The sequence below is a fragment of the uncultured Marinobacter sp. genome (genome assembly GCF_913055835.1).
GTDB lineage: Bacteria > Pseudomonadota > Gammaproteobacteria > Pseudomonadales > Oleiphilaceae > Marinobacter.
Genome location: NZ_CAJXKQ010000007.1, coordinates 56910 through 114580, shown reverse-complemented (window position 1 = coordinate 114580; position 57671 = coordinate 56910). Strand labels below are relative to the sequence as shown.

Annotated in this window: 51 protein-coding genes (1 of these 51 only partly in view); 27 read left to right on the top strand and 24 right to left on the bottom strand. The window is 57.7% G+C overall.

Features of this window, described 5'->3' with window-relative positions; genetic code table 11:
- Window positions 1-25: 25 nt before the first annotated feature.
- Window positions 26-1099 (bottom strand): acyl-CoA desaturase, encoded by a 1074-nt coding sequence (locus QZ534_RS06345; protein WP_296932804.1) that lies wholly within the window; start codon window positions 1097-1099, stop codon window positions 26-28.
- Window positions 1100-1152: 53 nt separating this feature from the next.
- Window positions 1153-2256, bottom strand: a complete 1104-nt coding sequence (locus QZ534_RS06340) for a ferredoxin reductase (protein ID WP_296932802.1) — start codon at window positions 2254-2256, stop codon at window positions 1153-1155.
- A gap of 196 nt (window positions 2257-2452) precedes the next feature.
- Between QZ534_RS06340 and QZ534_RS06335 the strand changes: the two genes are divergently transcribed.
- The gene (locus QZ534_RS06335) at window positions 2453-3079 is read left to right on the top strand and encodes a TetR family transcriptional regulator (protein WP_296932799.1); all 627 of its coding nucleotides are present in this window, start codon (window positions 2453-2455) and stop codon (window positions 3077-3079) included.
- A 12-nt stretch (window positions 3080-3091) separates the two neighbouring features.
- Here QZ534_RS06335 and QZ534_RS06330 read toward each other — a convergent pair whose 3' ends face one another.
- Window positions 3092-4561 carry a wax ester/triacylglycerol synthase family O-acyltransferase gene (locus tag QZ534_RS06330; protein WP_296932797.1) on the bottom strand — a complete coding sequence of 490 codons (1470 nt, stop codon included), beginning with the start codon at window positions 4559-4561 and terminating at the stop codon, window positions 3092-3094.
- A gap of 214 nt (window positions 4562-4775) precedes the next feature.
- On the opposite strand from QZ534_RS06330, the gene QZ534_RS06325 reads away from it, so the two are divergent.
- The 5 genes from QZ534_RS06325 to QZ534_RS06305 are packed head-to-tail and all read left to right on the top strand — an operon-like array spanning window position 4776 to window position 10313.
- On the top strand, window positions 4776-5660 hold the full coding sequence (locus QZ534_RS06325) for a bile acid:sodium symporter family protein (protein WP_296932795.1): 885 nt from the start codon (window positions 4776-4778) through the stop codon (window positions 5658-5660).
- Between the two features lie 15 nt (window positions 5661-5675).
- The gene (locus tag QZ534_RS06320) at window positions 5676-6056 is read left to right on the top strand and encodes a CidA/LrgA family protein (RefSeq protein ID WP_296932793.1); all 381 of its coding nucleotides are present in this window, start codon (window positions 5676-5678) and stop codon (window positions 6054-6056) included.
- Window positions 6049-6786: an LrgB family protein gene (locus tag QZ534_RS06315; protein ID WP_296932792.1), complete on the top strand. Its 738-nt coding sequence runs from the start codon at window positions 6049-6051 to the stop codon at window positions 6784-6786. Before QZ534_RS06320 ends, QZ534_RS06315 begins: the two co-directional genes overlap by 8 nt.
- A 48-nt stretch (window positions 6787-6834) precedes the next feature.
- Window positions 6835-8916, top strand: coding sequence for a TonB-dependent receptor (locus QZ534_RS06310; RefSeq protein ID WP_296932790.1), 2082 nt, complete (start codon window positions 6835-6837; stop codon window positions 8914-8916).
- Between the two features lie 38 nt (window positions 8917-8954).
- Window positions 8955-10313, top strand: coding sequence for a TrpB-like pyridoxal phosphate-dependent enzyme (locus QZ534_RS06305; protein WP_296932788.1), 1359 nt, complete (start codon window positions 8955-8957; stop codon window positions 10311-10313).
- Here QZ534_RS06305 and QZ534_RS06300 read toward each other — a convergent pair whose 3' ends face one another.
- The 5 genes from QZ534_RS06300 to tmpT all read right to left on the bottom strand — a co-directional run bounded on the left by QZ534_RS06300 (window position 10314) and on the right by tmpT (window position 18108).
- Window positions 10314-12245 carry an alkaline phosphatase D family protein gene (locus QZ534_RS06300; protein WP_296932838.1) on the bottom strand — a complete coding sequence of 644 codons (1932 nt, stop codon included), beginning with the start codon at window positions 12243-12245 and terminating at the stop codon, window positions 10314-10316.
- Window positions 12242-13801, bottom strand: a complete 1560-nt coding sequence (locus QZ534_RS06295; protein ID WP_296932786.1) for a SpoVR family protein — start codon at window positions 13799-13801, stop codon at window positions 12242-12244. Before QZ534_RS06295 ends, QZ534_RS06300 begins: the two co-directional genes overlap by 4 nt.
- Entirely contained in the window at window positions 13798-15093 is a 1296-nt protein-coding gene (locus tag QZ534_RS06290; RefSeq protein WP_296932783.1) for a YeaH/YhbH family protein, read from the bottom strand. The genes QZ534_RS06295 and QZ534_RS06290 overlap by 4 nt, the downstream gene beginning before the upstream one ends.
- A 33-nt stretch (window positions 15094-15126) precedes the next feature.
- Window positions 15127-17049 carry a PrkA family serine protein kinase gene (locus QZ534_RS06285; RefSeq protein ID WP_296932780.1) on the bottom strand — a complete coding sequence of 641 codons (1923 nt, stop codon included), beginning with the start codon at window positions 17047-17049 and terminating at the stop codon, window positions 15127-15129.
- Between the two features lie 405 nt (window positions 17050-17454).
- Entirely contained in the window at window positions 17455-18108 is a 654-nt protein-coding gene (gene tmpT / locus QZ534_RS06280; protein ID WP_296932778.1) for a thiopurine S-methyltransferase, read from the bottom strand.
- Between the two features lie 93 nt (window positions 18109-18201).
- Here tmpT and QZ534_RS06275 point away from each other — a divergent pair, with 93 nt between their 5' ends.
- The gene (locus QZ534_RS06275; protein WP_296932774.1) at window positions 18202-19137 is read left to right on the top strand and encodes a D-2-hydroxyacid dehydrogenase; all 936 of its coding nucleotides are present in this window, start codon (window positions 18202-18204) and stop codon (window positions 19135-19137) included.
- 49 nt (window positions 19138-19186) lie between these two features.
- On the opposite strand, the gene QZ534_RS06270 is transcribed toward QZ534_RS06275, so the two are convergent.
- Window positions 19187-20440 (bottom strand): outer membrane protein transport protein, encoded by a 1254-nt coding sequence (locus tag QZ534_RS06270; protein ID WP_296932772.1) that lies wholly within the window; start codon window positions 20438-20440, stop codon window positions 19187-19189.
- Window positions 20441-20677: 237 nt separating this feature from the next.
- On the opposite strand from QZ534_RS06270, the gene malE reads away from it, so the two are divergent.
- Together malE and QZ534_RS06260 are read left to right on the top strand one after the other, a co-directional pair.
- Entirely contained in the window at window positions 20678-21907 is a 1230-nt protein-coding gene (malE, locus tag QZ534_RS06265) for a maltose/maltodextrin ABC transporter substrate-binding protein MalE (RefSeq protein WP_296932770.1), read from the top strand.
- Window positions 21908-22089: 182 nt separating this feature from the next.
- Window positions 22090-23451 (top strand): YihY/virulence factor BrkB family protein, encoded by a 1362-nt coding sequence (locus QZ534_RS06260; RefSeq protein WP_296932768.1) that lies wholly within the window; start codon window positions 22090-22092, stop codon window positions 23449-23451.
- Here the strand turns inward: QZ534_RS06260 and QZ534_RS06255 are convergent.
- From QZ534_RS06255 to QZ534_RS06240, 4 genes are all read right to left on the bottom strand, one after another.
- Window positions 23434-24483, bottom strand: a complete 1050-nt coding sequence (locus QZ534_RS06255; protein ID WP_296932765.1) for an HDOD domain-containing protein — start codon at window positions 24481-24483, stop codon at window positions 23434-23436. The two genes, QZ534_RS06260 and QZ534_RS06255, sit on opposite strands and share 18 nt — an antisense overlap.
- A gap of 110 nt (window positions 24484-24593) precedes the next feature.
- Window positions 24594-25823 (bottom strand): hypothetical protein, encoded by a 1230-nt coding sequence (locus QZ534_RS06250; protein ID WP_296932763.1) that lies wholly within the window; start codon window positions 25821-25823, stop codon window positions 24594-24596.
- A 119-nt stretch (window positions 25824-25942) separates the two neighbouring features.
- Window positions 25943-26677, bottom strand: a complete 735-nt coding sequence (locus QZ534_RS06245; protein WP_296932758.1) for a 16S rRNA (uracil(1498)-N(3))-methyltransferase — start codon at window positions 26675-26677, stop codon at window positions 25943-25945.
- Window positions 26678-26706: 29 nt separating this feature from the next.
- On the bottom strand, window positions 26707-28059 hold the full coding sequence (locus tag QZ534_RS06240) for an adenosylmethionine--8-amino-7-oxononanoate transaminase (RefSeq protein ID WP_296932755.1): 1353 nt from the start codon (window positions 28057-28059) through the stop codon (window positions 26707-26709).
- A 248-nt stretch (window positions 28060-28307) separates the two neighbouring features.
- Between QZ534_RS06240 and QZ534_RS06235 the strand changes: the two genes are divergently transcribed.
- The 5 genes from QZ534_RS06235 (at window position 28308) to QZ534_RS06215 (ending at window position 31958) form a co-directional block, all read left to right on the top strand.
- Window positions 28308-29801 carry a type VI secretion system PAAR protein gene (locus QZ534_RS06235; protein ID WP_296932753.1) on the top strand — a complete coding sequence of 498 codons (1494 nt, stop codon included), beginning with the start codon at window positions 28308-28310 and terminating at the stop codon, window positions 29799-29801.
- Window positions 29794-30189 carry a hypothetical protein gene (locus QZ534_RS06230; RefSeq protein WP_296932749.1) on the top strand — a complete coding sequence of 132 codons (396 nt, stop codon included), beginning with the start codon at window positions 29794-29796 and terminating at the stop codon, window positions 30187-30189. The genes QZ534_RS06235 and QZ534_RS06230 overlap by 8 nt, the downstream gene beginning before the upstream one ends.
- Window positions 30190-30275: 86 nt before the next feature.
- A complete protein-coding gene (locus QZ534_RS06225) occupies window positions 30276-30668 on the top strand; it encodes a hypothetical protein (RefSeq protein ID WP_296932747.1) in 393 nt (130 codons plus the stop codon).
- 170 nt (window positions 30669-30838) lie between these two features.
- Entirely contained in the window at window positions 30839-31273 is a 435-nt protein-coding gene (locus tag QZ534_RS06220) for an ABZJ_00895 family protein (protein ID WP_296932745.1), read from the top strand.
- A gap of 151 nt (window positions 31274-31424) precedes the next feature.
- Window positions 31425-31958 (top strand): DNA-binding protein, encoded by a 534-nt coding sequence (locus tag QZ534_RS06215; RefSeq protein WP_296932742.1) that lies wholly within the window; start codon window positions 31425-31427, stop codon window positions 31956-31958.
- Here the strand turns inward: QZ534_RS06215 and QZ534_RS06210 are convergent.
- A complete protein-coding gene (locus QZ534_RS06210) occupies window positions 31948-32505 on the bottom strand; it encodes a hypothetical protein (RefSeq protein WP_296932741.1) in 558 nt (185 codons plus the stop codon). The genes QZ534_RS06215 and QZ534_RS06210 overlap by 11 nt on opposite strands.
- Window positions 32506-32686: 181 nt before the next feature.
- Here QZ534_RS06210 and QZ534_RS06205 point away from each other — a divergent pair, with 181 nt between their 5' ends.
- On the top strand, window positions 32687-33541 hold the full coding sequence (locus tag QZ534_RS06205; RefSeq protein ID WP_296932737.1) for a DUF3037 domain-containing protein: 855 nt from the start codon (window positions 32687-32689) through the stop codon (window positions 33539-33541).
- 240 nt (window positions 33542-33781) lie between these two features.
- Here QZ534_RS06205 and QZ534_RS06200 read toward each other — a convergent pair whose 3' ends face one another.
- From QZ534_RS06200 to QZ534_RS06170, 7 genes are all read right to left on the bottom strand, one after another.
- A complete protein-coding gene (locus tag QZ534_RS06200; protein ID WP_296932735.1) occupies window positions 33782-34528 on the bottom strand; it encodes an amino acid ABC transporter ATP-binding protein in 747 nt (248 codons plus the stop codon).
- Window positions 34529-34541: 13 nt separating this feature from the next.
- A complete protein-coding gene (locus QZ534_RS06195) occupies window positions 34542-35213 on the bottom strand; it encodes an amino acid ABC transporter permease (RefSeq protein ID WP_069184433.1) in 672 nt (223 codons plus the stop codon).
- A gap of 91 nt (window positions 35214-35304) precedes the next feature.
- A complete protein-coding gene (locus QZ534_RS06190) occupies window positions 35305-36063 on the bottom strand; it encodes a transporter substrate-binding domain-containing protein (RefSeq protein WP_296932729.1) in 759 nt (252 codons plus the stop codon).
- A gap of 453 nt (window positions 36064-36516) precedes the next feature.
- Entirely contained in the window at window positions 36517-37386 is an 870-nt protein-coding gene (gene metF, locus QZ534_RS06185; protein ID WP_014578167.1) for a methylenetetrahydrofolate reductase [NAD(P)H], read from the bottom strand.
- 12 nt (window positions 37387-37398) lie between these two features.
- Entirely contained in the window at window positions 37399-38793 is a 1395-nt protein-coding gene (ahcY, locus tag QZ534_RS06180; protein WP_296932724.1) for an adenosylhomocysteinase, read from the bottom strand.
- 63 nt (window positions 38794-38856) lie between these two features.
- Complete coding sequence (gene metK, locus QZ534_RS06175; protein ID WP_296932721.1) at window positions 38857-40047, bottom strand: methionine adenosyltransferase; 1191 nt, start codon at window positions 40045-40047, stop codon at window positions 38857-38859.
- A gap of 149 nt (window positions 40048-40196) precedes the next feature.
- A complete protein-coding gene (locus tag QZ534_RS06170) occupies window positions 40197-41198 on the bottom strand; it encodes a metalloregulator ArsR/SmtB family transcription factor (RefSeq protein ID WP_296932719.1) in 1002 nt (333 codons plus the stop codon).
- A gap of 237 nt (window positions 41199-41435) precedes the next feature.
- Between QZ534_RS06170 and tkt the strand changes: the two genes are divergently transcribed.
- From tkt to fba, 4 genes are all read left to right on the top strand, one after another.
- The gene (gene tkt / locus QZ534_RS06165; RefSeq protein WP_296932716.1) at window positions 41436-43436 is read left to right on the top strand and encodes a transketolase; all 2001 of its coding nucleotides are present in this window, start codon (window positions 41436-41438) and stop codon (window positions 43434-43436) included.
- A complete protein-coding gene (gap, locus tag QZ534_RS06160) occupies window positions 43436-44467 on the top strand; it encodes a type I glyceraldehyde-3-phosphate dehydrogenase (protein ID WP_296932713.1) in 1032 nt (343 codons plus the stop codon). Before tkt ends, gap begins: the two co-directional genes overlap by 1 nt.
- 29 nt (window positions 44468-44496) lie before the next feature.
- The gene (locus QZ534_RS06155) at window positions 44497-45657 is read left to right on the top strand and encodes a phosphoglycerate kinase (protein ID WP_296932711.1); all 1161 of its coding nucleotides are present in this window, start codon (window positions 44497-44499) and stop codon (window positions 45655-45657) included.
- A gap of 239 nt (window positions 45658-45896) precedes the next feature.
- Window positions 45897-46961 carry a class II fructose-bisphosphate aldolase gene (gene fba / locus QZ534_RS06150; RefSeq protein WP_048496096.1) on the top strand — a complete coding sequence of 355 codons (1065 nt, stop codon included), beginning with the start codon at window positions 45897-45899 and terminating at the stop codon, window positions 46959-46961.
- 2 nt (window positions 46962-46963) lie between these two features.
- On the opposite strand, the gene QZ534_RS06145 is transcribed toward fba, so the two are convergent.
- Window positions 46964-48172, bottom strand: a complete 1209-nt coding sequence (locus QZ534_RS06145; RefSeq protein WP_296932705.1) for an MFS transporter — start codon at window positions 48170-48172, stop codon at window positions 46964-46966.
- 225 nt (window positions 48173-48397) lie between these two features.
- On the opposite strand from QZ534_RS06145, the gene QZ534_RS06140 reads away from it, so the two are divergent.
- A complete protein-coding gene (locus QZ534_RS06140; protein ID WP_296932702.1) occupies window positions 48398-49369 on the top strand; it encodes a DnaJ C-terminal domain-containing protein in 972 nt (323 codons plus the stop codon).
- A 13-nt stretch (window positions 49370-49382) separates the two neighbouring features.
- Window positions 49383-49727: a chaperone modulator CbpM gene (locus QZ534_RS06135; RefSeq protein WP_296932700.1), complete on the top strand. Its 345-nt coding sequence runs from the start codon at window positions 49383-49385 to the stop codon at window positions 49725-49727.
- A gap of 12 nt (window positions 49728-49739) precedes the next feature.
- Here the strand turns inward: QZ534_RS06135 and QZ534_RS06130 are convergent, their stop codons facing one another.
- Window positions 49740-49913 carry a DUF6435 family protein gene (locus tag QZ534_RS06130; RefSeq protein ID WP_296932697.1) on the bottom strand — a complete coding sequence of 58 codons (174 nt, stop codon included), beginning with the start codon at window positions 49911-49913 and terminating at the stop codon, window positions 49740-49742.
- Between the two features lie 206 nt (window positions 49914-50119).
- On the opposite strand from QZ534_RS06130, the gene QZ534_RS06125 reads away from it, so the two are divergent.
- From QZ534_RS06125 to QZ534_RS06105, 5 genes are all read left to right on the top strand, one after another.
- Complete coding sequence (locus tag QZ534_RS06125; protein ID WP_296932693.1) at window positions 50120-51583, top strand: DUF5666 domain-containing protein; 1464 nt, start codon at window positions 50120-50122, stop codon at window positions 51581-51583.
- Between the two features lie 82 nt (window positions 51584-51665).
- Window positions 51666-52514 carry a DUF6502 family protein gene (locus tag QZ534_RS06120; RefSeq protein ID WP_296932690.1) on the top strand — a complete coding sequence of 283 codons (849 nt, stop codon included), beginning with the start codon at window positions 51666-51668 and terminating at the stop codon, window positions 52512-52514.
- 5 nt (window positions 52515-52519) lie between these two features.
- Window positions 52520-52921, top strand: coding sequence for a hypothetical protein (locus tag QZ534_RS06115; protein WP_296932687.1), 402 nt, complete (start codon window positions 52520-52522; stop codon window positions 52919-52921).
- Between the two features lie 40 nt (window positions 52922-52961).
- Window positions 52962-54443 (top strand): DUF5666 domain-containing protein, encoded by a 1482-nt coding sequence (locus QZ534_RS06110; protein ID WP_296932684.1) that lies wholly within the window; start codon window positions 52962-52964, stop codon window positions 54441-54443.
- A 127-nt stretch (window positions 54444-54570) separates the two neighbouring features.
- The gene (locus tag QZ534_RS06105; protein ID WP_296932681.1) at window positions 54571-56511 is read left to right on the top strand and encodes a methyl-accepting chemotaxis protein; all 1941 of its coding nucleotides are present in this window, start codon (window positions 54571-54573) and stop codon (window positions 56509-56511) included.
- On the opposite strand, the gene QZ534_RS06100 is transcribed toward QZ534_RS06105, so the two are convergent.
- On the bottom strand, window positions 56508-57482 hold the full coding sequence (locus QZ534_RS06100; RefSeq protein WP_296932678.1) for a nitronate monooxygenase family protein: 975 nt from the start codon (window positions 57480-57482) through the stop codon (window positions 56508-56510). The genes QZ534_RS06105 and QZ534_RS06100 overlap by 4 nt on opposite strands.
- Before the next feature lie 126 nt (window positions 57483-57608).
- Here QZ534_RS06100 and QZ534_RS06095 point away from each other — a divergent pair, with 126 nt between their 5' ends.
- Window positions 57609-57671, top strand: the start of a protein-coding gene (locus tag QZ534_RS06095) for a thioredoxin domain-containing protein (RefSeq protein ID WP_296932675.1). Its footprint extends 669 nt past the window's final position; 63 of the gene's 732 nt are visible here — the first part of the coding sequence; its start codon is at window positions 57609-57611; the stop codon falls past the right edge of the window.

Genomic DNA, 57671 nt, shown 5'->3' with positions numbered 1-57671 from the left:
TCAGCGCCCGGCCACTCCTTCTCTGTCAGGCCGTTCCGGCCCTTGCCGCCAATTTCTCCGGCAGTGAATGCCGGAGTATCCGCTTCAAAACCGTGCTGTACTGCTTCGCAAAGCTACCCGTGTTGTAGTGGATACCGTGCTTTCGACACACCGCCTGAACCTTCCCGGAAATTTCCGGATACCGGTGTGCGGGCAGGTCCGGGAACACGTGGTGCTCCACCTGGTAGCTCAAATGCCCGCTCAGAATATGCAGCCAGCGGCCCCCGGTGAAGTTTGAGGACCCTGTTAGCTGGCGCAAATACCAGTGGCCCTTGCTCTCGCCCTCGCACTCTTCCTCGGTAAAGGTCTCTGCGTCCTGGGTAAAGTGGCCACAGAAAATCACCGTGGATGACCAGAGATTGCGGATCAGATTGGCGCCCACGTTCCCCGCCAGAACAATGGGAGCCACCGGGAAGGTGAGCAGCGGGAAAAAGACGTAGTCCTTGAACGCCTGCCGACCACCCTTGCGAGCAAACTCTTGCAGAAACGGAAGCTTCTCGCGCCAGCTTATTTCCCGGCTGCGAAGTTTTTCTGTTTCCAACTCGTGCAGTCCCACCCCCCACTGGAAAAATACGCTCAGCAGGATGTAGTTGATGAATTGCAGCGCGTGCCAGGGTTTCCAGGGCTCATCATCAGTGAGTCGCAGCACGGCGTAGCCGTAGTCGCGGTCCTTGCCGATGATGTTGGTGTAGGTGTGATGTTCGTAATTATGGGTACGGCGCCATGAGTCTCCCGTGCACACCGTGTCCCATTCATAGGTCTGGGAGTGCAGGCTCGGGTCGTTCATCCAGTCATACTGGCCGTGCATGACATTGTGGCCGATCTCCATGTTCTCCAGGATCTTCGCAACGCCCAGGGTTACAGTGGCGGCAACGAACACCGGAGGCAGGAAACCGAACGGCATCATGATTCGCCCGCCTGCTTCGAGGCTTCGGTGCAGACGGACCATTCGGCGGATGTATCGTGCGTCTCGTTCGCCGAGGTCTGCAAGAACCTCGTCCCGGATCGCGTTTAGATCGGTTTCAAGTTCTGCAAGTTGCGCTTCGGTCATCTTTTTCATGGTGATCTCCCTGCGGTGCTATGTGGCTCCGCGGTAAAAACGGGTGTGGATTCTCAAAGGTCGAGTGAGACCGGGCCCTGAGGCACAGAGATACAAAGCTGAACGTTCTCTTCGCCGGGGCCGGAGGCCTGGCCGGTAAGGCGGTTGATCACGGTTCCCGTGGTTTTCCGGCAACTGCACTGGTGACAAATGCCCATGCGGCAGCCGTGGCGAGGGCTCAGGCCGGCGGCCTCGGCGATCTCCAGCAAGGTGGCATCGCCCTCGGAACCGACCTCCAGCCGGCTGCTTTCAAACTGAACCTGACCACCGAGTGTTTCGTTTCCCAGATTCGCGGCTGGGGCCGAGAAGAACGTGCTGTGTATATCCGAATCAGCAAACCCTCGCTTGTAGAGAAGATCCTGGGCCAGATCCATAAGGCCCTTTGGGCCGCATAAATAGACCTGTCGTGCCTTGAGGCCCGGTATCGCATCCAGATCCTGGTCACGCAGATAGCGAGGTTCTTCTGACTCGTTGGTGGCAATGATGTTGAGCGTCAGGGCGCTGTAGCGTGCCTCCAGGGCTCGCAGCTTTTCCCGGGCGATGACGTCATCGCGGGTTCTAACGAAATACAGCAATGTCACTGGTGCCCGGTAATCCTGGGCCGCCATGGTTTCAAGCTGGCTCAGTACTGGCGTTATTCCGCTTCCGCCGACAATGAACAAGACCGGCCGGGCCGGTTCTGGTATCAGAAAATCGCCAAAGGCCTCGCCCAGACCGATGACTGCACCAGTTTGCAGGTGATCGTGAATCCAGTTGGTCACCAGTCCGCCCGGAAGGCGTTTGATGGTCAGGGTGACCAGCCCCTGTTCCCGCCAGAGCAGGGGGGAACTCGAAAGGCTGAATGTGCGTTTGCGGCGGACTCCATCAACTTCAACACAGATGTTCACATGTTGGCCCGCGCTGAAGCCGGACCAGCGTCGAGCCGGTTTCAAAACCAGGGTTTGGGTGTCCCGGGTCTCGAAGAGAACCTGTTCCACTCGAGCCGGTGTGTACTCTTGTACCCACATGGGATTGATGCGCTCGAGCAGAGGATCGAAAAATGCCTCTGGATCGTTCCGGTTGAACAGTTGCCTGCCAAGCCATTGCAGTGCTTTGTGCTGAGTGTTTCTCGCTAACATGCTGAGTGCCTCCCTGAGGCTTTCCGTTATCCATGTGTACAAGTGTTCACTAATGTGTACGACTGTACACACGGATAATTAAAGTCACAATGGACCAGCTGGTAATGGCTCGAAATGACAAGCATTCTGTACTTTTATTTTTTCGGATGTGTACACTTGTGAACCATTCGTTTAAGGCAGGCGGTACGGACAAAAGATGGCGGAAAAACAACGCAGAAAGCCCGGTGAAACCCGCGAAAAACTGATGAGCGCGGCGTTAACGCTGGTCGGCAAGGGGCGGCATTTTGCCAGTCTTGGTATCCGGGAAGTGACCCGTCAGGCGGGCGTGGTGCCAACCTCGTTTTACCGGCATTTCCGCAATATGGACGATCTGGGGCTTCAGCTCGTGGATGAGCTGGGGCTGGTGCTGCGCAGGATGATGCGAGAGGCCCGGGCAAACGTGTCGCAGGCGGACAAACTGATCGAGGAGTCGGTGGCCATCTTCATCAGCCACGCCCAGGCGAACCGGAGCTTTTTCCTGTTTATGGCTCAAGGACTGGCCGGTGAAAGCAGGGCGGTGCAGGAAGGTATCCGGAGCGAGATGCGTTTCTTCGCCAGCGAGCTTGCCAACGACCTGCGCAGGCTGAGGCTGGTCGACCACCTGTCCGACCAGGATCTGGATATGACCTGTGATCTGGTGGTGCGGAGTGTTGCCTTCAGCCTGACCGATCTGCTCGGCGTGTCGGCCGACGACGACTATCAGATAGAGCAGATCCGGAAGCGGACCACCCGCTTCCTTCAACTGATTTTCGTGGGTGCTGCCCACTGGCAAAGTGCGGGCTGATCCTACACTCGATCAGTCTGCTTTACTCTTTTTCGTCGCCGGCTTTCGTGGCGCCTTGGGCTTGGCCGCCGCTTTTGATTTGGCCTTTGGCGGCAGAATCAGGCTTTCCAGTTCGTCCAGCGCCTCACCGGTGTAAACCGCCAGTCTCTGCATGCTTGGCAGTGTGTCCCTGCAGCCGGTGTAGCCGAAGTTCAGTGATCCGTCATAGCTCAGGCAGGTGATGTTCAGCGCACCGCCGTGTGCGATCAGGGATACCGGGTACATGGCTTCCAGCTTCGCGCCCTCGTAGTAAAGGGTTCGCTGGGGCCCCGGTACATTGGAAATCGTAACATTGAACACCGGGCGCATCCTTCCGCCAAGGCCAGACATGAGCTGCAGGATGTAGGGCGACATCAACAGCATGGTGTATTGGGTCAGGGCGCTTTTGGGCAGCTTTTGCAGGTGCTCCTTGGCCCTGCGGGTAGATGTCTTGATGTTCTGCAGACGCGTTAACGGATCCGCCTCGTCGGTCGCCAGGGATGCGATCATGAAACTGATCTGGGTGCCCGTGCCCTGGTCATCGGAAGGCCGTATGTTCACCGGTATGCCGGCAGTGAGCGGAATGTCTGGCAGCTCATCCTGTTCCAACAGAAAACGCCTGAGCGCGGTACCGCAGAGATACAGAACAATGTCGTTCAGGGAACCTCCGGATATATGGGCAAGCTCCTTGATCCGGTCCAGCTGGTAATGCTGGGTGGCGAATCGGCGCTGGCCCGTGACCCGGTGATTGATCTTGGAAACGGGCCCGGTAAACGGCGCGGTGAGGCCATCTTCCGGATGACGTACTGAATGGACCAGCCGGTTACCCGCCTGCCACAAACGTGGCGCCATATCCGCCTGAAGTTTCAGGGCTTCCATGGCCTGTGAAACTGCGCCGGGCACACTGGCCTCGGAGTCGGATTTGCTGCCGCGGCGACGCTCCGGACGTACCGACCAGGGGGGCGGCATATCACGTTTGTCGGGATCGGTGGTCAGTACCCTTTGCATCAGGCGAACACCGCTGATGCCATCAATCATGGAATGGTGCATCTTGGTGTACAGGGCAAACCGGTTGTTCTCCAGGCCCTCGATAACGTGGCACTCCCAGAGCGGGCGGGCAAAATCCAGGGGGTTGGAGTGCAGGCGCGATACCAGAATACCCAGCTCCCGTTCACCGCCGGGGCGGGGCAGTGCGGAGTGGCGCACGTGGTAGTCCAGGTCGATTTTCTTGTCGACTTTCCAGGCCGGGGCCAGTACCCGGCCCAACATTCCGGACCACGCCAGTTTGTAACCCCAGGGCGGTGCAATATCGCCGGTTTCCTTCATGCGGGTCACCATGTCCCGGAGGAAGGTTTCAGGGGCGTCCTCCGGTAGCGAAAAGATCTGCAGGTTACCCACGTGCATGGGTGTGTCTTCAGATTCTACGGCCAGCCAAGAGGCATCCAGGGTTCCCAGGCGTTTCATTCCTTGTGTGTCTCCACAGTGTCCAGGTAATTTAGTTATGTGTTGCAAGTATACTTGCAACTTATCCGGGACACGATGCTTGCGGCCCTAAACTTCCAGACTCTGGAGCATTTAGTCGGTACAGGGTGTAGTCGTTAAAGGCTCCCGAAAGGAGACCGGGTGTGCTACTTTTCATCGGTTGGTTGCAGTAAAAACAAAAACATCCGGAGGCATTGTGGAATCCAGCCCGCTTATTTCGGCAGGTCTGCCGATTGCTCTGTTTATTATCATGATCGGTATCGGCATGACCCTGACGATACGTGACTTCCGCCAGGTGGCGGTGTATCCGAAAGGGATGATTGTCGGCACCGTTGCCCAGATTCTTGTAATGCCGCTCATCGCCTTCATGCTGGCCACGTTGCTGGCGGTGCCACCGGCCATCGCCGTTGGGCTGGTGATTATTGCCGCCTGCCCCGGAGGCACCACCTCCAATCTGTTTGTGCTGCTCTCGCGGGGTAATATTGCGCTCTCCATCGTGCTGACGGTCAGCGCCAGCCTGATCACCATCCTTACCCTGCCACTGTTTACCAACATTGCTCTTCAGCACTACATGGGAACCGAAGAGGACATCGTGCTACCGGTTTGGAAAACCGTCGGTATGCTGATCGGCATCGTGCTGTTCCCGGTAGCCATTGGAATGGTGGTTCGTACCCGCAACCCTGAGGTTGCCCGCAAGGCAGAAAGCATCGTTAGCATCTTCGGCGGTATCGTGCTGGCCGTCCTGATTGTGGCCCTGGTGTACGGGGTTCGTGATCAGATCTGGGAGCTTTTGAAGCAGGCAGGGCCGGCTACTATTCTGTTGAATGTGGCCGGTATCGGGCTTGGGCTTGCGGCGGGTCGTATGACGGGGCTGACCCAGAGAGAATCGCTTGCGGTGGCAGTAGAGCTGGGTGTGAAGAACGGCACCATCGCCCTCATGGTTACCCTGACGCTTCTGGAGTCCAGTGCCATGTCCATTCCGGCGGCGGTATACGGGGTGCTGATGTTCCCGATAGGCTTTGTTCTGGCCATGTACGGCCGGAGCATCATTCCCGTTTCGAACCTACAGAGCAAAACCTGACTGGAGTCCTGCGCTATGCAGTTCCTGAACGGCATTACCCTTCTGCTGGTGTATCAACTGGTGGGTGAAATCACGGTTCGATTGCTGGGCCTGCCCATTCCCGGGCCGGTGTTGGGTATGGTGATGCTGTTCATAACGTTGATGATTCGCGGAAAAGCGCCGGAATCTGTGGATCAGGCGTCCACAGCATTGCTCAGCCATCTCTCGCTTCTGTTTGTGCCGGCTGGCGTGGGCATGATGGCGCATTTCGGCCGCATCGCCGATGAGTGGGTCCCGATAACCCTGGCACTGCTGTTAAGCACGGTAATCACCATGGTCGCCACGGCCCTGATCATGCAGGTGACCACCCGCTGGTTTGCCGGGCCTCTCCCGGAGAAGGAGGGAGGCAATGAATGAGCCGGGCCTGAAAGACATCTGGGTTTACCTTTCCACATCGCCGCTCCTTGGGCTGACCATCACCCTGGTGGCCTACGGCCTGGCCTACCGGTTGTACCTGAGAACCAACTCCAATCCGCTGGCCAATCCGGTGGTCACCTCCGTGGCCATGCTGATCATCCTGTTGCTGGCCACAGGCACCTCTTACAGCGATTATTTTGAAGGCGGGCAGTTTGTTCACTTTCTGCTGGGCCCGGCAACGGTGGCGCTGGCCGTGCCGCTGTACCAGCAGTTTTCCAGGCTTCGACAACTGTGGCTTCCGGTAACGATTTCGCTCTTCTGCGGCGTTGTTATCGCTGCAGGCAGTTCCATTGGCCTGGCGCGGCTTCTGGGCGGGTCTACGGAGATCCAGATGTCCCTGGCGCCAAAATCGGCAACGGCGCCGGTGGCCATGGGGATTTCTGAAAAAATCGGCGGGCTTCCGTCACTGACTGCCGTACTGGTTGTTATAACTGGGATTACCGGCGCCGTTCTGGGCACAAAGCTGTTCGAGTGGATCCGGGTTCGGGATGACACCGCCAAGGGTATTGCCATGGGGGTCGCGGCACACGGTATCGGGACCGCACGGGCGTTTCAGGTAAGTTCGCAGATGGGGGCTTTCTCCGGTCTGGCGATGGCGCTTTCTGCCTTCGCGACGGCCTTGCTGGTTCCCTGGCTGGTTGATCTGCTTGCGGCCTGGATCCCCGCCTGATTCCGCGACCTTGGGACCGCAACCAAAGTCCTATAAAAAGTCATTTAAATGTCTATGAATAAAAACCACTACCTTGCAGCGGGCGTATTGGCTGCCGTCTGCGTTTCAGCCTGGCTTCCCGCCATTGGCCAGTCATCAACGGACAATGATGAGGAGCTGGTTCTTGAGGTGACCTCTCCAAGACTGGTGCGGGACCTGTATGAAACGCCCGCAGCGGTCTCAGTGGTCAACGCTCCGGACATCCGTGAGGGTCAGCAGCGTCTGCAGCTGGATGAATCCCTCAATACCGTACCGGGCCTGTTCTTCCAGAATCGCTATAACTTCGCCCAGAATCTCAGACTGTCCACCCGCGGGTTCGGGGCCAGGGCGCCTTTCGGCATTCGGGGTATCCGGATTCAGGTGGATGGCATCCCCTACACGCTGCCCGATGGCCAGTCCCAGATTGATGCCATTGATCTGGATTCCGCCCAGCGAATTGAGGTTATTCGGGGGCCCGCATCGGTCCAATATGGCAACGCTGCCGGCGGTGTGATCGATATTTCCACGGCGTTGGGTGACGAGCTCCCTCAGGGTGGTCGGCTGCGACTCGATGGCGGCAGCGACGATTATCGAAAGGCTGCGATACAGGGTAACGGCGTTGAAGGTGATACCAGCGGTATAGCAACGCTTTCCTGGTTGACGTTTGATGGTCACCGGGAACAGAGCAAGGCAGAGAAGGCACTGTTCAACGCCCGTGTGGCACGGGATCTGGACTCTGGCAGGCGGGTAACCGCCACATTTAACGCATTACACAACCCGAAATCCGAAGACCCGGGCGGGCTCACGTTGGCTCAGGCCGAGGACGATCCGGAACAGGCCACTGCATTGGCCAAAAGGTTGGACAGTAGCCAGACCGTGAACCAGCAGACCCTGGGCGTAAGATTTGAAGATTCGGCCCTGCTGCCCGGCCAACTCACCCTCGATACCTTCTACACCCACCGGGATTTCGCGCAGCAGCTGCCGTTTCCCGGAAGCAGCCGCATAGCCTACGACCGGCATTTTTACGGCATCAGTTCCCAGTACCAGCAGGAATCAACACTGGCCGGATTGCCTCTGGTTTGGGTCACCGGCTTGGATGTGCACCATCAGTCCGACGACCGGCGCCGCTATTCGGTGTCTATCGATGGCGATATTACCGGCCAGACCCAGGCGGAAAACCAGAGCGCCACCAATGTAGCGGTGTTTGGCCAGGGCGATCTGGCGCTGAGCGACGAGCTCAACGTTTCCCTGGGTGTTCGGTTCGACCGGTTGCGCCTGGCCATTGACGACGACTGGCTGCAAGACGGTAACGATGATTCGGGTAATCGTACGTTCCGGGAGTACAGCGGCGTTGCCGGCATCAGCTACAAACTGGCACCCAGGCACCAGGTGTACGCCACTCTGGGTACAGCGTTCGAGTCACCCACCTTTACCGAGTTTGCCAATCCGAATGGCGGTGGTTTCAATCCAGAGCTGGAGCCCCAGCAGGCGTTGAATCGCGAGCTAGGTATGCGCGGCATGCTGGGCGCGGGGTTGAGTTATGACATGGCGCTGTTCTCCATTCGGGTGGAGGACGAAATCCTGCCTTTCAATGTGGGTGATCAGACTTTCTACGAAAACGCCGGTGAAACCCGGCGCAACGGCTTTGAACTGGGTCTGTCCTGGGAGATTTCTTATGCCTGGCGGGTAACCAGCGCCCTGACTCTCGCCGATTACGAGTTGCGGGACTTTGTTGATGAACAGGGTGACGACGCCAGCGGCAATGCCATCCCCGGGCTTCCGGAGCAACTCTGGGTGAACGAGCTGGAGTGGCGCGGCGCAGCCGGTCGTTTCGCGGCCCTGGAGTGGCAATATGTAGGGGAGTTCTACGCCGAGAACAGCAACCAGACCTTGGTCAGTGATTACTGGCTGGTTGGTCTGCGTGCCGGCGATTCATTCCGGATGGCGGAGCAGACAGTGAACCTGTATGCGGGCATCCGCAACTTGCTGGATCAGGACTACTTCAGCAACGTGCGGATAAACGCCAACGCGAACCGCCCGGTGGAGGATAGGGGCTATTTCGAACCCGGTCCCGGAAGAACTTTTTATGCGGGCCTGGAATGGGTATTCTGAGGGGCGATAACAACATAAACAGTAGGGATTTTTAATTCATGCAAACCAAGTTCCTTCTCGAAGAAAGCCAGATGCCGAAATACTGGTACAACCTGCAGGCAGATCTGCCTGAGCCTTTGCCCGCAGTACTGCACCCGGGCACCCAGCAGCCGGTGGGCCCGTCGGATCTGGAACCGCTTTTTCCAATGGCGCTGATCGAACAGGAGGTAACCACCGAGCGGGAAGTCGAGATTCCGGAACCCGTGCGTGATGTCTACAACCTCTGGCGGCCTGCGCCCCTGTATCGCGCGCATCGCCTTGAGAAGGCCCTCGGGACCCCCGCTAAAATCTTCTACAAGTACGAAGGTGTCAGCCCGGCGGGCAGCCACAAGCCGAACACCGCGATTCCGCAAGCCTTCTACAACCGGGAAGCAGGTATTCGCACCTTGACTACCGAGACTGGTGCGGGGCAGTGGGGCACATCGCTGTCCTTCGCAGGCTCCCTGTTCGATATTGACGTGACCGTTTTTCAGGTGCGGGTTTCCTACAACCAGAAGCCCTATCGCCGGGCCGTCATGGAAACCTACGGTGCCAAGTGTGTCGCCTCACCCTCTGAGCTGACCGAGTTCGGCCGCAAAGTACTGGCTGAGAATCCAGACCACACGGGTAGTCTCGGTATCGCCATTTCCGAGGCCGTGGAACTGGCGGTCCAGGACCCGAACACCAAGTATGCCCTGGGCTCTGTGCTCAACCACGTGCTGCTACACCAGAGTGTGATTGGGCTGGAAGCCATGCAGCAGATGGAAATGGCGGATTGCTGGCCGGATGTGATCGTTGGGTGTACCGGCGGCGGCTCCAACTTCGCCGGCATCGCTTTCCCGTTTATGGGCCATGCCCTGCGCGGCGGTGAGAAGTCACGGATCGTTGCGGTTGAGCCCTCTGCGTGCCCGACCCTGACCCGGGGCAAGTACGCCTATGATTACGGCGATACCGCTCACATGACGCCGCTCACCAAGATGCACACCCTCGGTTCCGGGTTTACACCCCCCGGTTTCCACGCGGGCGGGCTGCGCTACCATGGTATGGCGCCGCTGGTGTCACACGCCAAGGAACTGGGACTGTTTGATGCGGTGTCCTACACTCAGAGGGAGTGCTTCGAAGCCGGTGTCCTGTTCGCCCGTAACGAGGGCATCGTGCCGGCCCCGGAGGCCAACCACGCGGTCAAGTGCGCCATTGATGAAGCCCTGCGCTGCAAGCGGGAAGGCAAGGACGAGGTGATCCTGTTCAACCTCTGCGGTCACGGCCATTTTGATATGGCCGCCTACACCTCCTACTTCGCGGGTGAACTGAGTGACCACGAGTACGACGAACAGGAACTGGCCATGGCACTTTCCGGGCTGCCTTCGGTCAACGCCTGATCAGTCGTCTTTAGCCCGCCGCTGAAAAATCGTACCCCCGCCGCCGGCATCCAGTTGCCGGATGGCGGTGGGCGCGCCTTCGTCATCCAGCCGCACGTCTCCAATACCAGCCCCGTTCCACAACCGCTCACCGGCCTCCCGGCCCTCAGGGAGCCTGGGGGCAATCCACATGCGCCGCCTTTTGGTGAACCAGTTCAGGGGCGACCAGGGCGCGAACAGCCAGCGATTCAATCGGTCCAGCCATTCCAGCAGGGCGTTGGGAAATTCGTTCTTGATGCCGCTGCTGGTAATCTGCCAGACACGGGGGCCGTTCTGTTTATGGCGCAGCCGCACATCGTAGGCAAACGAATAATGGACATCCCCGGACAGAATCACGAAGTGTCTGGGGGTTCGGGGGTGGCCAAAAATATTGAGCAGTACACTGGCGGCGCCCCGGTGGGCCATCCAGTTTTCGGCATCCACCAGCAGCGGTTTCCCGAAGAAGGTAAACACCCGCTGGATCATCTCGATGAGCTTTACCCCGAACATGGGCGCCGGCGAGACCACCACCACAGCGTCCTCGCCCATGATTTCGTGCTGGAAGTCGGTCAGTGATTCCCAGTCCATTAGTCCGGACGGGTGGCTGCGCCGGATTTCACTGCGCCAGCGATGGGTGCGTGTATCCAGTACCACAAGTCGGGGTGATGTTGGCAGGCTGTAATGCCAGTGTTGAAAGTGGAACAGCTGGTCGATCAGGTCATCCTGAATAGCCTTGTCCAGTTCGTGCTGCCCGTTGCTGGACTCGAACAGCTTCTGACAATGCTTGATCAGCTCCCCGAAATTGCCAGGCTGGTTGCCCCAGCCCTGACACAGCAGATACCCCAGCAGGGCATTACCGATGATGCGTCGGGAAAAGGGGTGTTCATAAGCGGTGGTTTCCCAGAGGGCCGAGAGGTTCCAGTCGTCGGTAACGTCATGATCATCAAAGATCATGTAAACAGGCACGTTGGCCATGGCCCGCGCTGCCTGCGGAAGGGTCCGGCGGAACTCGTCTATGGCGGCCTGCTCTTTGCGGTAGCGCGCCAGCTCGTCCGGATCATCAACCGGCTCCGCACTGGTTACAAGGTGCCAGGGCTCCGGCGACCAAACCAGCAGGTACATGGCCATTACCTCGGCGAAGGAAATCAGGTGATTGCCGGCGTTGGCGGTGGTGAATACGGGTTTGCGCACACCGCCGAAGAAGCGCTCGGTCAGGTCTTCATTGAATTCGGATTCGGGCAGAAGTTCATCCCGATGGTAATAGGCATTCGCCACCGAGGTCAGTTCTCGGCTGTGGTTGAGCGAGGCTCCTTCCAGCGCTTCCTGATAAAGTCCCAGCTGGTGAATCACGCACTGGATGGCATGCAACATCGGGCCGGCCACATCATCGGCATAGACCTGGTCGCCGGTCATCAGTAGCAGGGAGGGAACATCCTCAAGTTGTTCTGCTTTCTGCAGTTCCTCGTCCACCCGAACCAACCCGTCTCGCGAAGGATGATGGGGTCTTCGGCAGGAGCCGTGGAGTATGCGATCCAGATTCGATTTCAGGGTAAAGCCCGGGCGCTCCCGGCCTTCGGGGCACAGGTGAGGGGCCCATTCCCGGATCCACCGGGGGGCGTCGAATCCGTCGCCGGTAAGGCCCAGATCGTATTCCAGTCGGGCGTCCCGGGGCAGGGCCACGTCCGGAGTGATGTTAAGCAGGTTGAGCCAGGCGCGGGTGCCAATCCTTAGCTGTACAACCTCGGAATCGGCCACCGGACGGTCCAGTAGAGGATGCTCGCCGTTAAAAATCCGTACAGCGAGTACGACTGGCTCCTGTGTTACCAGCCATAAAACGACCGAGTCAGGCGCGGCATGGCGTAGAACCGGGCCGGCCAGTACCGGCCCGAATTTGTCACCAGGCTCCAGATTCAGTCCTCCTCAATTTCCCTTGGCGGGCAGTGATGGTCTTCCACGACGGTGCCATCATTTACGCTCTCAAGGTGCACATCAAAGCCCCATAGCCGATGCACGTGCCGCAGGACTTCGTCGGTTTCCTTGCCCAGGGGGACGCGGTCCACGGGAATATGGCGCAGTGTCAGGGAGCGGTCGCCGCGGACATCCACATTCCATACCTGGATGTTGGGCTCCCGATAACTCAGGTTGTACTGGCGCGCCAGTTTCTCGCGCAGGTCCCGGTAGCCGGGATCATCGTGTATGGCGGTTACCCGGTAGACGTCTTCCTGGTCGTCGTTCTGGATCGCGAAGAGTTTCAGATCCCGCATTACCTTGGGCGACAGGAATTGCTGGATAAAGCTTTCGTCCTTGAAGTTCTTCATCGCAAAATGCAGGGTTTCCAGCCAGTCGCTGCCTGCGATGTCCGGGAACCATTCCCGGTCTTCGTCTGTCGGGTTTTCGCAGATCCTGCGCAGATCGGTAAAGATCGAGAATCCCAGGGTGTATGGGTTAATGCCCGAATACCATGGGCTGTTAAATGGCGGCTGGTACACCACCGCCGAGTGGCTCTGGAGAAACTCCAGCATGAAGCCGTCGGTTACCAGGCCTTTGTCATACATTCTGTGCAGCAGGGTATAGTGCCAGAAGGTGGCCCAGCCTTCGTTCATTACCTGAGTCTGGCGCTGGGGGTAGAAGTACTGGCCCAGCTTCCGCACGATACGGATGATTTCCCGTTGCCAGGTTTCCAGCAGGGGCGCGTTTTTCTCGATGAAATAGAGAATGTTCTCCTGTGGCTCTTCCGGATAGCGCTTGCGACGCCTTACGGGGTCATCGTCCTCGTCAAGCTTGGGTATTGTCCGCCAGAGATCATTGATTCGCCTCTGCTGGTATTCTTCTCGTTCTTTCTGGCGTCGCATTTCTTCCGACGCCGATATCGGGGCAGGCCGCTTGTACCGATCCACCCCGTAGTTCATCAGAGCGTGGCAGGAATCCAGGATTTCCTCTACGGCGTCGACTCCATAGCGCTCCTCACACTCCGCCACATAATGGCGGGCAAACACCAGGTAATCGATGATTGCGCTGGCGTCGGTCCAGGTGCGGAACAGGTAGTTACCCTTGAAGAACGAGTTGTGGCCGTAGGAGGCGTGGGCAATGACCAGCGCCTGCATCGGCAGGGTGTTTTCCTCCATGAGATAGGCAATGCAGGGGTTGGAGTTGATCACGATTTCGTAGGCCAACCCCATCTGGCCACGCTGATAGCCCTTGGAGGTACTGAGAAACTGCTTGCCGAAGGACCAGTGATGGTAGCCAACCGGCATGCCCACGGAGCTGTAGGCGTCCATCATCTGTTCGGCGCTGATCACCTCGATCTGGTTGGGGTAGGTGTCCAGGCCGAACTCGGCGGCGCACTTGGCAATTTCGTCGTCGTATTTCTGGATCAGCTCGAAAGTCCATTCAGACCCGGTCGAGATCGGCTCCCGGGCTCTGGGCTGATCGCTTTCGGGCGAATTGGGACGGTCCATGAGGTTAGTCATGCGGCTTTCCTCTCGAACAACTGGCGGAACACCGGGTAAATTTCGCCGGGGTCGGCTATCTGCTGCAAGGCAAAGCTCTGGGGGAATTGCTCCTGGATCTTCTCGTATTCGTACCAGAGCATCTGGTGGTCCTGCGGTGTGATCTCCACATAGGCAAAATACTGCACCAGAGGCAGGATATTGTCGGCGAGGATCTTCCCGCACACCGGTGAGTCATCGTTCCAGTTATCACCGTCTGATGCCTGAGCGGCGTAAATGTTCCACTCGGCCGGGGAGTATCGGGATTCGATAATCTTGTGCATCAGCTTCAGGGCGCTGGAGACGATGGTGCCGCCGGTTTCCCGGGAATAGAAGAACTCTTCCTCGTCCACTTCCTTGGCGCTGGTGTGATGCCGGATGAAGACCACTTCAATCTTCTTGTAGTTCTTCTTCAGGAACAGGTACAGCAGGATGAAGAAGCGCTTGGCAATGTCCTTGTGCATCTGGGTCATGGACCCGGAAACGTCCATCAGGCAGAACATCACGGCACTGGTGGCCGGCTGCGGCTTTTTCACGTGCTGGCGGTAGCGCAGGTCGATCTCATCAATGAAGGGAATGCGGCGAACATTCGCTTTCAGTCGCGCAATCTCCTCCTCCAGAACCTGGATCTGGTCTTCGTGGCTGAACGCAGGATCCAGGTCTTCCGGCGCAGTTTTCAGCGCTTCCAGTTGCTTTTCCAGATCCCGGATCTTCTTCTTGCGTGCGCCGCCCAGGCCAAGGCGTCGGGCGTGGGCACCGCGCAGCGAGCGCACGACATCCAGCTTGGCAGGGACCCCCTCGGTGCTGAAACCGGAGCGGATATATTTGAAGGCCTCGGTGTCCTTGAGCTTCTTGCGGGCCAGATTGGGCAGTTCGAGATCGTCGAACAGAAAATCCAGGAATTCTTCCTGGGTGATCTGGAAGGCGAATTCATCCATGCCCTCGCCGTCCGGGCTGGCCTGCCCCTGCCCGGAGCCCTGGCCCCCGCCACCCTCGGGCTTGGGGATGGTGTCGCCGGCCACAAACTCCTGGTTGCCGGGGTGCACCACCTCCCGTTTGCCTCCCTGGCCGTGGTGGAAGATGGGTTCTTCAATATCTCGGGACGGAATACTGACCTTCTCGCCCCGTTCTATATCGGTGATCGAGCGCTTCTGAACCGCATCCGACACCGCACGCTTTATGTGGTGGCGGTAGCGGCGCAGGAACCGTTCCCGGTTCACCGCGCTCTTGTTTTTACCGTTCAGTCGCCGGTCGACTATGTGGGTCATTCCCATGGCGTTACTCCAGCTCAGTGAATGGTCACTGACTTAGTGAGACTTGCGAACCCGCAGATACCACTCGGCCAACAGCCGAACCTGCTTCTCCGTGTAGCCTCGATCGACCATACGCTCGACGAACTGCTTGTGCTTGTTCTGATCTTCCTGACTCGCTTTCGGGTTGAACGAAATTACCGGCAGCAGATCCTCGGTGTTCGAGAACATCTTCTTCTCGATCACGCTGCGCAGTTTCTCGTAGCTGAGCCAGGACGGGTTCTTGCCACCGTTGTTGGCCCGGGCCCGCAGTACGAAGTTGACCACCTCGTTGCGGAAATCCTTCGGGTTGCTGATTCCGGCCGGTTTCTCGATCTTCTCCAGCTCTTCGTTGATGGAGGAGCGGTCGAGAATTTCGCCAGTGTCGGGATCCCGGTATTCCTGATCCTGAATCCAGAAATCGGCATAAGTGACATACCGGTCGAACAGGTTCTGGCCGTATTCGCTGTAGCTCTCCAGATACGCGGTCTGGATTTCCTTGCCGATGAACTGCACATAGTGCGGTGCCAGGAATTCCTTGATGAACCTGAGGTACTTCTCATGGGTTTCCGGCGGGAACTGTTCCTGCTCGATCTGTTTTTCCAGAACGTAGAGCAGGTGCACCGGGTTGGCGGCCACTTCGGTAGTGTCGAAGTTGAAGACCTTGGACAAGATTTTGAAGGCAAATCGTGTGGACAGACCGTCCATGCCTTCCATCACGCCGGCGGCGTCACGGTACTCCTGAATGGACTTGGCTTTCGGGTCGGTATCCTTGATGTTCTGGCCGTCATAAACCCGCATCTTGGAGAAGATGCTGGAGTTTTCCGGCTCCTTGATGCGAGAGAGCACCGAGAACTGGGCCAGCATGTCCAGGGTGTCTGGCGCACAGGGAGCGCCTTCCAGGGAGCTGTTGCTGAGCAGTTTCTTGTAGATCTCGATTTCTTCCGTCACCCGCACACAGTAGGGCACCTTGACGATATAGACCCGGTCAAGGAACGCCTCGTTGTGCTTATTGTTGCGGAAAGTCTGCCATTCGGATTCGTTGGAGTGGGCCAGGATCACACCGTCGAACGGGACAGAGCCCATGCCTTCGGTGGTGTTGTAGTTACCTTCCTGTGTGGCTGTCAGCAACGGATGCAGCACCTTGATCGGCGCTTTGAACATTTCCACGAATTCCATCAGGCCCTGGTTGGCCTTGCACAGGCCGCCGCTGAAGCTGTAGGCATCCGGATCATCCTGGGAGAAATCCTCCAGCATGCGGATGTTGACCTTGCCCACGAGGGCGGAAATGTCCTGGTTATTGTCGTCACCGGGCTCGGTCTTGGAAACAGCCACCTGGTCGAGTACCGAGGGGTACATTTTTACAACCCGGAACTGACTGATGTCGCCGCCGTACTCATGCAGGCGTTTGACGGCCCAGGGTGACATGATGTTTTTCAGGTAGCGGGCAGGGATGCCGTATTCCTCTTCGAGGATCTGGGCGTCTTCGGCCGGGTCGAACAGCCCCAGCGGCGATTCGTTCACTGGCGAGCCCTTGATGGCGTAAAAGGGCACCTTTTGCATCAGGGATTTGAGCTTCTCGGCCAGGGAGGATTTACCACCGCCCACGGGGCCAAGCAGGTAAAGAATCTGTTTCTTTTCTTCCAGGCCCTGGGCGGCATGGCGGAAGAAGGAGACGATGTTTTCTACCGCGTCTTCCATGCCATAGAACTCGGAAAACTCGGGGTACCGCTTGATGACCTTGTTGGAAAATATCCTTGAAAGCCTCGGATCTTTCGAGGTGTCGACGAACTCTGGTTCGCCGATGGCAATTAACATTCTCTCAGCGGCCGTGGCGTAGGCCGTTGGGTCCTTTTTGCAGATCTCCAGGTATTCCTCCAGGCTGTATTCTTCTTCCTGAGTACTCTCATACCGGTCTTTGAAGTGCTGCAGTATGCTCATAGATTGCCCTCGCTCGCTGTATCTTCAGCTTTCAATTCACGCAATTTCCCCGTTGCAGTCAGCTCCGCCCATCCGGGCGGTTTGTTTAGTTATGGGTGGAAGGAATGGATACTTACAAGCCTGTGCACGATCTGGTCGAGGTCGGCTTGCTTACTTTGAGCTTAGTTCACGGTTGGGGAGTTGGACAGTGTGTGAGTGGTTAAGGTTCATTAAATTATGTTAGGCGGGTGTGTTGGTTTTGTAGCTTGCCGGGTTTCTTTGGGGACAGTGTGAGGGGGCTGGAGTGCACCGGGTGGCTTTCTGACAACGAATTGGCAACTCGCTTCGCTCAGACATCAAATTCGTTGTCAGAAAGCCACCCGATACACTCCGATCAGGCCACGGAGGCGGCCGCCTGAGGGCAGGCTAGAGTTTGGTTAGACGGAACACGCTTTCCGAGGCGTTTTCCAGGCCTTTTCTCTTTGTAAACGGATGATCCCTGGCCAGGGTGTTGGTCAGGATGTGTTCGATCTTGTAGTCATCCTGGTAGAGCTCCCGCACTTCTTCGTCGCTGACGTTGAATGGCGGGCCTTTGATTTCGGTGTCGTAGTCCAGGGTGATCAGCAGAATTTTCGTGCCGTCCGGGATGATGGCTGTCAGGTGAATCACGTAGTCTTTGCGCATGTGTGGCGGCAGCGCAATCAGGGCGGCCCGGTCGTAGACCAGTCGTACGTGCTTGAGGTCGTCAGGCACCAGTTGGAAGAAGTCGCCGCACCAGAGCTGCAGGTTGTCGTGTTTGAAGGTGATGAAGGGCTCGCCGGGGTGGACCTTGGCTTTCTCGCCGGCTTCTTCGAAAAAGTCCTTGCAGGCCAGTTCGCTAAGTTCCACGCCGATGATGGGGTGGCCGCGGTCGTGGAGCCACCACATGTCGTGGGCCTTGCCGCACAGGGGCACGAAGACGGCGTCGGTGCCTTTGCCGGCCAGTTCCGGCCAGTGGTCGTGTAGATACTGGTTGACGGTGCCTTCGTGGAAGCCGATTTCCTTTTTAGCCCAGCGTTCGTGCCAGAATTCATGTTCCATGGTTCACACCCTGTTCTTACTTGGACATCTTGAGTTTTGGACGTTTATCTCAGTCTACCCTAATCTGTGGCCATCTGGATTCAGGAGAAAAGTATGAAAGCGGTGTTTCTTGATGCCAAAACCCTTGGTGATGACGTGGATCTTTCGCCCATCGAGTCTGTGACGGGCGGGCTGGAAAAGTACGAGAAGACGGCGCCGGATGAGGTGCTGGAGCGGATTCGGGGGTTTGATACCGTTCTGGTCAATAAGGTTGTGCTCACCCGCGAACATTTCGAGGCCTGTCCGGAGCTTAAAACCATCGCTGTGGTGGCTACGGGCCTGAACAACATCGATCAGGCGGCGGCGAAGGATCATGGCATCAAGGTGATGAACGTGACCAACTACGGTCGCTCAACGGTGGCGCAGCACACCATGGCGCTGATGTTGGCGCTGGCTACTCGGCTGCTGGATTACACCCGCGATGTCCAGGCAGGGCGTTGGGGCAAGAGCGACATGTTCTGCCTGATGGACCACCCGATCATGGAGCTGGAGGGGCGAACACTCGGTATTGTCGGTTATGGTGATCTGGGGCAGGGCGTGGCGGAGCGGGCTGCGGCCTTTGGTATGCGGGTTCTGCTCGGGGCCCGCCCCGGTCAGGAAGCCGGAGAGGTGGACGGCTATTCCCGAATTCCCCTGGATGAACTGCTGCCTCAGGCGGACGTGCTCTCGCTGCACTGCCTGCTCACTGACGAAACCCGGGATCTGATCGGCGCCCGGGAACTGAAAATGATGAAGCCGGATTCGTTGCTCATCAATACCAGCCGCGGCGGCCTGGTGAACGAGCAGGCGCTGGCGGATGCGCTGCGCGCTGGCGAGATTGGTGGTGCCGGTTTCGATGTACTGACCGAAGAGCCGCCCCGCAACGGCAACCCCCTGCTGGCGGACGATATTCCCAATCTGATCATTACCCCACACTCTGCGTGGGCCAGCCGGGAGGCGAGGCAGCGGATTGTTGGGATTACTGCCGCCAATCTGACATCGGTGCTCTGAACGAAAAGCCCCGGGTGAACCGGGGCTTCAGGGGCTGGTCAGGGCTGGCTCAGTACTTCCAGCCGACGCTGACCGAGGCGCCCAACTGGTACATTTCCAGATCAATGGTCTGGTTCGGTGCCAGCGGGTTGGGACCGGTGACTGTCTTGGCCGGGGAATAAAAGGCCATGCCAGACACATCGAGGTTTTCGCTGAAGCTGTGGGTGAATCCTCCAGTGAAGTGCCACTCCTGAACGCCCGGCGCCAGGATGTTGAACAGCACATCTTCGTCGGAAATGGGATTTTCTCCATAGCTGACACCGGCCCGCCAGGCATGCGCCGGTGTTTGCTGCCACTGCCAACCCAGCTTGACGATGGTCATGTCGTCCCAGCCAAAGCCCGCGCCGTCATCATCGCCAAGCTGTGCCGTCTGCAGATTGGGCAGGAGCGGGTTGCCCACGCTGTTGATCTCGCTGTAACGAATGTGCTGGATATCCAGCAGGAACCAGTGGTCTTCGAGCCCGGACCAGGCGATACCCGCATTGAACATCTGCGGGATGTCGAAGTCGCCTTGCTCGGCAAACAGGCCGCGATACTTGTCGAATTCATTCATCTTCAGGATGTTGCGCCAGCTCACTCCGCCACGGAGAGTGTCGGTGATTTCACCCTGCCATCCGATCTGGTAACCGTAGCCCCAGGCATCGTCGGTGCCGTTGTTGGAAAGCGCATTTGCGTCCGAGGAAAATGGCTCGAAATTTTGCAGGCCCTCGGCCTCAAAACGCTGATAGGCAATAACCGGTGAAATGCCTATGGCCTGGTTTTCCGAGAATTCCCAGGACCAGGTGGGTGCAATAAATAGCTGTTCAAGATTTACACCGGTTCGGCCCGCGTAAAACGGACCACCGCTTTCACCGGAGTAGTCGGTGTTCATGCCGCCGTTGGCAAACACCGACACGCCAAAGCTTGTGGTATCTGACAGTTCCCGGTTAAAGCCCAGGTGAGGGATAACGAAGCCGTTCCGGCTGCTTTTATAGGTGCCTGGTGCCAAGGGGAACATGTCGCCCATACCGGGGTTGCCGTTCACTGTGTACTCCCGCCGTGGCGAAAACACTTCGATACCGCCATCAATACGATTGCCAACGAACGCCATGCCCGCCGGGTTGGTCGCCGCTGCAATGCTGTCCTGGGACAGAGCAGTGCCAGCACCGGCCATGCCTTTGCTGATGGTGCCATAACCATGGCTGAAGTAGCCGTTGGTTGCCTGTGCAGTGAGCGGAGAGAGTGCCGTGAGTGCGGCAACTCCCAGAGCAAGCTTGATTCGCATGAGAAAACATCCGTTCAGGTAAACGACATATCATGAATAGCCGTCTTTTTACATGCTTTTCGTTATAAGAGAAAGAAAAAAAATATTGATATGGTTATATCGTGATCTGAGTTCGTGCTCCGGGTATCCGTACGCCCCCCGCTTCATCCCCGAAAAGATGACGGCTGTATGACGTGGTTGTTGTCGCTTCCTGCCTAAACTGCTCACGCTCAAACAAAAACAAAAGGGCGACACATCATGATCAGAAAAACACTGGCAGCACTTTGCTGTGCTCTACTTTGTTCCCAGACGGCACTGGCCTTCGAGCGGGGCGAGCTGCTTGTCTGGATTAATTCTGACAAAGGCTTCAACGGCCTGGCCGAGGTCGGCAGGCGCTTCGAGCAGGAGACGGGCATTCCCGTCACGGTTGAAACTCCGGACGACCTGACCTCCCAGTACGACCACTACGGCTATACTGCCAAGGCCCCGGACATCGTGATCTGGCCCCACGACCGCTTCGGCAGCTGGATCAACGAAGGCCACCTGACACCAATCCAACCTTCAGACACCTTCCGTGAATCCATCGCACCCTTCGCCTGGCAGGCCGTGTCGGTGGGCGATCGCGTCTATGGCTATCCCATCGCCATGGAGGTTGTGAGCCTTCTCTACAACAAAGAGCTGGTAGAGAAACCGCCACGGACCCTGGATCAGGTAGCCGAACTCGATCGGAAGCTGGCCCGTAAAGGTGTCAACGCAATGTCCTGGGACTACCGCAACGTGTACTTTTCCTGGCCGATCTTTGCCGGTTCCGGCGGATACAGTTTCGGAGCCGAGGGTTTTGTTTACGACCTTTCCGACGTAGGCGTTGCCACCAATGGAGCCGTTAACGCGGTGACCGGTATCAGAAACCTGCTCAAGCAGGGTGTGCTGGCCGCCGATGCCGACTCCGGTTCCATGATGGAAGGCTTCAAGGCCGGAGAAGTGGCCATGATCATCAACGGGCCCTGGGCCTGGAGCGAGCTGCGCGAAGCCGGAATTGATGTCGGCATCGCCGATGTGCCGACAACTACCGGGAATCCGGGACGACCCTTCGTGGGGGTTCTGGCTGCCGGCATCAGTGCGGTGTCCACCAATCAGGAGATAGCCCGGGAATTCCTCGAGGACTATCTGCTTACCGAGCGGGGACTTCATGCCGTCAATGATGACAAACCGCTCGGTGCCGTCGCCCATCTGGATGTCGTAAACACACTCCGAGAAGACCCGTTCATTGACCATACCTTCCGGTCCGCCAGTCGGGGCGAGATCATGCCCAACATTCCGGAGATGAAACGCTTCTGGGACCTGATGACAATTCGGTTCGCCAGTATGCTGGAAGGTGAGGCCCCGATTCGCGCCACCCTGACCGAGGCCTCAACCCGGTTGCAACGCCTGGACGAAATGCGCGGCTGGACCCGCCGCCATTTTGTTACCACCGATGCCTCCAATTAAGTAGTGATTGATCAACGTCCGAAATGCCGAATCCATGACTGAGCGTGTGGCCTCCCTGAGTGAGATCCTGACCAGAAACATTCGTCAGTTCCGGTACTGAAATGCGCAATTAAGCGTCAGCCGGGTTGTCTACTGGCAGTTGCCTGATAAGCTTAGGAAAACACTTGCATGCAGGACGTTGCGTGGCTTCCATTCAAATGAGAGAAAGACTCCAGGCTGCTGAAAGCTGGATTCTGTCCAACCCGAACCCGCCCCAGAGCTGGCCCTGGACCTGGCTCTACAAGGTCGGGCGTACGGCGTATGCGATGGCCCGGGATGTACTCAGCGGGCAGCTTACTCTCCATGCCATGAGCCTGGTCTACACTACGCTGTTGAGTATCGTGCCGCTTCTTGCTTTGAGCTTCTCGGTGCTTAAGGCGCTAGGTGTGCATCAGAGGATGGAGCCATTCCTGTTCCAGTTCTTTGAGCCGCTGGGGCCCCAGGGGATACAGCTCGCCGAGCAGATCCTCGGGTTCGTGGATAACATGAAGGTTGGGGTGCTTGGTTCTGTCGGCCTGGCGTTGCTGGTCTACACGGTGGTGTCCCTGCTGCAGAAAATCGAGCGCTCCTTCAACATGATCTGGCGTGTACCAGACATGCGTTCCATGGCGCAGCGCTTCAGCAACTACCTGAGTGTGATCATGGTGGGGCCGTTGCTGATGGTTTCCGCCATTGGCGTCAGCGCCACTATTTTTTCCTCAACCATTGTCCAGAAACTCATCGAAATCGAACCGTTCGGCTCGGTGATTCTTGTGGCCAGCCGGTTCACCCCGTTTTTCCTCGTGGTTGGCGCATTCACCTTTGTTTATGTGTTCATGCCCAATACCCGGGTCAAGCTGCGTTATGCCGCCATCGGCGGTCTCGTAGCCGGGGTGTCGTGGCAGGCTGGCGGAATGCTGTTTGCCTCCTTTGTGGCCGGTTCCGCCAAGTACGCGGCAATCTATTCCAGTTTCGCCATCGGCATCATCCTGCTGATCTGGATCTACCTGAACTGGATGATCCTGCTGCTGGGCGCCAGCCTGGGGTTTTATCTGCAGAATCCCGGATCAGTGGCCAAGCGGCGCCAGGTCCAATTGGCACCGGAACTCCAGGAAAACGTGGCGCTTGCGACCATGTGGCTGGTGGCCAAACCGTTCAGTGAGGGTAAGCCGGCGCCTCAGCAGGAAGTGTTGGAGCATGAGCTGCGAGTACCTGGTGAGGTAACCCGTGCGCTCAGCGACAAGTTGATCCGGGCGGGGTTGCTTAGCCTGGCCGGAAGCCAGGGCGATAGACTTGTGCCCGGTCGGGCTCTGGATCTGATTACCGTGGGCGAGGTGCTGAAGGCGGTTCGCTACGACGAGGACCGAATCGTTGACCGGCTGCCGAAGGTTATCCCTGCTGATTTGGTCGGCTCGCGCAAGGTGGAGGAGACGCGAACATTCGCCGAGTTGTTGCGGGCTGATGATGAGCAGGGAAAGATCAGATCCTTTGCCAACCCTGAGACAGAGTCAGCTCCGGACAGTTGAGCGGCCACCCTCCCGGAGCATTTTCTGGACCGCGCTGCGCACGGTGCTGATTTGCTCCGGGGTCAAACGTACCAGTTTCGGCAGCTCTTCTTCGGCAAGATTCCGCTGGTGGGCGTGCCGGAGCACTTCCCGGGTGCCGATGACCATGCCATCGGTCAGGGGCGTATGCTTCTGCCTCGGTGCCGGCCGCTCGGCGGCCAAAAGGTAGGCATGATACTGGGGCGGCAGATTCCATTCGTTTGCCAGTAACTGGCAGGTAGCCCATTGGTACCTGGCCAGAGCGTGGCGGATAAGCGCAGGCTCCGGTTCCCCGTTTGTGGAATGTGAGCGGCAGATGCGTTGCAGTTCCCGGCGGATGGTGATGTAGGCAAGTGAAGGTAGCAGGCCCACCATGAAGTGGGCGCTGGTGTCCTCGCCCTGAGCTTTTGCAATCAATTCCGCGGAGCGCGCGCAGGTCAGGCCCCAGCGCCAGGCGCGCTGCCCGAAAAGTGCTTCCCGGCTGTTCCTTGCGGCCATCATGGGACGCATTACCGCCGCAGAAATGACGTTCCGGATGCCATCCACTCCGAGCACGAATACCGCCTGGTCTACCGATTCAATGGCATGGTCGCTGGTTCGGAAGTAGGGGCTATTGGCAATCTGGAGCAATTGATCGGTCAACGACGGATCACCAAGAATGATCTCGGTCAGCCGCTGGCGATCAGTGGACTCGTCGGACAGTGCTCTCATGAGCATGGGCAGGCTCATGGGTTGCCGTGGAAGTTCTTCCATACTGTTGTTGGACAGGCGTTGATGCAGCTCCTGCAGAACCTGTTCAAAGGTGGAAAGGTCGGACCGCAGAGTTGCGGGCTCTGCGTCCAGCAGCCAGCAGAACAGGTGTTCTTCCAGTTGTTGAGCCATTTCCGGGCTTGTGTCCGGAGTGCCGTTGGGCGGTATTTCCGGAGATGGATTGAAAAGCCGCGCTTCCGGGGCGGGTGGTGCAGACTGCTTGGTTGCGAATAATCCTGTAATCCAGGAGAGAAAACCTGGCATCCGTTGCCTCCGGGTCGAACCTGTTCGAAGTAATGAACCTCCGTTCCGGAGAGTATAGATGCACGACGCATCCTTGCACAGGTTTTAAGCCGGTGAATTGCAGCGGAAATTTACAGGAACGATTCCCCGAACACGAACACCAGTTGGCAGATGCCGGCGCCAAAGCCGAGGAAGGCCCCGACGAGAATCAGCTTGATCTCATCCTCTTGGAAACATGGCCGGAGCAGGTCCTGGAATTCTTCGGAAGACAGGGCAATCATTCGTTCAACCATGATCGATTCCACGGCCCGGGCCCGGTCCTTCTCGAACACCGGGTTGTTGAACGATGTTTGGGATATCTCGATGGCTTTTTCGCCCACCTTGTTCTTGAGGGTGGCAAAGCCGGTGGGGCCGAAGGCCATCTGGGTCAGCGCCTTGCCCATGCCGGCGGTTTCATCCACCAGTGGTTTGATGTGCTTCTTGACCATGTTGCGGGCGCGATCACCCTTTGGCCCATCGAGAATCGCGTTAATGATGTTGCCGACGGTGAGAATCTCGTGGGTAACGATGTGGCAGAAGGATTCCGCCACGGCCGGCTGGCGTTTCAGGAACAGGCCCTGAATGCGGAATGGCCCGACTTTTTTGGCGTGCAGCGGCCGGAAAATAACGTTCAGTGCAATCCAGTTGGTCGCCCAGCCCACCAGCAGGCCGAAGAACGGCAGCACCCACCAGCTCGGGTAGACATACCAGACCGCCATCTGGATCAGGCCGAACAGGAAGCCGAAGTAGAGACCCGAGTTGATGATGAACCTGAATTCCACCTCACCGCATTCAATAAAGATCCGGTTCAGCAATTCCTTGTCGCTGGCCAGGCGGTCAATGACCATGCCTTTGATATCCAGCAGGTCTTCGATGTTATCGGAGACATCTTCCACCAGGTTGTCCACCAGCTGAGGCGTGGATTTGCGGACGCGGTCGTAAACCATCTTCCGGGCAGAGGCGGGCAGGTTTTCCCAGAAAGTGGGGTATTCCTTGAGCATCATTTCGTCCACGTATTCCTCGATGCGGGGTTCGACAGAGTGGACGATGTGGGTTGCCAGAACCTTCGGGTCAATCTGCTGGAAGATCTCCCGAACGGTACCGATCTTGGAGATAGTGGCATCGACACTGATGGCCGCCATTTTACGGGCCTTCGAGGGAATAATGCCCTGCCAGCCAAGCAGCGGTGGTTTGCCAATGAATTCCAGGGGGTAGAAGGTCATCTTGATGGCAAGCCAGTTGGTGGTCCAGCCAATCAGGGCGGCAATGACCGGGATACTGAGGTATTGCCAGAATTCTTGAGTGCTTAGCAGGCTTGTCATCCCGTTACTCGCGTGTGATCGTTTTTTTGCTTTCGGAGTCGACAGGGATAATGTTGTTGGCACCCCTCCATGTCAATGACTTGGGTGCCGACATGAGACGGCGGCACGGTCGGGATCGGTCAGCTGCCGATGTCACCCCAAAGCCATTGGCAAAGCGCCATGGCCGCAACCGGGGCGGTTTCGGTTCTCAGCACCCGGGGGCCGAGGGCCACCGGCAGAAAGCCTTCTTTCTCTGCCTGGGTGATTTCCTCCGGAGACAGCCCGCCCTCGGGGCCGATCATCAGGGCAACTCGCTCGGGGGGAATAATGGACTTCAGGGCGTGTTCGGTGCGGTGGTGGAGAACCAGGCGGACTTCGCAATCGCGGCTGTGTTCCAGCCACTCGGAAACCGTCATCACCGGCAGTATTTCCGGTACCCGGGCGCGCCCGCACTGCTCGGCGGCGCTGATGGCAACGGATTGCCAGTGGCGCAGACGCTTGTCTTCCCGGTCGCCCTTGAGTTTTACGTCGCATCGTTCGGTGGTTAGCGGCACGATACGGGTAACACCCATTTCCACCGCTTTCTGCACCGCGTAGTCCATGCGGTCACCCTTGGAGAGGGTCTGGCCGAGGACAATTTCCAGAGGCGATTCGGTGGCATTGGCCTGCGGCGCGCCCACCTGGACTTCCACGTTTTTCTTGCTGGCGCTGGTGATGGTAGCGGGGTAGTCGTTGCCATCGCCGTTGAAGAGCAGCAGCTCCTGTCCCGGCTGCATGCGCAATACCCGGCCGACATGTTGCGCGGCGTTGTCATCAAGTTCGGCAGTGCCGCCCTCCCTGAGGGCAGAATCGGTGTAGATGCGGGGTATGCGCATGGGCTGGTCTCTCAGGTTCCTGGCGGGGTTCAGTCGCGAACCGCAATCTCTATGCCTTCCGTTGCAACCTGGGCCAGGTGGCGGATCTGCTCCTCGGTGATCACGTAAGGCGGCATGAAGTAAACCACATTACCCAGGGGGCGAAGCAAGGCCTGGCGGGTTAATGCATGCTGGTAAACGCGAATGCCGCGGCGTTCCTGCCAGGGGAAGGGCGTTTTCGACGCTTTATCTTTTACCATTTCCACGGCCAGGGTCATACCGTGCTGGCGGATGTCTCCGACATTGGGGTGGTCCGCAAGGTGGGCAACGGATTCGGCCATGCAGGTGGAGAGCCCACGGTTGCTCTCGATAACATTGTCATCCCGGAAGATATCCAGGGTCGCCAGTGCCACGGCGCAGCCAATGGGGTTGCCGGTATAGCTGTGGCTGTGCAGAAACGCCTTGAGGGTTTCGTAGTCGTCGTAAAAAGCGTTGTAGACATCATCCGTGGTCAGCACCACGGACAGTGGCAGGTAGCCGGCGGTAAGTCCCTTGGACAGGCACATGAAATCCGGAGTGATGCCCGACTGTTCGCAGGCAAACAGGGTACCGGTGCGGCCAAAACCAACGGCAATCTCGTCGGCAATCAGGTGCACTCCGTAGCGGTCGCAGGCTTCCCGCAGCTTGGTGTGGTAGATGGGATGGTGCATCCGCATCCCGCCGGCGCACTGGATCAGCGGCTCCACCACCACGGCGCAGATTTCGTCGTGCTTTTCTGCCAGGAGCTTGTCCATGGCCTCAAACTGGCGCAATGCATAGGCCTCGTCGGTCTCACCTGGCTCCTTGTTGAAGGCGTCAGGTGAAGGGGCCGTCAGCACTTCCATCAGCAATGGCTGATAGGTGTCCTTGTACAGCGATACATCGCCGAGGGCCAGAGCGCCCAGAGTTTCACCATGGTAGCTGTTGCTCAGGTTCACGAAGTTTTTCTTGCCCGGTTTGCCGTGGTTCTTCCAATAGTGGAAGCTCATTTTCAGGGCGGCTTCGATGGCCGAGGAGCCGTTGTCGGCGTAGAAGACCTTGTTCAGGCCGGGCGGAGTCACCTCGATGAGGCGCTCGGACAGATTGACCACCGGCTCGTGGGTAAAACCGGCGAGGATAACGTGTTCCAGCTCGCCAATTTGCTTCTGAATGGCGGCGTTGATTCTCGGATTGGCGTGGCCGAACAGATTGACCCACCAGGAACTGACGGCATCGATAAAGCGATTGCCTTCGAAGTCCTCCAGCCAGACACCCTCGCCCCGCTTGATGGGCACCAGGGGCACGGCGCCTTCGTGGTCTTTCATCTGGGTGCAGGGGTGCCACACGGACTTGAGGCCACGGGTGACGAGGTCAGCATTGCGCATGGTAATTCTCCGTCAGACGGTCGGATTCTGGGTTGTCGCTGTTAACCTGTGCGGATATTACAGTTAACAGCGGATATCGGCCACCCAGATTTCGCGTCGAGCTGGCCCTCTATTGCCTGACGTTTTCCAACGGCTTGCTCACATCACAACCTGGGGCCGAACGATTTGGCGGGAAGGGTGCTTCAGTATAAACTGCCGGTTTACAGCCAAAGGGCCAGGATGGCCCGGAAAAACGCAAAGGACGCGACATGAGTAAAGCGATAGTTCTACTCGGAGACCTTGGCTCCGATCACGAAGGTTTCCCTCCCACCCCGGTGATTGCCGGTTCCCCCGATGTAATGATTGATGGCAAGCCCGTTGCCCGGGTAGGCGACCCGCTGGCACCTCATTCCAAACCCAAGCATCCACCCCATCCGCGGACCATTACTGCGGGTTCGTCGACAGTCCTGATCAATGGCAAACCGGCAGCGGTGACAGGCGGTGCGATTTCATGTGGAGGTGTGACGATTGGTTCTGGCAGTGTGGTGATTGGTGATATTCACACGCCTGCGCCATTTTCGGGCGTATCCCCCGTCACGCCAAGAGCAGCAGTAACTTTAACAACAGCCGCGAAGTCTGTGCAGGCAACGCCAGAGAGGGCTAGCTCCACAGGTCGGGCTGAACCTCCTAATTCTCCGGCCAACTCACCATCCGTGACTAAGCCCAGTACGATCAGCACAGTAAATTCAACTCATCCTGACGCCCACGACAATCGGGATCTGAGTGAGCCCGGATTCCATGTCGTTCGCGAACCAATGAGCCGCAACGAACTGTTGTCTCAGCTTTATGGTGATGCGTCTGCGAAACCTGACAATTTTGAGCGTCTGAATCCTGGGCTGGGCAACCGAGTTTTACCCGGCGAAATGATCGTTATTGCAGACCCTGAAAGTCTGGAATGTACGGTCAAAGAAAACGATCTGATGGCAGTGGCTGCGCAGATAAATCAGGAGGTGCGACAACTGAGTGAGCAGGAGGCTCAGTTCATCGTTGATCATTATGACCTTCTGGAACTGATGACGGCGAATGCGGCGACTGGCATGGGTGCCGGCGCGGCGATGATTGGCCAACAGATCAAAAGCATTAACGCGACACTGAAGGAAATTGAGGCGCTGTATCAGAATGCCTTCAGAAAACATGGCAGGCTGAATGTGCCTGAGTTTTATGAGCAACGCCGGGCCCTATTCACCAAACTGGATTTCGCCTTGGGAAAGATGGCGCGAAAAGGCCTTTCGCTCGATGACAACTCCAAGTTGAAGAAGGCCCTTGGGCTTTCAACCAAAAGCACGGTTCACCATTGGAAAGAGGCGGGTGTCGGACCGATTCCGGGCTATGGAACCCACTATTCAAGGACTGCAGGCGCTGCACGGTTTGTGGAGCATGGCGGGCGATTGGTTGTGGCGCTGGATGCCGGGCTTGCAGGGTACAAGATTTACGAGGCGTGTTCGACTGGGCGAGGGGATGAATGTGAGCAAGTGGCGTACGTCGAGTCTGGACGATTTGCGGGTTCCGCCATCGGTGGTGCTATGGGAGCTTCAATAGCGCCGGTATTGTGTACAGTCGTTGGCATTGGCACGGGCGGGATAGGCGGCGTGGCCTGCGGAATCATCGCTGCCGGCATCGGTGGTGCGGCAGGCGGAAAAGTCATGGGTGATGCAGGGGCCGGTGCAGGCCAATTGGTTTACGAGGTTCGGAGCGATGAGTAACCAACTTATCTACGTACTCGCGCACATAGGGTATTTGAGTCTATTTGTTGGTCTTTTACCGTTGTTTGTCATCATTACCGTTGGGTTCCGTTATGTATCTTTAATCGAAGATCGTGTGGCGACTGAAAGAGGGGGTATTTCAGCAGCTAGGTACATTTGGCAAGGAAAGATCATTGGGCGACTGATGAGAAGCAGTAATGTATTTGCTTATCTGATCTTCCGAGCGATTCCCTCTCCGTTTTTCCAGCAACGCGCATCTTTACTAGGCGATCCGGCTGTGCCCTTGCCGCGAAGTTGGCAAGCCTGGGTTATAACGCCAATGCTTCTCATGTATCTGGCCGTCATTACCACCTTGGTCACCAATTTGGTGATTCAATCTATGAAATGAGGCACCGGGTGGGGCAATTCGTCAGAGGAATCTCGACAGCAAGGGTGGAGCCATTATGGGCGCCAAGATTCGTGAGGTAATTGTTGTTGATTGAGAAGCTCACAGTTATTTCAGCGTTCTTGGGGATTGCCTCCATGATAGGCGGCTTACTGGGAATTCTGTTTACAGTGACAGTAGCGTTTTCGAGGATACGCCTGGCAGAGGCCAAGATTGCCGCGCCCGGCGCCTACCTGGATATGACAAAAACTCTGTGGGGCGATGGTCCCTGGGGAAGGTGGGTTCGTGCGATGAACGTCTGGGCCTTTTTCTTCTACAGGAATCTCCCGGTGATCGGTAGCAAAGTTGCGTCGCGAATGGGTAAAGAGGATGGGGCGACGCCCAGGCATTTAAAGCTGTGGGCGCTTATTCCGGTCACCTTTACTTTTGCATGCGCAATGATATTTACAATGTCGGCCATTTTTTTGGTTATTGCTGAGTGAAGAGTCGCCTGCTGTAAACAACCCATTTTCTGTTACAGAGCTGAGCTAAGAGGCGCGCAACCGTGAGTGAGGAATGGCGAATCTTCGCAGCGTGCGCGAGTGTCCAAGATTTCGAAGTTCTTCAGAACGTGTCAGCAAATTCAAAAACGAAAAAGCAAGGAAGCTCAAACATGATTATCAAAACAATCCTCAACTTCACCGGCCTCTACGCAGCCTTCCAGCTCTGCATTATTACCATCGGTGAGGTATTCAACATCGAGATGAATGCCGGCGTGCAGATCAGTGCTATGATTGGCGCCTCCTATGGCGCCATGGTCGCTTCGGTTTCGGCGTTCGGCCGTGCGCCCACGTTCCGGGAGAACTGGATAATGTCTGTCTCTGCGAACATCAGTGCGCTGATTGTCTCGTTCATTTCCCTAATCGCCCTGCTATTCGTTTCAACCGACGCCCCGGCGATTGGTGATGTCATGCTGGTTATCTCAGAGCTTTCGCTGGGCATTCTGATGATCGGCTTTGTCATTGCCGCTCTCTTGCAGACCTTCGTGTGTTTGCTGATCTTTGGCAAGTTGGCGCGGCGGTATCACATGAAGTTGAATCCGGCCTAACTTTCCGACACAACAAGGTTGTCGAATGACAACCTTGTTGTGTATTGTTTGTCCAAGGGATGGCAAGAATGCCCCGCACGAGACATGCGAACAAAGATATTGAAGCGGCGCAAGTCTACGCGGAATTGAATGGCTAACGGAGTTGAAGATCATGAACCGTGAATACGACTTCACGCTTAAATTTTCAGTTCCACCAGACTTTGCACAGGACCAGCTAGAGAGCTCATTGTTTCAAGCGGGATGCGACGACGCGATCATCGGCCTCGGCCAAAAAGGCCGGCTCGCTCTGAATTTTACACGCGAGGCCGAGTCAGCAGAACAAGCCATGCTGAGCGCGCTGCAGGATGTGCAACGGGCGGTTCCTGAGGCCCGCTTGGTGGAGGCCGGGCCGGATTTTGTGGGTATTTCCGACATGGCGAGCCTGCTGATGTTTTCCCGCCAGAACATGCGAAAGCTCATTCAAACCCATCTGGCCAGTTTTCCAATGCCGGTCCATGAGGGCGCGTCAGCAATCTGGCATCTGTGTGATGTCCTTGCCTGGTTCTCCGAAACACAGAAGCGAGCGATTCCGGCTGATCTAATGGACGTGGCCCGAGTAAGCATGGGCGTGAATATGGTGCGCGAAGCAGGGCGGATCGATCATCGATTGCAGGCGCAGTTAAGACAACAAAGCGCTATCGATTAATGGTATCCAACAACGCCAACATCTCCCGCTGCGGCCAGATCGCGCCTTTGACTCCCTTAACCGTGCAGGGCCTTTCCGCCAGCCACGCGCCGGTTCTGTAGGGTGCAAGATCGCTGATTGACAGCCGGTCATACCAGATCTGATGCTCAAGATCCTGCCCCATCCGGTTCATGGTCGCCTGCACGGAACGGTCGCACTCCAAGTCGCAAACCAGTTCTGCGAGGGCGCTTTCGGCAGCGTCCATCTGTGCCTGATTCGCGCCGGACTTGAGCAGCGTGTTCATCAATGCATCCTGAAACCACCAGTCCAGCTCCGCGAAGTCCGGTTTTGTCAGGCAGGTTGCCAGCAACGGAAAGCGGGTGCGGTCGTGAACAAAAAACACGCAGTTGCGGCGCTGGATTGTAAGCAGGTTGGCGTGCCAGCCGCTAAGCGGGCTCTCAGGCTCGTCATTAGCGGCATGTGGGATCGGCAGTTGGCGTTTGAGACGAGCGGACGAATCCAGCGGCAGTTTTGCCAGCAGTTTCTTGGTGCAGTGGAGGCGGATCATGGGTTTCTTACTGTGTCCTTTCTGAGGCCCTGTTATTGCTTCCTTCGATTTGCGATGAAATAAGACGGAGTTTATGTTTTATGGGGTTAGCTCTTACTGAACACGGTCGGGGGATCAGTAGTGAAATAAAATGGAAGGATCTAATCCGTGCTTCCTCAAAACGAGAATAGCGGACTTACCGATGAAAAGAATAGCGTGCCAATACGCCATCGTACGGTTTATGCCTTATATCGAGACGGGCGAGTTCGCCAACGTCGGTATTTTGCTGTGGGCACCGAAAACCCGCTACTTGGGCTTTAAACTGCTTCGGAAAAAGCATGCCCGTATCACCCAGTTCTTTGAGGAGCTGGACCGGGGACTGTACCTCAAAACCATGGCGAATCTGGATGCTGAGCTGCGCAGAGTACAGGGCATGCTCAAAGACCAGGTCGGCGAGTTTGGTGACAACGACCGGCATTATGGATTTCACAAAGGTCTGTTTCAGGAACTGATCCGACCTCGTGAAACCATCGTGCGTTTCAGCGAGCAGCGGGCAGTGCTGGCGGAGAATCCAGAGCAAACACTGGCTGAGCTCTACGAATATTACGTTGGCCGGAACTTCGTCACTAGGGAATATCAGGAGACCATTCTCGAGAAGGGCATCAAGCAACTCCTGGAACAGCGGGATCTGGCAAAGCGTTTTACCAAGCGTCGGATCGAAGATCAGCTATACGGAGTCACCTTCCCCTTCGTTGAGCAAAAGGACAACGAGGCCATTCGGGTAATCAAGCCCCTGTTCCTGGGGCAGACCGATTCCACGGCCATTATCGAACATGGTGGCAAGTGGAAGCTGAAAGTGGATCAGCTCCGCAAGCGGCATCTGCTGAAAGGCCCCGTGTTATTTCCGGTTAAAGGCCCGGAGCCTGGACAGGTTAATGACCTTCGTGTAGAGGCTTTCGAGGAAACCCTTGCCAACCTGGCGGGCGACGGTATCGAGATAACTCTTCACACTGAAAAAGACAGGATTCTCGAGTTTGCCGGAATGCACGCCCATTAGCGATCTTGGGCTCGTCGGCGGGTATGATTGCGCCTGCCGATTGCCCTCCCGAGGAGCTTGAAATTAATCCTTACAGGTTGCACCCCAAGCGGGTTGCAATTATCGGTACTGCAGGCGATCAGTATGCAGACAGGCTAGGTTACTTCCTCCACTTGCTCTCCCTCTTCCGGAACTTGCAGTTCGCCGGCGGGCATTCAGGAAAAAGCCTCCGCGAGCGGAGGCTTTTGAAGCTGGCTGGGCTCAATGCGCAAGAACCCGCGACAGAAACGCCTGGGTGCGTTCGTTCTGCGGGTTATCGAACACATCGTCCGGTTTGCCCTGTTCCACAATCGCACCTTCGTGAATGTAGATCACGCGGTCGGCTACTTCACGGGCGAAGCCCATCTCGTGGGTGACGACCATCATGGTCATGCCTTCCTTGGCCAGCTCCCGCATAACATCAAGCACCTCACCGATCATTTCCGGATCGAGGGCTGAGGTTGGTTCGTCGAACAGCATCAGGCGCGGTTCCATGGCCAGGGCCCGGGCGATGGCGACCCGCTGTTGCTGGCCGCCGGACAGCTGGCTGGGGTATTTGTCGGCCTGGTTGCCAATGCCTACCCGGTTCAGCAGCCGCTCAGCGGTGGCGTTGGCCACCGTCTGTGAGGTGCTTTTGACTTTCTGGGGGGCCAGCATGATGTTCTTCTTCACCGTCAGGTGCGGGAACAGGTTGAACTGCTGGAACACCATGCCCACTTCCTTGCGGATTTCCGCGAGGGATTTCGGGTTGCCGCTCTTGGGCGCCAGCGGGTGGCCATCCACTTCCAGGGTGCCGGATTCAAATTCCTCGAGGCCGTTCACACAACGGATCAGGGTCGATTTGCCGGAGCCGCTGGCTCCGATAATCACCACCACTTCGCCTTTCTCGACAGTTAGATCAATATCTTTCAGGACATGCAGTTTGCCGAAGTACTTGTTCATGCCCTTCATTTTTACAATCTGAGTCATGGGTAACGTTCCTTCAGACAGAAGCCAGACCGCGCCGCTCAACGAAGCGGAGAATCAGGGACAATGAGAGGGTAATGGCCAGATAAAGAATCGCGACCACGAAATACACCTCAAACGCGGTAAAGGTGTTGGCAATATAGATCTGACCCTGGCGAACCAGCTCACCCACGCCAATCACCGAGAACAGCGACGTGTCCTTGATACTGACGATGGCCTGGTTACCCAGCGGCGGAATCATCCGGCGAAAGGCCTGTGGCCAGACCACAGACCAGAAGGTCTGGGTACGGGACAGCCCCAGGGAGAGCCCGGCTTCCGTCTGGCCCTTGTCGATGGACTGAACGCCACCACGGACCACCTCGGATATATAGGCGCCGGAGTTCAGGGCAATGGCCGCAATGCCTGCAGTCAGGGGATCAATGGGACCACCGATCAGGTCGGGCAGGCCGTAGAAGATAAACAGGACCTGAACCAGGATCGGAGTGCCACGAAAGATTTCGATGTAGGCGGTTGCCGGCCACCGCAGGAACCACTTCTTATTGATGCTCAGCAGGCCAAAGACAATGCCGAGGGCAAAACCGATAAGAAGACCGCCGAAGGAAATCAGCAGGGTGTAGGGGATCCCTTTAATCAGAAAAGGGATGGAGTCGATGGCTGCCTGCCAGTCGAACTGAAACTGGAATTCCACAGTGAGAGTCTCCGCAGAGTTTTGGAGTCACGAATTGCCGGGGCAGTGACGCCCCGGCACAGGGAATCAGACCTTTGGGGTCCGGAAGCCCTTACATGCCCTCAGGCATTGGGCCAAACCACTTCTCGTAGATGGTCTTGTAGGTACCATCTTCTTTCATTGCGGCGAGGGCGTCGTTAACGTCATCAACCCATTCACTGCCACTCTTCAGGGCGATGCCGTATTGCTGGCCTTCGTACAGCGGCCCAACGGTCTTCACCTTGCCTTCACCCTTGGTGCGGGCGAAGTAGCCTACGTTTGGCGCATCGTAGAACACAGCGTCAATTGAGCGGGACATCAGCGCCATGTACATGTCGGAGCTACCCGGGTAAGGGGTTACACCGTCATCGGCTTCCAGATTCTTGACCAGGTAGTCGTAACTGGTGCTGCCGATCTTGGTGCCGATTTTCTTGCCTTCGAGGTCGTCGAATTCGCTGACATCGCCGTTGCTCTCGCGAACAAGAATGCGCAGACCGGAATCGTAGTACGGGTCAGAGAAATCGACGATTTCTTCACGCTCGTCGGTAATCGTGATGCCGGCAATGGCAATGTCCACGTTGCCGGTTTGCAGCGCCGGGATGATGCCGTTGAAATCCATGGTGTTGAGGTCAATCTCGAAACCGGCACGGTCGGCCACTTCCCGGATGATCTCCATGTCGAAGCCGATCATCTCACCGGTTTCCTGATCCATCATTTCAAACGGAACGAAACTCGGGTCAGTGACGACTCGCAGGGTCTCTGCGCTTACGGTTCCTGCGGCAACGGTGAGTGCCAGGCTGGCGCTTAGGGTCTTCAGCCATTTCGTGCTCATACAATCTCCTTTTCTTTCTTATGAGGCTCCATTTGCCCGGTAAGGCAAGCCGGACCAATCACTGCTGTTGACTGCGATCTCCGGGGAGCGTTGGTGGAACTGCATCACATACACTTTAGACTATTACGCAGATGTGCACAGGAAATCAAATGCTTGGCAGGGTAAGGGTGGCCGGGACGGGCTGTTGGATTACGGTCCTTCGGACCTAATCCAACCTACGAAGGCGGGAGATTGCCAAGTGAACCGTAGGTCGGATTAGGCCCGAAGGGACGTAATCCGACACAAAGCCAACCCAGAATCATTGCAGGTTGCCAGGAGTACTGTAGGTCGGATTAGGCCCAGCGGGCCGTAATCCGACGCCACATCAAGATAACCCAAATTAAGGCGTTTTCAGGTAGGACTAGTAGGTCGGATTAGGCCCAACGGGCCGTAATCCGACATCAGCAAACTGCATCAGAAAGCAATCTTCTCCCGCTCGCTGATGCCCAGGTTCTTCCAGATGCTGATGCTGGGTTCTACCTGGTTCAGGGTATAGAAATGCAAACCCGGCGCGCCGGCGGCCAAAAGCTTCTCGCACATCTCGGTAACCACTTCCTCACCGAACTTGCGGATGGAATCGCTGTCGTCGCCGTAGGCTTCGAGCTGTTTGCGAATCCAGCGGGGAATTTCCGCGCCGCACATGTCGGAGAAGCGAACCAGGTTGGAGAAATTGACGATGGGCATGATGCCCGGTACCACCGGAATGGTAACGCCCATTTTCTCCAGCCGGTCGATGAAGTAGAAGTAGCTGTCCGCGTTGAAGAAGTACTGGGTGATAGCGCTGTTCGCACCGGCCTGAACCTTGCGGGCAAAGTTCTTCAGATCTTCTTCGGCGTTGCGGGCCTGGGGATGAAACTCAGGGTACGCCGCCACTTCCAGGTTAAAGGTGTCACCGCTGTGCTCGCGGATAAACTCCACGAGCTCGTTGGCGTAGCGCAGCTCACCGGCGGCCCCCATGCCGGAGGGCATGTCGCCCCGCAGGGCGACAATCCGGTTGATTCCATGCTCCCGGTACAGATCCAGCAGCTCGCCGATTTCCTGGCGGGTGCCCCCGACGCAGGAAAGGTGCGGAGCCGTGGATATGCCCTGGCTATGCAGGTTGAGCACGGTTTCGATGGTGCGGTCCCGCGTGGAACCACCGGCGCCGAAGGTGACCGAGAAAAAGTCCGGGTTCACCTCGGCCAGCTGGTTGCGCACGTTCTGCAGCTTTTCCTTGCCCTGGTCGGTCTTGGGCGGGAAAAACTCAAAGCTGAAACGGCGCTTGAACTGTTTCTGGGATTGCATCTGTTTACCCGATCAGTACTTGTAGCTTTCTGGCTTGTACGGGCCTTCGACCGGTACACCGATGTATTTGGCCTGCTCCGGCGTCATCTTGGTGATCACACCACCAAAGCCTTCCACCATGGCGCGGGCCACTTCCTCGTCCAGATGCTTGGGCAGAACCTGAACGTATACGCCTTTCTCGCGGGCATCTTCCGGCAGATCCGCGAACTTGCGCTCGAACAGGTACATCTGGGCCAGAACCTGGTTGGCGAAAGAGCCATCCATGATCCGTGACGGGTGACCGGTAGCGTTACCCAGGTTTACCAGGCGGCCTTCGGACAGCAGAATCAGGTGGTCGTTGGTGGCCTTGTCGCGGTACACAACGTGCACCTGCGGCTTAACCTCGTCCCATTCCCAGTTCTTGCGCATGTAGGCGGTATCGATCTCGTTATCGAAGTGGCCGATGTTGCACACCACGGCTCCGCTCTTCAGCGCCTTGAGCATGTGCGCATCGCACACGTTCATGTTGCCGGTGGTGGTGACCAGCAAATCAGTGTTCTGCAGCAGATCACGGTCCACGCCCGCCTCGGTGCCGGTATTCACGCCATCGATGTAAGGGGACACCACTTCAAAACCGTCCATGCACGCCTGCATGGCACAGATCGGATCGGCTTCGGTGACTTTCACGATCATGCCTTCCTGGCGCAGTGACGCGGCAGAGCCCTTGCCTACGTCGCCGTAGCCGATGACTAGGGCTTTCTTGCCGGACAGCAGGTGGTCGGTCGCGCGCTTGATGGCGTCGTTCAGGCTGTGGCGACAACCGTACTTGTTGTCGTTCTTGGACTTGGTGACCGCGTCGTTCACGTTGATGGCCGGAACTTTCAGGGTGCCTTCGCGCAGCATTTCCTGCAGGCGATGCACGCCGGTGGTGGTCTCTTCGGTCACACCGTGGCACTTGGCCAGAATCTCGGGGTACTTTTCATGGAGCAGAGCAGTCAGGTCGCCGCCGTCGTCCAGGATCATATTCGGCTCCCAGCCGTCGACGTCAGCTCCCACGGTACGCTCCAGGCACCAGTCGTACTCTTCGTCGGTCTCGCCTTTCCAGGCAAACACGGGAATGCCTTGTGCCGCGATGGCTGCTGCGGCCTGATCCTGGGTTGAGAAGATGTTGCACGAGGACCAGCGAACATTGGCGCCAAGCTCAATCAGGGTCTCGATCAGCACGGCGGTCTGGATGGTCATGTGGATACAGCCCATGATGTTGGCGCCTTTCAACGGCTGCTCGGCTTTGTATTTCTCACGAAGCTTGATCAGGGCCGGCATTTCGCCTTCAGCGATGTTGATCTCCTTCCGGCCCCAGCCGGCGAGGGAGATATCGCGAACCTTGTAGTCGTCAAAGCTGTTCAGTTTTTCTGCGGGAGTGCTCATGGTGTTCTCCTGTCAGTCAGTTTGGCTTGGGCGTATGCCCGATGACATACGCCCGAAATCGGTTTAGATACCAGCAGCATCCTTGAGAGCGGCGGCGCGATCGGTCTTCTCCCATGGGAAGGCGGTAAAGGTCTTGCCACCCACGGTCATTTCGTACGGGTCGCGGCCAAAGTGGCCGTAGGCTGCCGTGGCCCGGTACATCGGGTGCAGCAGGTCAAGCATGTTGGTGATCGCGTACGGGCGCAGGTCGAAGTTGTCGCGCACCAGCTGGATGATCTTGTCATCGCTGATCCTGCCGGTGCCAAAGGTGTTCAGGGAGATCGACGTTGGCTGCGCCACGCCGATGGCGTAGGACACCTGAATCTCACACTTGTCGGCCAGGCCGGCGGCAACGATGTTCTTGGCCACGTAACGGCCGGCGTAGGCGGCGGAGCGGTCAACCTTCGAAGGATCCTTGCCGGAGAAGGCACCGCCACCGTGGCGTGCCATGCCGCCGTAGGTGTCTACGATGATCTTGCGGCCGGTCAGGCCACAGTCGCCAACGGGGCCGCCGATCACAAACTTGCCAGTCGGGTTGATGTGGAACTGGGTGTCCTTGTGCAGCAGCTCTGCGGGCAGAGCGTGCTTGACGATCAGCTCCATCACCGCTTCTTTCAGATCTTCCTGGGTCACGTCTTCATCGTGCTGGGTGGACAGAACCACCGCGTCGATGCCGGCAACACGGCCATTCTCATAACGGCAGGTCACCTGGCTCTTGGCGTCCGGGCGCAACCACGGCAGCAGGCCGCTCTTGCGGGCCTCGGCCTGGCGCTGGACCAGACGGTGGGAGAAGGTGATAGGCGCGGGCATCAGCACGTCGGTTTCGTTGCTGGCGTAGCCGAACATCAGGCCCTGGTCGCCAGCGCCCTGATCTTCCGGCTTCTGGCGGTCAACACCCTGGGCGATATCCACGGACTGCTTGCCGATGATGTTGATCACGCCGCAGGTGTCGCCGTCGTAGCCCACGGTAGAGGAGGTGTAACCAATATCCTTGATCACGCCACGCACCAGGTCTTCCAGATCTACCCAGGCACTGGTGGTAATCTCACCGCCAACGATGGCTACGCCGGTTTTTACCATGGTTTCGCAGGCAACGCGGGCGTGCGGGTCATCGGTCAGGATAGCGTCCAGCACGGCATCAGAGATCTGGTCTGCCAGTTTGTCCGGGTGGCCTTCAGAGACCGATTCGGAAGTGAAGATGTTGTAGTCAGCCATAACGCATGCTCCTCTGTGAGCGATTCAAATTCAGGCCGGTAAGTGGCTTTCTTAAAGCGCTTTCCGGTATCCGGTTTGGTGGTCTGTGTGAGGATACGTAAAACTACGTATCCGTATATCAAAATTTGTTGATATTGCGATTCAGGTCGTCAAATCTGGCCGCCGTGTTTCCAGAATTCGCGCACCTGGATCTGGAACCCGTTCCGTAAGCCGATGAACAGCTGTTCTCCGGCAACCAGGCCGGCGTCTGCAGCCCAGGTTGTGAGCTCTTCCGGTTCAAAGCCCAGCCAGAGATCACCGCAGTTCGCTTTTGCCCAGTCCTGATCGTGACTGCACAGGTCGCTGATGACGAAGCAGCCGCCGTTATTCATCAGCGCCGCGGCATCCAGAAAGATATCTGCGGGACTGGGCACGTGGTGCAGAACCATATTGGCAACCACCAGGTCGAACGCGTCTCCCCTGGCCAGCAGGGTATCGGTAACGCCCTCGATCAGGTCAATGTTGTTCAGCCGCTCGTCAATGCACGTCCGGGTAGCCTTGGCCAGCATGTCCCGGCTGTTGTCCAGGGCCACCACGTGGCCACAGAGTTCTGCAAGTATCGGCAGAAAGCCGCCTTCGCCCGGTCCTATTTCCAGGGCGGTCTGCCACTGGTTTTTGCGGGAACGCTTGCGAATCAACTCCGCAACCGGCTCAGCGTAAAGTTCAAACGCTGCAATCAGCTCCTGTTGTTCCCTGAACTGCTCTGCATGCCGGGCAAAAAAGGCCTGGGACTGGTCCGCGCGCTGGGTGCGGATGGCCTCAATGCGCTCCTGCAGGTGAGGAGGCAGTGGCACCCGGTCTACCGCTTCGAATATCTGGCGTATCGTCTGGTCAGTCGGCTTGTCGCTGTCGAGGTGCAGCGGGCGGCGATAGAAGATCGCATTGCCCTCACGCTGCGGCTCCAGCAGGCCGGCTTTGTTCATCACCTTCAGATGGTGGCTCATGCCGGACTGGCGCATATCAAACAGCTGGCTTAGCTCCAGTACCCCGAAAGTATCCCTTCTAAGCACACGCAAGATCTCCAGGCGCAACGGGTCCCCGCTCGCTTTGAAGATCGGGGCCAGCGCCTCTACGGAGGACAGGTTGTCGGCGTGTGCGTTCATGGATGTCATGGGAACGAAGTTTAGGGTGCTTCGGGTGGTCAATCAATAGGAATATCAAAAAATTTTGATATAGATTTATCGTTCTTTGAAATCAGGCTCTTTCGGAAATCCACAGGCAAACAATCGTGAAACAGGCACATGCCGATTTGCCCCGGCACACACTAATCGGCGAAAATACGCGCCTCATTTTTGATCGCCCTTTAATCACTACGAATTCTTTTCCTGCAAAACACTGGAGAAACGTCAATGCCGTCTCGTAAAGATCTCGCCAACGCCATTCGCGCGCTGAGCATGGATGCGGTTCAGAAAGCCAAGTCCGGCCACCCGGGTGCGCCCATGGGTATGGCGGATATCGCCGAGGTTCTGTGGAACGATTACCTGAGCCACAACCCGGCCAACCCTCAGTGGGCCAACCGTGACCGCTTTGTGCTGTCCAACGGTCATGGCTCCATGCTGCAGTACTCCCTGCTGCACCTGAGCGGTTACGACGTTTCCATTGACGACATCAAGAACTTTCGTCAGTTGCATTCCAAGACTCCGGGTCACCCGGAATACGGCTATACGCCGGGCATTGAAACCACCACCGGCCCGCTGGGCCAAGGCATCGCCAACGCCGTTGGTTTTGCCATTGCCGAAAAGTCCCTGGCAGCGCAGTTCAACCGACCCGGCCACGAGATTGTTGATCACTACACCTACGCGTTCCTCGGCGACGGCTGCCTCATGGAAGGCATCTCTCACGAAGTGGCGTCCCTGGCCGGCACCCTCGGCCTCGGCAAGCTTGTGTTCTTCTACGACGACAACGGCATCTCCATCGATGGCGAGGTTGAGGGCTGGTTCACCGATAACACCCCGCAGCGTTTCGAATCCTACGGCTGGCAGGTGATTCCCGCAGTCGATGGCCACGACGCCGACGCCATTCGCGCCGCCATCGAAGCCGCCCGTGCCAACACTGATCAGCCCACCCTGATCTGCTGCAAGACCATCATCGGTTTCGGTTCCCCGAACAAGCAGGGCAAGGAAAGCTGTCACGGTGCACCTCTCGGCGACGACGAAATCACCCTGACCCGCGAGCAGTTGGGCTGGCAACATGGCCCGTTCGAAATCCCGGCCGACATCGCCAGTGCCTGGAACGCCCGTGAGAAAGGCGCCGCGGCACAATCCGAGTGGGAGCAGAAGTTCGCCGCCTACGAGAAAGCCGAGCCCGAGCTTGCCGCTGAATTTAAGCGCCGCATGGCCGGTGACCTGCCTGCCGATTTTGCCGAGAAGGCCCAGGCCTATATCCAGGAATGCCAGGACAAGGCCGAGACCGTGGCCTCCCGTAAGGCGTCCCAGAACACGCTGAACGCCTACGGCCCGCTGCTGCCGGAACTGATGGGCGGCTCTGCCGACCTGGCCGGTTCCAACCTGACCATCTGGTCCGACACCAAGGGACTGACCAAGGAAGATGCCTCCGGCAACTACATCTACTACGGCGTTCGTGAATTCGGCATGGCCGCCATCATGAACGGCATCGCCCTGCACGGCGGTTTCGTGCCTTACGGCGCGACCTTCCTGATCTTCATGGAATACTGTCGCAACGCCGTGCGCATGGCCGCACTGATGAAGCAGCGCTCCATCTTCGTGTTCACCCACGATTCCATCGGCCTGGGCGAAGACGGCCCGACACACCAGCCGATCGAGCAGATGGCGAGCCTGCGCACCACGCCCAACATGAGCATGTGGCGTCCGGCTGATACCGTTGAATCTGCAGTGGCCTGGAAAGCTGCCCTGGAACGCAAAGACGGTCCCACCGCTATGGTGTTCTCCCGTCAGGGACTGCCCGCCCAGGACCGTGATGCCCAGCAACTGGCAGACGTGGCCAAAGGCGCCTACATCCTGTCTGACAGCGAAGGCACACCGGAGCTGATCCTGATTGCCACCGGCTCCGAAGTAGCCCTGGCCCAGGACGCCGCTGCCAAGCTGCGGGAGCAGGGCAAAAAAGTGCGCGTGGTCTCCATGCCGTCCACCGACGTGTTCGATGCCCAGAGCGCCGAGTACAAGCAGCAGGTTCTGCCGCTGGATGTGACCAACCGCATCGCCATTGAAGCAGGCATTGCCGACTACTGGTACAAGTACGTTGGCCTGGATGGTCGCATCATCGGCATGACCACCTTCGGTGAGTCAGCGCCTGCCGGCGAGCTGTTCAAGGAATTCGGCTTTACCGTCGACAACGTCCTGGAAGTGGCGGCTGAGCTGCTGGACGCCTGATGACAGACTCTACGCCTTTTCGTGTCGCCATCAACGGGTACGGCCGAATCGGCCAGTGCGTGTTGCGCGCGCTTTATGAAAACGGCTTCCGCGACCACCGGCAGGTGGTCGCGATCAACGAGTTGTCGGATATCGACACCATTGCCCACCTGACCCGATACGATTCCACCCACGGCCGTTTCCAGGGTGATATTTCGGTATCGGGCCAGGACCTCATGGTCAATGGCGATGCTATTCGCGTGTTGAGTCATGCTGACCCGGCAGAACTGCCCTGGCGGCTGTTGGATGTCGATCTGGTACTGGAATGCTCCGGCGCCTTCTCTGATCGCGCCACGGCCCAGAAGCACATCGATTCCGGTGCCAAACAGCTGCTGTTTTCGCAGCCGGCCGAGTCAGATGTAGACCGCACCGTGGTCTACGGTGTGAACCACGCTGATCTCACAGCTGATGATGTAATCGTGGCCGCCGCCTCCTGCACCACCAACTGCCTAGTGCCAGTGATCAAAGTGCTGGATGACGCGTTTGGTGTGGAGCAGGGCAGCACCACCACCATCCACGCCGCCATGAACGACCAGCCAGTTATAGACGCCTACCACCACCAGGACCTGCGGCGCACTCGGAGCGCCCTGCACAACATCGTCCCGGTGGAAACCGGCCTCGCCAAGGGCATCGAACGGCTGCTCCCCAACATGGAGGGCAAGTTCAGCTCGGTGGCCATGCGGGTTCCGACCATGAACGTGTCCGCCATCGACATGGTGGTGAACGTTCGTAAGAGCACCGATGTGGCAACGGTGAACAACCTGTTAAAAGAGGCCGCCAACGGCCCGTTGAAGAGCATACTCGGCTATACCGACGAACTGCTGGCCAGCTCCGATTTCAACCACGACGCCCATTCCGGCGTGGTCGACGGCGGCCAGACCCGGGTAACCGGGGGCACCATGGTGAAAGTGCTGTGCTGGTTCGATAATGAGTGGGGGTTCGCGAACCGGATGCTCGATGTCAGCAAAAGCTGGTTAACCAAACATTCTTAATCTGAAATTTTGTTGAAGGGAAGAACGTTATGGCCATCAAGAAAATGACTGACCTCAACCTCGCCGGCAAGCGAGTGCTGATCCGCGAAGACCTGAACGTGCCGGTCAAGGACGGCAAAGTCTCCAGCGACGCCCGCATCCGAGCGTCACTGCCCACCATCAAGGCCGCCAAAGACGCCGGCGCCAAGGTCATGCTGATGTCCCACCTGGGCCGCCCGGAAGAAGGCGTGTACGACGAAGCTTCCTCCATGAAGCCGGTTGCTGATCACCTGACCAAAGTCCTCGGCCAGGAAGTCCGCCTGATCAAGGACTACCTGGACGGCGTTGAAGTAGCCGATGGAGAAGTTGTCCTGTTCGAGAACGTTCGCTTCAACAAGGGCGAAAAGAAAGACAACGAAGACCTCGCCAAGAAATACGCGGCCCTGTGTGACGTCTACGTGATGGACGCCTTCGGCACTGCCCACCGCGCCCAGGCCTCCACCCACGGCGTGGCCAAATTCGCCCCGGAAGCCTGCGCCGGCCCGCTGCTGGCGGCCGAGCTGGAAGCTCTGGGCAAAGCCCTGGATAACCCGGCCAAGCCCGTGGTTGCGATCGTTGGCGGCTCCAAAGTCTCCACCAAACTGGACGTGCTCAATGCTCTGGAGAAAGTCTGCGACTCCATTATTGTAGGCGGCGGCATCGCCAACACCTTCCTGGCCGCAGCCGGTCACCCGGTGGGCAAATCCCTGTGCGAACACGACCTGATCGACACCGCCAAAGACATCGCCAGCCGCGTTGAAATCCCGCTGCCGGTCGACGTCGTGGTCGCCAGCGAGTTCGCCGAAACCGCCACCGCCACCGTCAAGAACATCTCCGACGTCACCGACGACGACATGATCCTCGATGTGGGCCCGGAAACAGCAGGCGAATTCGCCCAGTTGCTGAAAAACGCCAAAACCATCCTGTGGAATGGCCCGGTCGGCGTCTTTGAGTTCGACCAGTTCGGCAACGGCACCAAAGCCCTGGCCGAAGCCATCGCCGAAAGCGACGCCTTCTCCCTCGCTGGCGGTGGTGACACCGTCGCCGCCGTTGACAAGTACGGCGTTGCTGACAAAATCTCGTATATTTCCACCGGTGGTGGCGCCTTCCTCGAATTCGTAGAGGGCAAGACACTCCCGGCAGTAGCAGTATTGGAAGAACGCGGCGAATAAACAAACAAGGGCGGCTCTGGCTAAAGCAAGCAGAAAGGCCAGAACGCAAGGCAGGTGGAGGATCGCTTCCCGGGACTGTCTGCAGCATGGATGCTGCAGTCAAGCGTACATGGACGTATTTACAGCGTGTCCCGGGAAGCGATCCTCCACCTGCCGCAGCAGACTCCCAAGCCAAACCAGAGGAGTCCTGCACAGAAACAGAATTCAACTACCCAAAGTCCAAATGAAGGAGACGACCCATGGCCCTGATTTCGATGCGGCAAATGCTGGATCACGCCGCCGAGCATGGTTACGGTGTGCCAGCCTTTAACGTCAACAACCTGGAACAGATGCGCGCCATCATGGAAGCCGCCGACAAAACCGACTCCCCGGTGATTGTCCAGGCCTCCGCCGGTGCCCGCAAATACGCCGGCGCCCCCTTCCTGCGCCACCTGATCCTGGCGGCCATCGAAGAATTTCCGCACATCCCGGTAGTCATGCACCAGGATCATGGCACCAGCCCTTCCGTGTGCCAGCGCTCCATCCAGCTGGGCTTCAGCTCCGTGATGATGGACGGCTCCCTTGGTGAAGATGGCAAAACCCCCACCGACTACGAATACAACGTCGACGTTACCCGTCGCACCGTTGAAATGGCCCACGCCTGTGGTGTCTCCGTAGAAGGCGAGCTGGGTTGCCTGGGTTCCCTGGAAACCGGCCAGGCCGGTGAAGAAGACGGCATCGGTGCCGAAGGCACCCTGGACCACAGCCAGATGCTGACCGACCCGGAAGAAGCGGCCGACTTCGTCAAGAAAACCCACGTGGACGCCCTGGCCATTGCCATCGGTACCAGCCACGGCGCCTACAAGTTTACCCGTCCGCCCACAGGCGACATCCTGGCCATCGACCAGATCAAAGCCATCCATGCCCGCATTCCGGACACCCACCTGGTTATGCACGGCTCCAGCTCCGTGCCCCAGGAGTGGCTGAAGATCATCAACGAATACGGTGGCGAGATTCCGGAAACCTACGGCGTACCGGTTGAAGAAATCGTGGAAGGCATCAAGCACGGCGTGCGCAAGGTCAACATCGACACCGACCTGCGCCTGGCCAGCACCGGTGCTGTCCGTCGCTTCCTGGCCGAGAACCCGGCCGAGTTCGACCCGCGCAAATTCCTCAAGGAAACCATGAAGGCCATGACCGAAGTGTGCATTGCACGCTACGAAGCCTTCGGTTGTGCCGGCAACGCCAGCAAGATCAAGCCGGTAAACCTCGAGCGCATGTTCGAGCGTTACGCCTCAGGCGAGCTGGACCCAAAGGTCAAGTAAGCTTAAGAGACCGGAACCGAATTGGCCTCCGCATTGCGGGGGCCTTTTTGTTTGTGGCGCCAGGCCGCCAGGAAGATGAGCAGCCCGATGGTTGCAGTCGTAGCCCCAACATAGCCTGTCGAAGACCAGCCGAAACCAGCGGTGATAGCCATACCTGCCAGCCAGGGCCCAAGGGCGTTGGCAACATTGAAGGCAGCATGGTGGGAAGCCGCCGCCAGGTTCTGGGCGCCGTGAGCCACATCCATCAGATGGGTCTGCAGCGCCGGACCGAGGGCGCCCATCATGGCGATCAGGAAACAGGCAATCAGCAATATCGGAAGTGTGCCGGTCGTGGAGGGGAAGACCAACAAGATGCAGGCGCTCAGTAACAGGATAACGCCGACCGCCCGGAATCCGAGGCGATCGAACAGCCAGCCACCGAGCAGGTTACCGGTGAACCCACCCAGTCCGAATACTGCCAGTGCAAGAGGAATCCAGTATTCTTCAACCTTTGTTACTTCCAGCAGTGTCGGCGCCAGGTAGCTGAACACGGCGAACATACCGGAGAAACCAATGGCGCCGATGGCCAGGGCAAACCAGATGCCGGCCCGGTTGAACGCCCGAATTTCGCTGAACGCCCCCTTCCGTTGTTCCTGCGGATCCGTTGGCAGTACCGAGATCACCATGGTCAGGGTGAGCACGGAAATGAGCCCAACGAACATGTACACGTAACGCCAGTCCAGAGACTGCCCCATCCAGGCCGCCATGGGGTTGCCTAGCAATAGCGCCAGGGTCAGCCCCATCATGACGCGGCTGACCGCTTTTGCCCGTTGATGGACTGGCACCAGGGACGCCGCCACCAGGCAGGCGACGCCGAAATACGCTCCGTGGGGGAGGCCGGCCACAAATCGGGCAATCATGACCCCGGTGTAGTCCGCCGCCAGGGCGCTCGCCAGATTCCCTGCCGCATAAAAGCCCATCAGCCAAATCAGCAACTGGCGCCGGAAAAAACGGGCTCCGATAACCGCCAATAGCGGCGCACCCACCACAACTCCCAGCGCATAGGCGCTGATCAGATGGCCCACCTGTGGCTCGGTGACACCGAGATCCTGCGACACATTGGGCATCAGGCCCATGATGGCGAATTCACCCGTACCGATGGCAAATCCACCAAGTGCCAATGCGAATTCGATCAGGAAAATCCGGAGTCGTGTGGCTGGTTCGCTGCTCAAAGAGCTCTCCCTGGCGCTGGTTGAAAGAGTAAAACCGGTAATTCTCAACTCTATCGGAACGAGATGCCATACGAATTACCACAGTGGGATGGGTCACAAGCTCTCACGTGTTTGATCTACCGCAACTGCGCAACACCGAGTGCTTGTATTTTCGCTGCCAGCGTCAAATATAGGTAACAGAGATCAATAAGTGATCACGCATGATGATCAGTAACGAGGAGTGCGATGGACTTCAAAGACTATTACGCCGTGCTCGGTGTCAGTGAGTCTGCCTCCCCCGAGGAGATTAAAAAGGCCTATCGGAAGCTGGCACGGAAATACCATCCGGATGTCAGCAAGGAAGAGGACGCCGACACCAAATTCAAGGATGTGGGTGAAGCCTACGAAGTACTGAAAGATCCCGAAAAACGGGCGGAATACGACCAGCTGCGTAAATACGGCGCCCGTGCTGACGGCTCCTTCGAACCACCTCCGGGCTGGCAGAGCGCATCCGGCTTCGGTGGCGGTGGTTACACCGAGGCCGACGCCCGCCAGTTCAGCGATTTCTTCGAGGAAATCTTCGGTGGTGGCCGCCGCGGCGGCTTTTCCGGTGGCTTTGGTGGTGGCGGTTTCCGCCAGAACATGAGAATGCGCGGTGAGGACGTGCACGCCAGGATTGCCCTGTTCCTGGAAGAGGCGTTTCACGGCTGTGAAAAGCAGGTGTCTTTCGCGGTCCATGAGGCCGATGAGCATGGCCGGGTGATTCCGCGGCAAAAGACCCTGAAAGTGAAGATTCCCGCCGGCATGCGCGAGGGGCAGAACATCCGCCTCAAGGGCCAGGGCTCGCCGGGTATTGGCGGCGGAGAGCCGGGTGATCTGTTCATTGAGGTGGAGTTTGCGCCACATCCGCACTTTGCCGTGGAAGGCCGGGATGTGATGGTGACTGTGCCGATAGCGCCCTGGGAAGCAGCTCTCGGTGCAACGGTGACAGTGCCAACCGTTGGCTCTAAGGTGAATGTGAAAGTACCCAGGGGCTCCACCAGTGGCCGGAAGCTTCGGCTCAAGGGCAAGGGATTCCCGGGCAAACATCCGGGCGATCAGATTGTCATCCTGCAGATCGCCATGCCCGAGAAACACAGCGCCGAAGCCGAGAAGCTCTACGAGCAACTGGCGGAGGCCGAGAAGAACTTCAATCCACGCAGCAAGATTCACGTGTGAGCGGGAGTAAGGTATGAGCAAGCAAGATCATATTCTGACGGTCGAGGTGCTCGATCAGCATGGCAGCACCTTCACCCTGCGTGAAATCTGCGAGCGCGGCGAGTGTCATGCCGAGTTCGTCATCAAACTGGTGGACTACGGGATCATTGCCCCGGTGGAGGAGTCACCGGAAGCACGGCACTGGGAGTTCGACGTCGGTGCCCTGAGCCGGTTACGCAAGGCCCAGAGGCTGCAGCGGGATCTGAAAATGAATCTGCCCGGGCTGGCCATGTCTCTGGAGCTACTGGATGAGGTGGAGGAAATGCGCCGGGAAGTGGGCCGTCTCAATCATCGCATCCGGCAATTGATGGGGGAGTAAAAGCTCCCCCGGTTATTTCTTTTCTTCCAGCGCCTGAATCTCGGCGTAGATCTTTTCCGCCTCTTCCATAAGCGTACCGTGAGTTCTCAGATCGCCGTTGCGCTGGGCATCCAGTGCTTTGGCAAGTTTCGCCTCGTAATCCTTCTGCAGTTTTTTCTTCGGATCGCCTTTCAAAAATCCCAGCATGGTTGTGGTCCCTTTTTGGCTGACTGTTCAGAGCTTTACGTTTTCCGACCCATAAAGTTCACAAAATTTTCATGATCAAAAACTGGACAGTCGCAAAAGTTGGGATTAAATTCCCAAATAATTAATTGGGAAAATAATCCCAATGAAGAGATTGGGTGGTCAACGGCGACTGCCCGGGGATGCAAGAACAAGCCTGGAGAAGAACGATGAATCGCAAACCTTTAGCAATCGCAGTGAAGTTGGCCATGACCGGGGCTCTGGCCGGTGCTCTTGCCGCTTGTGGTGGCGGAGGCTCCGGAGACTCCTCCACCAGTGGTACCTCATCGGGTACCAGTGTGGGTGCAGTCACCGGTTTTGGCAGCGTCTATGTCAACGGAACCCGTTTCGCTACGAACGGCAGTGTCAGCAGCGATGATGGCCTGGAACGCGAGGATCAGCTCGAAAAGGGCATGATTCTCAAAGTGGAGGGCGACTGGGATGACCGTGGAGAAGGCAGGGCAGAAAGGGTCAGTTACGACGACACACTTCGGGGCCCCATTTCCGCCATGAGCTGGGATGAAGTGACCCGTACCGGAAGCCTCACGATGCTGGGCCAGACTATTTCACTGGACGGCAAAACGGTCTTTCGTGGTGCGACTCCGACTATGATCGCCGGCAACCCGGGAGGGTACCGGGTTAGAGTCAGCGCCTGGCGCCTGGAGGATGGCAGCTTCCGGGCAAGCTTCGTGGGTGCCCGTGCCATCGGCCTCGACTTCGATGACGACAACGAAGTCGAAATTGAAGGCATTGTTGCCAACCTGGACACAAGTGCCGAGACCTTCACCATCAACAGCTTCCTGATCGATTACACCAGCGCTGTCGGTGATGACGACTTCTCCCTGGATGATCTGGCGGACGGAATCGTCGTGGAAGTGGAAGGGTATCTCAACGGAAACACCATCATGGCCGAGGAAATCGACGACGAGGACGACCTCTTCGACGATGACGACGATGTCGAAATTTCCGGTAGCATTTACGACTATGACGCTGCCAGCCGCCAGTTCTCGGTAAATGGCGTCAGGGTCCAGATTAACGGCGGCACCGAATTTGACGACCTGCGCGAAAGCAGCCTTTCCGATGGCCTGTTCGTGAAGGTGGAAGGGGATTTCCGCAATGGCATCCTGGTGGCTGAAGAGATTGAGGGCCGGGAGTCCGACGCCGAGCTGGATGGCCGCATCGAGTCCATAGATCTTGCCGGTGAAACCCTGGTCGTCAGTGGCGTCAGTGTTCGGCTCACCAGCAATACCCTGATTGATGACGACGACGATGATGACGATGACCGTCGCAGTCGCGCCCAGGATGTCCAGAGCCTGCAGGTGGGCGATTACCTGGAAATCGAGGGCCGTCAGCGCAGCAGTGAGGGCGGATTCCTCGAGGCCCTCAGCATTGAGCGCGAGGATGACGACGACGATGACGATTTCGAACTCGAAGCACGGGTGAGTGCGATCGGAGCCGAGTCGATCACCATCATGAATCTTGAGGTGCTCCGTAATGGCTATAGCCTGTCTGGGGCCCAGGTTGGTGATGAAGTGGAAATCGAGTACCGCCAGACCAGCGGTGGTCAGTACGAGCTGACTGATAATGTCGAAGTCGACGATGATAGTAGCGACGACGACAGCGATGATGATTGATAAGTGAGCCATAGGTGCGGGCCGGGCGGATGTCGGCCCGCATTGTGGCTTTCGATGTCGCTATGGGAATACAATCCCAAACATGAAAAAGACCAACCCCCTGCACCAAGCGCTGTTCCGCATTCTGCGCCCCCTGGCGAGGTTGCTGCTGAGAAACGGCATCCCATTCGGCGAGTTTTCCGAGCTGGTAAAACGTGCCTATGTGGAAGCCGCCCTGGAAGACTTTCCCGACGGGCGCCGCAAGCCCACGGACTCCCGCGCAGCGGTGATGACCGGGCTGACCCGAAAGGAAGTCAAGCGCCAACGGGAAATCCTGGCCGGGGAACACACCGGAACCCGGGACGTGCTCCACACCAATCGGGCTTCCCGGGTGGTGTCGGGTTGGGTGCACGATGCCGCCTTCCAGGCCGGAGACGGAGAACCAGACATGCTGGCCTTTGACGGACCGTTGAGCTTCAGTGAACTGGTCAAGCGGTACAGCGGCGATATGCCGCCCCGCGCAGTGCTGGATGAACTGCTTCGTGTGGGTGTGGTGTCAGTAGACGGTGAATCGGGCCGGTTGGTCCTGCAGCAGAGGGCCTATGTTCCGGCTGGAGACAGTGAGGAAATGCTCCAGATATTCGGTGAGGACGTATCAGATCTCATAGCGACGATTGATCATAATCTGGTCAGTGACGAAACCGGGCAGCCACCGCTGTTCCAGAGAACCCTGACCTACAACAACATCCCTCCGGAAGTGATGGAGCGCTGGCGCCGGCATGCAGCTGCCCAGTCCCAGGCACTACTGGAACAGCTGGACAAATGGCTTGGTCCCCATGATCGCGATATTGCGGGCCAAAAGTCTGGCAGTGAATCCGGGGATCCGGTCCGCACCGGCGTCAGCATCTTCTTCTTTGAAGAGCCTGCCGGTAAAGAGCCGAAAGGAGATTGAGTGCTATGAGTTTCAGGAGGCAGCCGAACATTATTTGTCGCTGGGAGCCCACGGAGCTTGCAAGCACAATACTTTCCGCATCGTCCCGGCAGGTGATTCGTTCCTGGATCAGCTCCAAAGAGTTTCTCGATGAGCATCACGACCCTGTCATGCTGTTAATGGATAGTCACGCAACGAATTCATTCAGCAATCTGGTGCAAGCGACCGACCCTGATTTTGCCCCCACAGTGGTTCTGAACGAATTGCTCCGTAAAGGTGTCGTCGAACCGCTGGACAGCGGTTACCTCATGCTGAGACGCAGTGTTTATGCGCCCTCGCAGCCCCGGCTTCCAACCGAAGCCCGAGGCGACCAGGTTTCTGAATTCGAAGATGAAATGCCGCGCAGGCGCTTCAACGATGCTATTTAACAAAAACCGGCCAGGAATGCCGGTGAGGGAGACGAACACAATGAAACGGCAACTCCGCAATCGTGTTTTCGGGCTGGCAGCCGGTACGGTGGCCTTTGGTGCGATTTCCGCCTGCGGAGGCGCGGGTGGTGGAGGCCTGGATGTTGCCGATGGTGGTATACGGGGCACAGGGTCCAGCGTAGGGCCGGTTTCCGGGTTCGGGAGTGTGTTTGTTAATGGTGTGGAGTTCAGTACGGATCGGGCTGTCGTCGGTGATGATGGGATCAATCAGGAATCTCGCCTTGTTGTCGGTATGATCCTGAGAGTGGATGGTGAATGGCGAGACACGGGACTAGGAGATGCGGATACCGTCGAGTATGACGATACCCTGCGTGGCACGATGCAGGTCTTGAGTCCTTGGGACGTTGTGAGCAAAACAGCAGCGGTTCAGATTCTTGGCCAGACCGTAAGAATTGATTCTCAAACCGTGGTGAAAGGCACGCTGGTAGAAAATCTTGCTGATGGCGACTTTGTGCGGATGTCGGGATGGCGTCTTCCCAATGGAGAGTTCCGTGCCAGTTACATCGGGCTGCGGACAGACCAGAACCGAGATGTCTTTGATGATCAGGATAAGGTTGAGCTAGAGGGAGTTATTGACGAACTGTCTGACTCCGAGCTTCGGATCGGGTCACAGCTCGTCGATTACTCGGGTGCAGCGCCTGATGGACTGGATCTATCTAACTTGGCGGTCGACCTTGCTGTAGAAGTGGAAGGTTACATGGTCGATAGTGTCTTGATGGCAGACGAAATCAGACCTGACGATTCTCGCCGTTACAGTCCGGGCACTGAGGATGATATCGAGTTTGTGGGCCCCATCTCTAATGCGTACAACCCGGCAAACGGGGTTGTCACGGTTAATGGTATTTCGGTGCAGGTTACGAATGAAACGGAGTTCGATGGACTCTCTGGTCCCAATGATCTGGTCCAGGGACTGCTCATTCAGGTCGAAGGCGATTTCGAGTCTGACGGTTCGGTGACTGCTGACGAAATCGAGCTACGCGAAGCGGATTCTGAGTTCAAGGGCGGTCCGGCCCAGGAAGTCGACTTACCGGCCGGTCAGTTCAGAGTCGGTGGTGTTCTTGTGCAGGTCACTCCACTGACGATCATCACCGATGATGATGACGAATCCCGCCTTTCGCTGAGCGATCTGGCGTTGCCGCGTGAGCTGGAAATCGAAGGGATAGAGCGCGTAGGTAGTGACGGCACCATTTATCTTGAGGCTCTGAAAATCGAGCGTGATGATGAGTCGCCTGATGGAGGATTCGAGCTAACCGGTCGAATCTCGGAAATGGTGAACGACCGGATTCAGGTTTTGGGAGTGGACCTGTTCATCACTACGAATACCGAGTTCGACACTCTGCGAAGTGAGCTACAAGGGCTTGTTGATGCAGGCGAAAGGCCAAAAGTGGAAGTGGAGTACGAGTTTGTCGGTACAGGATTAGTGATCGGCGAAATCGAGCTTGAGGAAAACGATGACGATTAACTACAAAACCCGTACATAAATGCGGCCCACTGCGGCCCGGGTTTTGCTATACATACGGACACGCTTCGCAGGGACGCTGTTACCGACTGAGCAGGATGCATGAAGCACACATTCTAGCGGAGTCCGTATGTCACTCAGTTTTATCAGGCGGCTGATCTCAAGCCGCCTTCTTCGACCGGTATTCATTGTTCTGGTGGTTGCCGGCCTGGTTCAGGTACTGGTCAGCCAGTGGCTGATTTCCGGTCAGGTGGAGCGCCTGGTCAACACCGCAGGGTCTGCCCTTGAGGCCAGCAGCCAACAGGTCAGTGCCTCCTTCGGGGACACCCGGGAGGATGTCCGGACCCGCCTGGAGACCATGCGGCAGAAGACCACCGAGGAACTCTCCGCTGAACTCACCCGTCAGCAGACTGAGCAACAGGAACGCGTTGCCGGCAATGTTCGAACCGCCGTCATGGCCGAAGCCCAGGGCCTGGCGGACGTGTTGGCTGCCGTTGCGGCTCCGCTGATATGGGACCGTGACGTTCCCCGTCTTACCGATCTTGTGGAACTGGCCGACGCTCGTGAATCGGTTTTGTTCGCAGTTTATTACGACCAGTACGGTGATCGACTGACCCGTTACGTGGATCGCACCGACGACCGGGTACGCACCTTAATGGAGCAGGGGGAAGGCCGTGGTGCGGCAAACAAGGTCCTGGATGCGGCAAGTCGTGACCCCAACGTGGTCATCGTTACCGCTGATATTGCACCTCAGGGTTCCGCCATTGGCCAGTTAAAGCTCGGATTGTCCCTCGAAGGCATTAATCAGGACCTGGCCGCTCTGGAAGAAGAATTCAGCGCGACGATCACAGGCAGTATCGATGCGCTTCGTGACACCCTGGAGGCAGAAACCGAACAGGTAAACCAGCGCCTTCAGCAGCAGCTGGCGGGCATGGATTCAGACACCCGCTCCAGAATTCAGAGCACGGTAGAAGCGTTGAATGCCGAGGCCTCAAGCCTCTCCGCCAATCTCAGTATGCTGGCCATCGGTTCCGTGGTGGTTCTGATTCTGTTGGTGGCCCTGGTGCTGGGTGGCGGGCTGTTGCCCCGGGTGTTCCGGTTGAGCTCGGCGATCTGGGGTATCGCCGATGGCGAGGCCGATCTCACCCGCCGGGTCTCCATGAAAGGTAAGGATGAGCTCACCGAGATGGCCCAGGGTGTAAACCGGTTCATCGCCCGTATCCAGGAGCTGGTTTCCGACGTCAAGGAGTCGGCCGAATCGGCCGCTGGCCAGGCCCAGGCTCAGGGGGATATCAGTCGCAGTGCGGTGGCGGCCGTGAATCGTCAGGAGCAGGAGGTGGCCGAGGTGTCCGGTACCATGGACGCCATGTCCCGGAGTATTTCCGAGGTGGCTGAAAACATCCAGGATATCGCGGGGTCAGTCAGCAACGTTAGTTCGGAGAGTGAGGCCACCGCGGGCATTTCCCGGGAAGTCCGGAACCGGTTGGATCAGGTAGTCCGCAATGTTGAACAGGCGGTGGAAGCGGTCAATCAGCTTGACCACCAGAGCAAGGAAATCGGATCGGTGCTCTCGGTAATCGGCGCCATCGCGGAGCAGACTAATCTGCTGGCGCTCAACGCCGCCATCGAGGCCGCTCGCGCCGGGGAATCAGGGCGGGGCTTTGCCGTGGTGGCCGATGAGGTCCGGACTCTGGCGAGCCGGACCCAGGAATCCACCACCGAAATCCAGTCCATCATCGAACGACTTCAGCAGGGCAGCCGACAGGCGGTCAGTGCCATTGGCGAGGTGTCGGGACAGGTCGCGGAATCCTCTTCGGAGTTCCGTCGGGCCGATGAGCATTTCGACCGGATCAACCAGTTGCTGAGCAGCCTTCAGGATCGGGCCATGGCCATTTCATCCGTGGCGGAAGAGCAGGGCCGGCATGCCAGTGAAGTCAGTGTGAGCGTAAGCGATATCGCAGGCTCCTCCCGCCAGACGGTGGAGGCCATTGAGCGCTCCGACGAGGCCAGCGGCCAGATTGCCCGGACACTGACCTCGTTGAAGGACAAAGCCTCACAGTTCCAGGTTTAGGAACCTGTCGATAACAGGCGTTCCCGGGCGCTTCTGTATTCGTTGGTCAGACGGCTCACCAGGTCCGGGACGGTGAGCACGTCGTGGATCTGGCTGACGCCCTGGCCGGCGGACCATACGGTTTTCCAGGCCTTGGCTTCATCATCAATGGGCTTCAGCTTTTCCCCGTAGTTGATTTCGCCGGCCTGGTTCAATTTATCCATGGGGAAGCCGGCCGCTTCCAGGCTCTGGCGCATGAAGCTAGCGGGCACACCGGATACCGCCGGTGTATGAATAATGTCGCCAGACACCGCCTCGATGATCATGTTCCGGTAGGCTTCGTCTGCCTGGGATTCGAACGTGTTGATAAAACGGGTGCCCAGGTAGGCCAGGTCTGCGCCCAGAGCCTGGGCCGCCAGAAGGTCTTCCCCATGGGACAGCCCGCCGGCCAGCAGAATCGTACCATCGAAGACTTCCCGGATTTCATGCACCAGAACAATCGGGTTGATGGTGCCCGCATGGCCACCGGCACCGGCCGCCACGGCGATGATTCCGTCAACCCCCGCCTCCGCTGCCTTGCGGGCATGCTTCTGGTTGGTCACGTCATGGAACACCACACCGCCGTAGCTGTGCACCGCCTCCACCACCTGGCTGGCGGCGCCCAGGGAGGTAATGATGATGGGCACCTTGTGTTTAACGCACAGTTCCAGATCCGCCTGCCAGCGGGGATTGGTCCGGTGCACAATCAGGTTCACGGCGTAAGGTGCGGTTTTAACCCCCGGGTTGGCGCTCTGGAAATCGGCCAGCTCGTCATTCATCTGGATCAGCCAGTCTTCAAAGCCTTCGCTGGTGCGCTGGTTCAGGGCCGGGAAACTGCCAACGATGCCCTGCTTGCAGCAGGCAAGCGCCAGTTCCGGGCCAGAGATCAGGAACATGGGTGCGGCCACCAGGGGCAGTGAGAGAGTGTCTTTCAGGGAAGCGGGCAACGGCATGAGGATTCCTTAATTTTTGTTGGAACTTTTGTAGGATATAAAGGATCTTAGCGTGCCACGCACGATCTGAAAACGGTCGCGACCTAATTAAATCCGGAAACCAGAAACACAATAAGGAGTCCCTTCATGGGTGAAGCAAAACGTCGCAAGGAAACCGGTGCACCGCCTCCCCGAAAACCAAATTCCAAC

Coding starts and splice junctions, on each gene's coding strand:
- QZ534_RS06345 (WP_296932804.1), bottom strand. CDS start 1,099: ATGAAAAAGATGACCGAAGCGCAACTTGCAGAACTTGAAACCGATCTA.
- QZ534_RS06340 (WP_296932802.1), bottom strand. CDS start 2,256: ATGTTAGCGAGAAACACTCAGCACAAAGCACTGCAATGGCTTGGCAGG.
- QZ534_RS06335 (WP_296932799.1), top strand. CDS start 2,453: ATGGCGGAAAAACAACGCAGAAAGCCCGGTGAAACCCGCGAAAAACTG.
- QZ534_RS06330 (WP_296932797.1), bottom strand. CDS start 4,561: ATGAAACGCCTGGGAACCCTGGATGCCTCTTGGCTGGCCGTAGAATCT.
- QZ534_RS06320 (WP_296932793.1), top strand. CDS start 5,676: ATGCAGTTCCTGAACGGCATTACCCTTCTGCTGGTGTATCAACTGGTG.
- QZ534_RS06315 (WP_296932792.1), top strand. CDS start 6,049: ATGAATGAGCCGGGCCTGAAAGACATCTGGGTTTACCTTTCCACATCG.
- QZ534_RS06310 (WP_296932790.1), top strand. CDS start 6,835: ATGTCTATGAATAAAAACCACTACCTTGCAGCGGGCGTATTGGCTGCC.
- QZ534_RS06305 (WP_296932788.1), top strand. CDS start 8,955: ATGCAAACCAAGTTCCTTCTCGAAGAAAGCCAGATGCCGAAATACTGG.
- QZ534_RS06295 (WP_296932786.1), bottom strand. CDS start 13,801: ATGACTAACCTCATGGACCGTCCCAATTCGCCCGAAAGCGATCAGCCC.
- QZ534_RS06290 (WP_296932783.1), bottom strand. CDS start 15,093: ATGGGAATGACCCACATAGTCGACCGGCGACTGAACGGTAAAAACAAG.
- QZ534_RS06285 (WP_296932780.1), bottom strand. CDS start 17,049: ATGAGCATACTGCAGCACTTCAAAGACCGGTATGAGAGTACTCAGGAA.
- tmpT (WP_296932778.1), bottom strand. CDS start 18,108: ATGGAACATGAATTCTGGCACGAACGCTGGGCTAAAAAGGAAATCGGC.
- QZ534_RS06275 (WP_296932774.1), top strand. CDS start 18,202: ATGAAAGCGGTGTTTCTTGATGCCAAAACCCTTGGTGATGACGTGGAT.
- QZ534_RS06270 (WP_296932772.1), bottom strand. CDS start 20,440: ATGCGAATCAAGCTTGCTCTGGGAGTTGCCGCACTCACGGCACTCTCT.
- malE (WP_296932770.1), top strand. CDS start 20,678: ATGATCAGAAAAACACTGGCAGCACTTTGCTGTGCTCTACTTTGTTCC.
- QZ534_RS06255 (WP_296932765.1), bottom strand. CDS start 24,483: ATGCCAGGTTTTCTCTCCTGGATTACAGGATTATTCGCAACCAAGCAG.
- QZ534_RS06250 (WP_296932763.1), bottom strand. CDS start 25,823: ATGACAAGCCTGCTAAGCACTCAAGAATTCTGGCAATACCTCAGTATC.
- QZ534_RS06245 (WP_296932758.1), bottom strand. CDS start 26,677: ATGCGCATACCCCGCATCTACACCGATTCTGCCCTCAGGGAGGGCGGC.
- QZ534_RS06240 (WP_296932755.1), bottom strand. CDS start 28,059: ATGCGCAATGCTGACCTCGTCACCCGTGGCCTCAAGTCCGTGTGGCAC.
- QZ534_RS06235 (WP_296932753.1), top strand. CDS start 28,308: ATGAGTAAAGCGATAGTTCTACTCGGAGACCTTGGCTCCGATCACGAA.
- QZ534_RS06230 (WP_296932749.1), top strand. CDS start 29,794: ATGAGTAACCAACTTATCTACGTACTCGCGCACATAGGGTATTTGAGT.
- QZ534_RS06220 (WP_296932745.1), top strand. CDS start 30,839: ATGATTATCAAAACAATCCTCAACTTCACCGGCCTCTACGCAGCCTTC.
- QZ534_RS06215 (WP_296932742.1), top strand. CDS start 31,425: ATGAACCGTGAATACGACTTCACGCTTAAATTTTCAGTTCCACCAGAC.
- QZ534_RS06210 (WP_296932741.1), bottom strand. CDS start 32,505: ATGATCCGCCTCCACTGCACCAAGAAACTGCTGGCAAAACTGCCGCTG.
- QZ534_RS06205 (WP_296932737.1), top strand. CDS start 32,687: ATGAAAAGAATAGCGTGCCAATACGCCATCGTACGGTTTATGCCTTAT.
- QZ534_RS06200 (WP_296932735.1), bottom strand. CDS start 34,528: ATGACTCAGATTGTAAAAATGAAGGGCATGAACAAGTACTTCGGCAAA.
- QZ534_RS06190 (WP_296932729.1), bottom strand. CDS start 36,063: ATGAGCACGAAATGGCTGAAGACCCTAAGCGCCAGCCTGGCACTCACC.
- metF (WP_014578167.1), bottom strand. CDS start 37,386: ATGCAATCCCAGAAACAGTTCAAGCGCCGTTTCAGCTTTGAGTTTTTC.
- ahcY (WP_296932724.1), bottom strand. CDS start 38,793: ATGAGCACTCCCGCAGAAAAACTGAACAGCTTTGACGACTACAAGGTT.
- metK (WP_296932721.1), bottom strand. CDS start 40,047: ATGGCTGACTACAACATCTTCACTTCCGAATCGGTCTCTGAAGGCCAC.
- QZ534_RS06170 (WP_296932719.1), bottom strand. CDS start 41,198: ATGACATCCATGAACGCACACGCCGACAACCTGTCCTCCGTAGAGGCG.
- tkt (WP_296932716.1), top strand. CDS start 41,436: ATGCCGTCTCGTAAAGATCTCGCCAACGCCATTCGCGCGCTGAGCATG.
- gap (WP_296932713.1), top strand. CDS start 43,436: ATGACAGACTCTACGCCTTTTCGTGTCGCCATCAACGGGTACGGCCGA.
- QZ534_RS06155 (WP_296932711.1), top strand. CDS start 44,497: ATGGCCATCAAGAAAATGACTGACCTCAACCTCGCCGGCAAGCGAGTG.
- fba (WP_048496096.1), top strand. CDS start 45,897: ATGGCCCTGATTTCGATGCGGCAAATGCTGGATCACGCCGCCGAGCAT.
- QZ534_RS06140 (WP_296932702.1), top strand. CDS start 48,398: ATGGACTTCAAAGACTATTACGCCGTGCTCGGTGTCAGTGAGTCTGCC.
- QZ534_RS06135 (WP_296932700.1), top strand. CDS start 49,383: ATGAGCAAGCAAGATCATATTCTGACGGTCGAGGTGCTCGATCAGCAT.
- QZ534_RS06130 (WP_296932697.1), bottom strand. CDS start 49,913: ATGCTGGGATTTTTGAAAGGCGATCCGAAGAAAAAACTGCAGAAGGAT.
- QZ534_RS06125 (WP_296932693.1), top strand. CDS start 50,120: ATGAATCGCAAACCTTTAGCAATCGCAGTGAAGTTGGCCATGACCGGG.
- QZ534_RS06120 (WP_296932690.1), top strand. CDS start 51,666: ATGAAAAAGACCAACCCCCTGCACCAAGCGCTGTTCCGCATTCTGCGC.
- QZ534_RS06115 (WP_296932687.1), top strand. CDS start 52,520: ATGAGTTTCAGGAGGCAGCCGAACATTATTTGTCGCTGGGAGCCCACG.
- QZ534_RS06110 (WP_296932684.1), top strand. CDS start 52,962: ATGAAACGGCAACTCCGCAATCGTGTTTTCGGGCTGGCAGCCGGTACG.
- QZ534_RS06105 (WP_296932681.1), top strand. CDS start 54,571: ATGTCACTCAGTTTTATCAGGCGGCTGATCTCAAGCCGCCTTCTTCGA.
- QZ534_RS06100 (WP_296932678.1), bottom strand. CDS start 57,482: ATGCCGTTGCCCGCTTCCCTGAAAGACACTCTCTCACTGCCCCTGGTG.